The sequence below is a fragment of the Neobacillus sp. Fa239 genome (genome assembly GCF_055395235.1).
Genome location: NZ_AP041611.1, coordinates 3,127,847 through 3,185,517, shown reverse-complemented (window position 1 = coordinate 3,185,517; position 57,671 = coordinate 3,127,847). Strand labels below are relative to the sequence as shown.

At 39.3% G+C, this 57,671-nt stretch carries 57 protein-coding genes (2 of these 57 running past the window's edge); 32 read left to right on the top strand and 25 right to left on the bottom strand.

The genetic code is table 11. The features are described 5' to 3' along the window. From ACZ5XR_RS15445 to ACZ5XR_RS15395, 11 genes are all read left to right on the top strand, one after another. A protein-coding gene (locus tag ACZ5XR_RS15445) for an MFS transporter (RefSeq protein WP_464497176.1) crosses the window boundary here: on the top strand, positions 1–993 show its 3' portion. It extends 405 nt beyond the left edge of the window; 993 of the gene's 1,398 nt are visible here — the last part of the coding sequence; the start codon falls outside the window, past its left edge; the stop codon is at positions 991–993. Between the two features lie 699 nt (positions 994–1,692). Then, the gene (locus ACZ5XR_RS15440) at positions 1,693–2,097 is read left to right on the top strand and encodes a hypothetical protein (protein ID WP_464497175.1); all 405 of its coding nucleotides are present in this window, start codon (positions 1,693–1,695) and stop codon (positions 2,095–2,097) included. A 3-nt stretch (positions 2,098–2,100) separates the two neighbouring features. Continuing rightward, on the top strand, positions 2,101–2,757 hold the full coding sequence (locus tag ACZ5XR_RS15435) for a reverse transcriptase domain-containing protein (protein ID WP_464502336.1): 657 nt from the start codon (positions 2,101–2,103) through the stop codon (positions 2,755–2,757). A 130-nt stretch (positions 2,758–2,887) separates the two neighbouring features. Next, on the top strand, positions 2,888–3,121 hold the full coding sequence (locus tag ACZ5XR_RS15430; RefSeq protein WP_464497174.1) for a hypothetical protein: 234 nt from the start codon (positions 2,888–2,890) through the stop codon (positions 3,119–3,121). Positions 3,122–3,355: 234 nt separating this feature from the next. Then, positions 3,356–4,045 (top strand): response regulator transcription factor, encoded by a 690-nt coding sequence (locus ACZ5XR_RS15425; protein ID WP_464497173.1) that lies wholly within the window; start codon positions 3,356–3,358, stop codon positions 4,043–4,045. 1 nt (position 4,046) lies between these two features. Next, complete coding sequence (locus tag ACZ5XR_RS15420) at positions 4,047–5,411, top strand: sensor histidine kinase (RefSeq protein ID WP_464497172.1); 1,365 nt, start codon at positions 4,047–4,049, stop codon at positions 5,409–5,411. A gap of 164 nt (positions 5,412–5,575) precedes the next feature. After that, the gene (locus ACZ5XR_RS15415) at positions 5,576–5,746 is read left to right on the top strand and encodes a hypothetical protein (protein WP_464497171.1); all 171 of its coding nucleotides are present in this window, start codon (positions 5,576–5,578) and stop codon (positions 5,744–5,746) included. A gap of 93 nt (positions 5,747–5,839) precedes the next feature. After that, the gene (locus ACZ5XR_RS15410; protein WP_464497170.1) at positions 5,840–6,271 is read left to right on the top strand and encodes a VOC family protein; all 432 of its coding nucleotides are present in this window, start codon (positions 5,840–5,842) and stop codon (positions 6,269–6,271) included. 309 nt (positions 6,272–6,580) lie between these two features. Continuing rightward, positions 6,581–6,838, top strand: coding sequence for a hypothetical protein (locus ACZ5XR_RS15405; protein ID WP_464497169.1), 258 nt, complete (start codon positions 6,581–6,583; stop codon positions 6,836–6,838). Between the two features lie 84 nt (positions 6,839–6,922). Next, on the top strand, positions 6,923–7,576 hold the full coding sequence (locus ACZ5XR_RS15400) for a GntR family transcriptional regulator (protein ID WP_464497168.1): 654 nt from the start codon (positions 6,923–6,925) through the stop codon (positions 7,574–7,576). 216 nt (positions 7,577–7,792) lie between these two features. Further along, a complete protein-coding gene (locus ACZ5XR_RS15395) occupies positions 7,793–9,136 on the top strand; it encodes a serine hydroxymethyltransferase (protein ID WP_464497167.1) in 1,344 nt (447 codons plus the stop codon). Positions 9,137–9,179: 43 nt separating this feature from the next. Here ACZ5XR_RS15395 and ACZ5XR_RS15390 read toward each other — a convergent pair whose 3' ends face one another. The 5 genes from ACZ5XR_RS15390 to ACZ5XR_RS15370 form a co-directional block, all read right to left on the bottom strand. Further along, complete coding sequence (locus ACZ5XR_RS15390) at positions 9,180–9,584, bottom strand: hypothetical protein (protein WP_464497166.1); 405 nt, start codon at positions 9,582–9,584, stop codon at positions 9,180–9,182. Positions 9,585–9,939: 355 nt separating this feature from the next. After that, positions 9,940–11,757, bottom strand: coding sequence for an APC family permease (locus ACZ5XR_RS15385; RefSeq protein WP_464497165.1), 1,818 nt, complete (start codon positions 11,755–11,757; stop codon positions 9,940–9,942). Between the two features lie 177 nt (positions 11,758–11,934). After that, entirely contained in the window at positions 11,935–12,171 is a 237-nt protein-coding gene (locus tag ACZ5XR_RS15380; protein ID WP_464497164.1) for a hypothetical protein, read from the bottom strand. A gap of 19 nt (positions 12,172–12,190) precedes the next feature. After that, positions 12,191–12,424, bottom strand: a complete 234-nt coding sequence (locus tag ACZ5XR_RS15375; protein WP_464497162.1) for a hypothetical protein — start codon at positions 12,422–12,424, stop codon at positions 12,191–12,193. Positions 12,425–12,459: 35 nt separating this feature from the next. Further along, positions 12,460–12,699 (bottom strand): hypothetical protein, encoded by a 240-nt coding sequence (locus tag ACZ5XR_RS15370; RefSeq protein ID WP_464497161.1) that lies wholly within the window; start codon positions 12,697–12,699, stop codon positions 12,460–12,462. A 179-nt stretch (positions 12,700–12,878) separates the two neighbouring features. On the opposite strand from ACZ5XR_RS15370, the gene ACZ5XR_RS15365 reads away from it, so the two are divergent. Next, the gene (locus ACZ5XR_RS15365; RefSeq protein WP_464497160.1) at positions 12,879–13,391 is read left to right on the top strand and encodes a GNAT family N-acetyltransferase; all 513 of its coding nucleotides are present in this window, start codon (positions 12,879–12,881) and stop codon (positions 13,389–13,391) included. Positions 13,392–13,557: 166 nt separating this feature from the next. Beyond that, positions 13,558–14,181: a hypothetical protein gene (locus ACZ5XR_RS15360; RefSeq protein WP_464497159.1), complete on the top strand. Its 624-nt coding sequence runs from the start codon at positions 13,558–13,560 to the stop codon at positions 14,179–14,181. 249 nt (positions 14,182–14,430) lie between these two features. Here ACZ5XR_RS15360 and ACZ5XR_RS15355 read toward each other — a convergent pair whose 3' ends face one another. Then, complete coding sequence (locus tag ACZ5XR_RS15355) at positions 14,431–15,108, bottom strand: SOS response-associated peptidase (protein WP_464497158.1); 678 nt, start codon at positions 15,106–15,108, stop codon at positions 14,431–14,433. 337 nt (positions 15,109–15,445) lie between these two features. On the opposite strand from ACZ5XR_RS15355, the gene ACZ5XR_RS15350 reads away from it, so the two are divergent. Continuing rightward, on the top strand, positions 15,446–16,009 hold the full coding sequence (locus ACZ5XR_RS15350) for a GNAT family N-acetyltransferase (protein WP_464502335.1): 564 nt from the start codon (positions 15,446–15,448) through the stop codon (positions 16,007–16,009). A 44-nt stretch (positions 16,010–16,053) separates the two neighbouring features. Here ACZ5XR_RS15350 and ACZ5XR_RS15345 read toward each other — a convergent pair whose 3' ends face one another. Next, positions 16,054–16,446 carry a thiol-disulfide oxidoreductase DCC family protein gene (locus tag ACZ5XR_RS15345; protein ID WP_464497157.1) on the bottom strand — a complete coding sequence of 131 codons (393 nt, stop codon included), beginning with the start codon at positions 16,444–16,446 and terminating at the stop codon, positions 16,054–16,056. Between the two features lie 195 nt (positions 16,447–16,641). On the opposite strand from ACZ5XR_RS15345, the gene ACZ5XR_RS15340 reads away from it, so the two are divergent. Continuing rightward, positions 16,642–17,334: a phosphatase PAP2 family protein gene (locus ACZ5XR_RS15340; protein WP_464497156.1), complete on the top strand. Its 693-nt coding sequence runs from the start codon at positions 16,642–16,644 to the stop codon at positions 17,332–17,334. 30 nt (positions 17,335–17,364) lie between these two features. Here the strand turns inward: ACZ5XR_RS15340 and ACZ5XR_RS15335 are convergent, their stop codons facing one another. From ACZ5XR_RS15335 to ACZ5XR_RS15320, 4 genes are all read right to left on the bottom strand, one after another. Further along, positions 17,365–18,033, bottom strand: a complete 669-nt coding sequence (locus tag ACZ5XR_RS15335; protein WP_464497155.1) for a DUF2642 domain-containing protein — start codon at positions 18,031–18,033, stop codon at positions 17,365–17,367. An 84-nt stretch (positions 18,034–18,117) separates the two neighbouring features. Next, a complete protein-coding gene (locus ACZ5XR_RS15330) occupies positions 18,118–21,054 on the bottom strand; it encodes a hypothetical protein (RefSeq protein ID WP_464497154.1) in 2,937 nt (978 codons plus the stop codon). Between the two features lie 59 nt (positions 21,055–21,113). Beyond that, positions 21,114–21,590 (bottom strand): hypothetical protein, encoded by a 477-nt coding sequence (locus ACZ5XR_RS15325; RefSeq protein WP_464497153.1) that lies wholly within the window; start codon positions 21,588–21,590, stop codon positions 21,114–21,116. 137 nt (positions 21,591–21,727) lie between these two features. Next, the gene (locus ACZ5XR_RS15320; protein ID WP_464497152.1) at positions 21,728–22,798 is read right to left on the bottom strand and encodes a CotH kinase family protein; all 1,071 of its coding nucleotides are present in this window, start codon (positions 22,796–22,798) and stop codon (positions 21,728–21,730) included. A gap of 264 nt (positions 22,799–23,062) precedes the next feature. Here ACZ5XR_RS15320 and ACZ5XR_RS15315 point away from each other — a divergent pair, with 264 nt between their 5' ends. Next, a complete protein-coding gene (locus ACZ5XR_RS15315) occupies positions 23,063–25,294 on the top strand; it encodes a hypothetical protein (protein WP_464497151.1) in 2,232 nt (743 codons plus the stop codon). A 478-nt stretch (positions 25,295–25,772) separates the two neighbouring features. Next, positions 25,773–27,128: an arsenic transporter gene (locus tag ACZ5XR_RS15310; protein ID WP_464497150.1), complete on the top strand. Its 1,356-nt coding sequence runs from the start codon at positions 25,773–25,775 to the stop codon at positions 27,126–27,128. 32 nt (positions 27,129–27,160) lie between these two features. On the opposite strand, the gene ACZ5XR_RS15305 is transcribed toward ACZ5XR_RS15310, so the two are convergent. Then, positions 27,161–28,990 carry an LTA synthase family protein gene (locus ACZ5XR_RS15305; RefSeq protein ID WP_464497149.1) on the bottom strand — a complete coding sequence of 610 codons (1,830 nt, stop codon included), beginning with the start codon at positions 28,988–28,990 and terminating at the stop codon, positions 27,161–27,163. A 259-nt stretch (positions 28,991–29,249) separates the two neighbouring features. On the opposite strand from ACZ5XR_RS15305, the gene ACZ5XR_RS15300 reads away from it, so the two are divergent. Continuing rightward, on the top strand, positions 29,250–30,575 hold the full coding sequence (locus tag ACZ5XR_RS15300) for a glycosyltransferase family 2 protein (RefSeq protein WP_464497148.1): 1,326 nt from the start codon (positions 29,250–29,252) through the stop codon (positions 30,573–30,575). 233 nt (positions 30,576–30,808) lie between these two features. Here the strand turns inward: ACZ5XR_RS15300 and ACZ5XR_RS15295 are convergent, their stop codons facing one another. Both ACZ5XR_RS15295 and hemQ read right to left on the bottom strand, forming a co-directional pair. Next, positions 30,809–32,137: a D-serine ammonia-lyase gene (locus ACZ5XR_RS15295; protein ID WP_464497147.1), complete on the bottom strand. Its 1,329-nt coding sequence runs from the start codon at positions 32,135–32,137 to the stop codon at positions 30,809–30,811. Between the two features lie 138 nt (positions 32,138–32,275). After that, positions 32,276–33,019, bottom strand: coding sequence for a hydrogen peroxide-dependent heme synthase (gene hemQ, locus ACZ5XR_RS15290; RefSeq protein WP_464497146.1), 744 nt, complete (start codon positions 33,017–33,019; stop codon positions 32,276–32,278). Between the two features lie 250 nt (positions 33,020–33,269). On the opposite strand from hemQ, the gene crcB (ACZ5XR_RS15285) reads away from it, so the two are divergent. The 4 genes from crcB (ACZ5XR_RS15285) to ACZ5XR_RS15270 all read left to right on the top strand — a co-directional run bounded on the left by crcB (ACZ5XR_RS15285) (position 33,270) and on the right by ACZ5XR_RS15270 (position 35,125). Continuing rightward, a complete protein-coding gene (gene crcB / locus ACZ5XR_RS15285) occupies positions 33,270–33,671 on the top strand; it encodes a fluoride efflux transporter CrcB (RefSeq protein WP_464497145.1) in 402 nt (133 codons plus the stop codon). Then, positions 33,668–34,039 (top strand): fluoride efflux transporter CrcB, encoded by a 372-nt coding sequence (gene crcB, locus ACZ5XR_RS15280; protein WP_464497144.1) that lies wholly within the window; start codon positions 33,668–33,670, stop codon positions 34,037–34,039. Before crcB (ACZ5XR_RS15285) ends, crcB (ACZ5XR_RS15280) begins: the two co-directional genes overlap by 4 nt. A gap of 119 nt (positions 34,040–34,158) precedes the next feature. Beyond that, positions 34,159–34,746: an undecaprenyl-diphosphatase gene (locus ACZ5XR_RS15275; protein WP_464497142.1), complete on the top strand. Its 588-nt coding sequence runs from the start codon at positions 34,159–34,161 to the stop codon at positions 34,744–34,746. 52 nt (positions 34,747–34,798) lie between these two features. After that, positions 34,799–35,125 (top strand): YnfA family protein, encoded by a 327-nt coding sequence (locus ACZ5XR_RS15270; RefSeq protein WP_464497141.1) that lies wholly within the window; start codon positions 34,799–34,801, stop codon positions 35,123–35,125. A 122-nt stretch (positions 35,126–35,247) separates the two neighbouring features. Here ACZ5XR_RS15270 and ACZ5XR_RS15265 read toward each other — a convergent pair whose 3' ends face one another. Together ACZ5XR_RS15265 and ACZ5XR_RS15260 are read right to left on the bottom strand one after the other, a co-directional pair. Beyond that, positions 35,248–35,703 (bottom strand): hypothetical protein, encoded by a 456-nt coding sequence (locus tag ACZ5XR_RS15265; protein ID WP_464497139.1) that lies wholly within the window; start codon positions 35,701–35,703, stop codon positions 35,248–35,250. Between the two features lie 14 nt (positions 35,704–35,717). Then, positions 35,718–36,482, bottom strand: coding sequence for a hypothetical protein (locus ACZ5XR_RS15260; protein ID WP_464497138.1), 765 nt, complete (start codon positions 36,480–36,482; stop codon positions 35,718–35,720). 191 nt (positions 36,483–36,673) lie between these two features. Here ACZ5XR_RS15260 and ACZ5XR_RS15255 point away from each other — a divergent pair, with 191 nt between their 5' ends. The 3 genes from ACZ5XR_RS15255 to ACZ5XR_RS15245 all read left to right on the top strand — a co-directional run bounded on the left by ACZ5XR_RS15255 (position 36,674) and on the right by ACZ5XR_RS15245 (position 38,876). Then, positions 36,674–36,931 (top strand): transcriptional regulator SplA domain-containing protein, encoded by a 258-nt coding sequence (locus ACZ5XR_RS15255; RefSeq protein WP_464497137.1) that lies wholly within the window; start codon positions 36,674–36,676, stop codon positions 36,929–36,931. Then, positions 36,924–37,952, top strand: a complete 1,029-nt coding sequence (gene splB / locus ACZ5XR_RS15250; protein ID WP_464497136.1) for a spore photoproduct lyase — start codon at positions 36,924–36,926, stop codon at positions 37,950–37,952. Before ACZ5XR_RS15255 ends, splB begins: the two co-directional genes overlap by 8 nt. A gap of 126 nt (positions 37,953–38,078) precedes the next feature. Beyond that, positions 38,079–38,876 (top strand): hypothetical protein, encoded by a 798-nt coding sequence (locus tag ACZ5XR_RS15245; protein ID WP_464497135.1) that lies wholly within the window; start codon positions 38,079–38,081, stop codon positions 38,874–38,876. 30 nt (positions 38,877–38,906) lie between these two features. On the opposite strand, the gene ACZ5XR_RS15240 is transcribed toward ACZ5XR_RS15245, so the two are convergent. After that, complete coding sequence (locus tag ACZ5XR_RS15240) at positions 38,907–40,328, bottom strand: amino acid permease (protein WP_464497134.1); 1,422 nt, start codon at positions 40,326–40,328, stop codon at positions 38,907–38,909. Positions 40,329–40,577: 249 nt separating this feature from the next. On the opposite strand from ACZ5XR_RS15240, the gene ACZ5XR_RS15235 reads away from it, so the two are divergent. Continuing rightward, positions 40,578–42,134 (top strand): GNAT family N-acetyltransferase, encoded by a 1,557-nt coding sequence (locus tag ACZ5XR_RS15235; protein WP_464497133.1) that lies wholly within the window; start codon positions 40,578–40,580, stop codon positions 42,132–42,134. 16 nt (positions 42,135–42,150) lie between these two features. After that, a complete protein-coding gene (aspD, locus tag ACZ5XR_RS15230) occupies positions 42,151–43,779 on the top strand; it encodes an aspartate 4-decarboxylase (protein ID WP_464497132.1) in 1,629 nt (542 codons plus the stop codon). A gap of 66 nt (positions 43,780–43,845) precedes the next feature. Here aspD and ACZ5XR_RS15225 read toward each other — a convergent pair whose 3' ends face one another. The 4 genes from ACZ5XR_RS15225 to ACZ5XR_RS15210 form a co-directional block, all read right to left on the bottom strand. Continuing rightward, positions 43,846–44,766, bottom strand: a complete 921-nt coding sequence (locus tag ACZ5XR_RS15225) for an alpha/beta hydrolase (RefSeq protein WP_464497131.1) — start codon at positions 44,764–44,766, stop codon at positions 43,846–43,848. A 96-nt stretch (positions 44,767–44,862) separates the two neighbouring features. Then, entirely contained in the window at positions 44,863–46,017 is a 1,155-nt protein-coding gene (locus tag ACZ5XR_RS15220; protein WP_464497130.1) for a Ger(x)C family spore germination protein, read from the bottom strand. After that, positions 46,014–47,513 carry a spore germination protein gene (locus tag ACZ5XR_RS15215; RefSeq protein ID WP_464497129.1) on the bottom strand — a complete coding sequence of 500 codons (1,500 nt, stop codon included), beginning with the start codon at positions 47,511–47,513 and terminating at the stop codon, positions 46,014–46,016. Before ACZ5XR_RS15215 ends, ACZ5XR_RS15220 begins: the two co-directional genes overlap by 4 nt. Beyond that, positions 47,510–48,589, bottom strand: coding sequence for a GerAB/ArcD/ProY family transporter (locus ACZ5XR_RS15210; protein ID WP_464497128.1), 1,080 nt, complete (start codon positions 48,587–48,589; stop codon positions 47,510–47,512). The genes ACZ5XR_RS15215 and ACZ5XR_RS15210 overlap by 4 nt, the downstream gene beginning before the upstream one ends. A gap of 264 nt (positions 48,590–48,853) precedes the next feature. On the opposite strand from ACZ5XR_RS15210, the gene ACZ5XR_RS15205 reads away from it, so the two are divergent. After that, a complete protein-coding gene (locus ACZ5XR_RS15205) occupies positions 48,854–49,936 on the top strand; it encodes a PrsW family glutamic-type intramembrane protease (RefSeq protein ID WP_464497127.1) in 1,083 nt (360 codons plus the stop codon). A 67-nt stretch (positions 49,937–50,003) separates the two neighbouring features. On the opposite strand, the gene ACZ5XR_RS15200 is transcribed toward ACZ5XR_RS15205, so the two are convergent. After that, complete coding sequence (locus tag ACZ5XR_RS15200) at positions 50,004–50,210, bottom strand: hypothetical protein (RefSeq protein WP_464497126.1); 207 nt, start codon at positions 50,208–50,210, stop codon at positions 50,004–50,006. A 182-nt stretch (positions 50,211–50,392) separates the two neighbouring features. On the opposite strand from ACZ5XR_RS15200, the gene ACZ5XR_RS15195 reads away from it, so the two are divergent. From ACZ5XR_RS15195 to ACZ5XR_RS15185, 3 genes are all read left to right on the top strand, one after another. Further along, on the top strand, positions 50,393–51,853 hold the full coding sequence (locus ACZ5XR_RS15195) for a protein adenylyltransferase SelO (RefSeq protein ID WP_464497124.1): 1,461 nt from the start codon (positions 50,393–50,395) through the stop codon (positions 51,851–51,853). Positions 51,854–52,074: 221 nt separating this feature from the next. Next, on the top strand, positions 52,075–53,424 hold the full coding sequence (locus ACZ5XR_RS15190; RefSeq protein WP_464497123.1) for an arsenic transporter: 1,350 nt from the start codon (positions 52,075–52,077) through the stop codon (positions 53,422–53,424). Positions 53,425–53,447: 23 nt separating this feature from the next. Next, positions 53,448–54,128, top strand: a complete 681-nt coding sequence (locus ACZ5XR_RS15185) for a DUF2642 domain-containing protein (RefSeq protein ID WP_464497122.1) — start codon at positions 53,448–53,450, stop codon at positions 54,126–54,128. Positions 54,129–54,359: 231 nt separating this feature from the next. Here ACZ5XR_RS15185 and ACZ5XR_RS15180 read toward each other — a convergent pair whose 3' ends face one another. The 3 genes from ACZ5XR_RS15180 to ACZ5XR_RS15170 form a co-directional block, all read right to left on the bottom strand. Then, entirely contained in the window at positions 54,360–54,713 is a 354-nt protein-coding gene (locus ACZ5XR_RS15180; RefSeq protein ID WP_464497121.1) for a hypothetical protein, read from the bottom strand. Positions 54,714–54,782: 69 nt separating this feature from the next. Then, complete coding sequence (locus ACZ5XR_RS15175) at positions 54,783–55,949, bottom strand: MFS transporter (RefSeq protein ID WP_464502334.1); 1,167 nt, start codon at positions 55,947–55,949, stop codon at positions 54,783–54,785. 237 nt (positions 55,950–56,186) lie between these two features. After that, complete coding sequence (locus tag ACZ5XR_RS15170) at positions 56,187–56,738, bottom strand: pyridoxamine 5'-phosphate oxidase family protein (protein WP_464497120.1); 552 nt, start codon at positions 56,736–56,738, stop codon at positions 56,187–56,189. 110 nt (positions 56,739–56,848) lie between these two features. On the opposite strand from ACZ5XR_RS15170, the gene pdxR reads away from it, so the two are divergent. Beyond that, positions 56,849–57,671 carry the 5' portion of a MocR-like pyridoxine biosynthesis transcription factor PdxR gene (gene pdxR, locus ACZ5XR_RS15165; RefSeq protein ID WP_464497119.1) on the top strand. It continues 593 nt past the right edge of the window, so only the first 823 of its 1,416 coding nucleotides appear in the window; it begins with the start codon at positions 56,849–56,851; its stop codon lies off the right edge, out of view.

Below are 57,671 nucleotides of genomic sequence, written 5' to 3'. Positions count from 1 at the left end.
TTGAGCCTGTGGGGTATGGCTCAAGGGTTGGGCGGAATCGGAGGATCCCTTTTAGCCTCATTAACGGCGACCGCCCATAGCTGGAGATGGCCATTTGAAATTGTTGGCATGGTTGGTTTCCTTTTGATTGTCCTCTACCTCTTTGTTCAAGAGCCTACAAGGGGTGAATCCGACCCTGAGCTGAAGGAATTCATAAAAAGCGGACAATCCTATGATTACAAAATTGAGGGAAAACAAATTTTCGAAATTTTAGTTAAAAGAAGTAATGTTTTCCTATTTTTACAGGCTTTTTTTATGAATATTTCAACCGGAAGCCTAATCTGGATGCCAACTTTGTTTATTTTTAAAATTCAGCAGCAGGGTTATAGTACGGAGACGGCCATGATTACCTCAGGGTATCTTTATGCGTTTTTTCAGCTTGGCGGCATGATGACGGTCTATTTCGGTCATCTCGGTGACAAATTACATAAGAAAACCTATAAGGGAAGGGCTTATTTAACGGCTATTTTTGTCTTCCTGACGATGCCATTTTACATAATTATGTTCAGTATTCCGATGACTAATTTATCCTTGCCCAGCGATAATAATGTCATCCTGATTTTAATGGCGATTATTAAACAAGTTTTTGTTAATCCATGGATTACCTTGATGTTTATCTTGTCGTTCCTGGCTTCTGCGGCACAATCAGCCAACACACCCAATTGGCTGGCATTGATTACGGACGTTAATTTTCCCGAGCACAGGGGAACAGCCTTTAGTATTGCCAATCTGTTTAACAGCATAGGGAGAACGATCGGCAATATCGGTGTCGGGATTTTATTAGGGCTTGTTGCAAAGCATTCCCATGAGCCATACAGTTACATTATTACCTTATCACTTTTACAAATCTTCCTTATTCCTTCTGCGGTAAGCTATATATTAATGGCGAAAAGAAATGTCAGCGATATCCAGCATATGAAGAAAGTATTAAAGAAACGATCAGAACAAAACTAGGAAGGTGCCTGTCACCTGGAAAGAACCAAAGCTGTCCTTCGGGCGGCTTTTTGTGCGACGGGCAGTCGCATAGAGTGTTAACTCAGTTAACACTCTTCTTTTCATTATCTGAAAGAGACGTCATCTCGGTGAAACGACTTGGAGAGGATAATGAAAATGAATCCCAGATGGTGAAAATCCATACCCGAGGAGACTGACCTAGCTCGGGAAGCTTAATCTAGGGCAACACCGTGAGGTGTTGTCTGAAGGAGATGCGGTAAATCGAGAGAAACGTAAGCGAATAGGTAGACCCTAATGCAATAAGTGTGAAGCACGGCGGCGAGATAAGTTGGCGACTTTTCGAAAAGTAAGGAAGCCCTCTCAAAAAGGCATTTCTCCTTTAGAAGTCAGAACGAGGAAATGTGACTTATAGCGTGATGGTGCAGGGTATGCTTAGAAGGGAAATGCGATGACCCCGTGAGAACTCCACCCTACCGAACAGGCAGGGTTCTAGTCTATAAGGGTAACCCGAAGTGACGAAGAATGGGTGGAGTAGTCAGACATTCTCATAGTACGGAAGTAACTTGATGACCATAACATCAAGTGAACGGAAGGGGAATGACCTATGGCTCCAAGTCATGAACAAGATGTAATGTTAACAATCATGTTACTGCGGTAAAACCGTTTGAATGTACATCAAGGAAAGGCGTGGAATACGCAATGAATCAAGAGTGGAAATTTAAGCTACACAGTGTTTATGGACAAATATTATTCGACCGAAGACTAACCCAATGCTTTGAACAAGTGAAAGCTAATAAGGGTGCAGGCGGTATCGATGGAGAAACAATAGAAAGTTATGAAGCTAATTTAAATGAAAACATCATGGCACTTTTAGACAGATTAAAGGCAAAGACCTATCAAGCTCAGCCAGTAAGGAGAGTTTACATTCCCAAGAAGAATGGGAAGAAACGACCACTTGGAATACTAACAATTGAAGATCGCATTGTACAACAAAGTGTAGTGAACGTACTTCAGCCCAAATTTGAAGATAATCTATTTCATAGTTGGTCAGTAGGTTACAGACCGAATCGTGGAGTTCAAAGAGCTTTACAAATAATTCTGTAGAATATTGAGCAAGGCTACAATCATATCTACGATTGTGATATAAAAGGATTCTTTGACAATATCCCTCATAAGAAACTAATCGAAGTTCTTAAGAAATATGTTTCGGACCGTACGGTCCTAGGGTTGGTTGAACAATGGCTGAAGGCTGGACACATGGAAGAAGGCAAACTAATCCACTCGGATTATGGAACCCCTCAAGGTGGTGTAATTTCACCACTTTTAGCAAATGTGTATTTAAATGAACTTGACTGGGAATGGGACTTGAACAACATTCGTTTTGTCCGCTATGCGGATGATTTTCTCCTCTTTGCAAAATCGAAAGATAGCATCGAGAGTGCAGCTTCTATAACTAGGGATAAGTTGAAAGAACTTGGACTTGAGATATCTAAAGAAAAGACTAAAATCGTCAACTTTAAGAAGGATGATTTTGATTTTCTAGGTTTCACGTTCCATCACTGGAGAAAAGGTAAGAAAGATAACAAGCTAGAATTTCATGTAACTCCAAAGGAAGAATCCGTCAAAGATTTTCGGTCGAAAATAAAGGACAAGACCCGTAAAACGCTTACGCTGAGTAAGGAAGAGTGGATTGAGCGAGTGAACCCAATTATCAGAGGGAAGGTCAACTATTACCTAACTATAGTTAATGCTATAAAAGATTAGTCGAGGGATTCCAAACCACTGTATTACAAGGTGGGTTCGAAGAACCCTGAAATCTTTAGATGGATACATAAGGAAAAGACTAAGAGTAGCTTTTATTCATAGACATCCTTCCCAAAGAAAAGGGATGAAGATGCAAAGTATTTGGAATAATGCCTTCTTTCTTAACATCAATCTGATTCCAACTTATTGGCTCTATTTAAATAAAGCATATGGATACACAAAGGAACAATACCTAAGTGATATGTCCAGAAAAGTTAAAAGAGACATTCAGAATCGAATCAAACGAGCAAAAGCAAAAGGTGAGGAGTATTTCACACCTCACCGTGTCCAAAAGATGCAAAATGCCTGGAATGCATCCTCTTGATTAAATTGTAACATTTGGTAAGCCGTATGCCTTAATAGGGCACGTACGGTTTGATAAGGGGGAAGCCTTGAGAAAGGTTTCCCTACTTTATTTATTTCAATTTATGGTGATAATATTGACATAGAATCAATCTAAAGTCTCACTGAAAAAAACATTAATATTCCATGAAAAAGCAAAATGCGTCGATGAAAAGTGATACATTTTAGGATAAGTATAAGAAGGAGTAGATCTTAAATGAGTAAACGAATTCTCGTAGTTGAAGATGAAACCCAAATTGCCAGGGTTTTAAAAATCGAGCTTGAGTTTGAAGGATATGAAGTGATTGTCGAGCATGACGGAAAATCCGGATTAAGCAAGGCATTGGAAAATAAAATAGATCTTATTTTATTAGATGTGATGCTTCCTGAATTAAATGGAATTGAAGTATTAAGAAGATTAAGAAAAACAGGCATACTCACCCCTGTTATCCTTTTGACCGCACGAAATATGACCCTTGATAAAGTTACTGGTTTGGATCAAGGAGCCAATGATTATATAACCAAGCCTTTTGAAATAGAAGAGCTGTTAGCGAGGGTTCGGGCCTGCATACGGGACCACGCCGGTCGTGTTGTCAATGAAGAGTCAACCGTTCTTTCCGTTGCAGACCTTCAAATCGACACGAATACCCGTGAAGTCAATCGAAACGGAAAAGTCATTTCGGTCACCCCGAAAGAATATGATTTGCTTGTCTATTTAGTGATGAATAAAAACAAAGTGGTCACTCGGGATAATATTATCACGAACGTTTGGGGCTATGAATATGAAGGGGAAACCAATGTAATTGACGTCTTTATCCGTCACCTCCGGAAAAAAGTGGAGGAAGGGTTTGACTCTGAATTAATTCAAACGATTCGTGGAGTGGGCTTTACGATCAGGGAGAAATAACATGAAAATCACCACAAAAATTAACCTGGTCACGACGGCTTGGCTGTTATGTTTGCTAGTGATTATTAATGTGGTTGTTTTTGTTTCTTTTTTAAAAATCACCGCAAATTTGGAAGAAGAAACGCTTTATCAAAAAGCAGCCGATATTATCAACGATATAAATACGGACAAACGAGCCACCAGTCTTGATGACCAATTAAAAGAATATTTAACGACCCATTCCTATATTAGGATAATAGGTCGGAATAATCAGGTCCTCAGCGAAGTGACCAATGATAAAAATTTGACCGATAATATTAAAGCAAAATATTCCAAGAAAAAGGTAACCCAAAGAAAAGTTCTTACCACAAGTACCGGTGATAAACAGGTTCTCTCGGTACGCGTTCCGTTAAAAAAGGACCATATTATGATAGGAACACTTGAGATTGGCGAAACCATGTCAGGTCTTGAAATGAGGAAGGATATTCTCCTCTCCATTCTTGGAATTGTTACTGTTTTATCCGGAATATTGTCATTGCTTGGCGGCAGATGGTTATCCAATTTCATTATGAAGCCGATATCAAATATGATCAAAACGATGGAGGATATAGAACAAAGCGGGGTACCCAAAAAAATCAACATCCAAACGAACACCCATGATGAGCTTGAAAAAATGGCCATGACCTTTAACAGGATGATCGAACGGCTCAGCGATAATATGGAAAAACAGGAGCAATTTATTTCAGATGCCTCACATGAATTAAAAACTCCTTTGACGGTCATTAAGAGCTACGCAAATCTCTTACGGCGACGAGGTGTTCAAAACAATGAGCTCTCTTCCGAAGCCATTGAAGCCATTTATTCGGAAGCAACAAGAATTCAAAAAATGACCGAAATGTTTTTAAATATGGCTACAACTGAAAAGGAACCCGCCTTAGAATTGAGGAAGGTAGAACTGATTTCTCTAGCAAAGGATATTCAAAAACAGCTTAAGGCCGCTTATAAAAGGGAGATCCATCTCCATTACCAGCAAGAATCCTTATTCATTCATGCAGATGAGCTTAAGCTAAAGCAAGTGATTATCATTTTACTTGACAATGCCATTAAGTACAGCCAGGAGAAAATAGATGTCTATTTAGAGGAGGACCAGCACCATACACGCATCCGCATTAAGGATTATGGTATTGGCATTCCTGCTCATGAAATCGAGCGGATTTTTGAACGGTTTTATCGTGTGGATAAAGCTCGCAGTCGAGAAACAGGCGGCACAGGATTAGGGCTTTCCATCGCAAAAAATATCATGAAATTGCATAAAGGAGAAATAAAAATAAAAAGTGAGGATGAAAAAGGAACTGAAGTCGAGTTGATTTTTCCAAATTCCTTGTAATCAAGGGAGGATGGGACTTGAAGCAAAGCCTTAGGAGCTGTTGGAGCTTCCTTACCTCTAACATGCAAACATCTTAAATTGCTATATTGACATAGTATTTCTTATTGCATAAAGTAGAGAAGGAATCATAACCTTGTGCTTTAGCTGCAAAAAGGAGATATCTCATGCATTGGCTAATTATTTGGGCTCCCATCGGAGAACTACTTTTTGGTTTCTTGTTTTATGCAAAGTTTGCAGAAAAATTGAAAGACATTGGAATGATGATGATGGTCCAAATCGTTTTATATGTTGTTCTCATGAATGGATTACTACTATTTGGCTATTTTCATCATTAGTGAGGCTGTCCCTTTGATTAGGAGGCAGCCTCTTTTTTAATGTATAATTATGGTATATTTTTCATGAATATATTTATGGATGGGGGAAATTTAATGGTTTTGCAAAGAGTAAGTTTGCTTACAATCGGTGCATTCAATTTACCTGCGCTTCGGAAATTTTACAAGTCACTCGGCTGGGAGGAGACGGCCATGAGCTCAGATCAATATGCCGTATTTAAAACGGCGGGCGTGCTGCTATCATTATTTCCGGTTGAGGAACTATCAAAGGATGCCGGGGTTGCGTTCACCCAAACCCATGAGGGCTATAAACCTGTCACCTTCGCGATCAATGTTGACCTCCCGGAACAAGTGGATGCCACAATTGAGGAAATTCGGGCAGCCGGAGCGAAAATCTTGAGAGAGCCAAGTGATGCTTTCTGGGGCGGCCGAACAGCCTATTTTTCTGATCCAGAAAATAATCTGTGGGAGGTTGCCTGGAATCCTTCATCGGTTTTTGATGAGAGAGGGGCAATGGTGACTTTTTAAAGTTAGGTTTAAGAAATAGTCGTCCGATGTACACAATGAAGTGGGCTTAATGCCCGAACCAGTGAAAAAAGATGGCTCACGGGCATTATGATGGGTTCTAAATGCCCGAACCAGTGAAAAAAACTGTTTCCTCGGTAACTTAAATAGTTACTATGTATTTTATCAACTTCATGAAAAACCGTTTTACGAGTTTTGGATCATTTATCTTATTTAATAAGTCCATTTTGAGCGATTCAAAATGTCATGTTTTTGAAAAGATATCCTTTTGTTAAAACTATAATGAAAACGTATATGGAATCGAGGAATGGTATGACCAAGCAAGAGGTTTTCAAAATATTGGCGATGATTGAATCTATTTATTCCTTTTGTATGGCAAAGGATGAAACAGTTACCAAGTGGTTTGAATTTTGTTCTTCGCTGGAATATGAAGAAGTGATGAAAAGACTTAAAAATCATATTCGCAGAAGTCCGTATCCTCCTGTTATCGCTGATTTTGCCGTTTTTCCAAATCATGATAGCGACAATTATCACTACCTCCATTGGATGAAGGAATATTCGATAAAATAAAAAGTAATATATAGCATACCGTTTCATTTTTTTTGCAAAATAACTGTCATTGACAGTAAAAAAATAAATTGATATATTGGTTTTATGAAAACAATTAAAATGATAGAGCGGCCTGTTTTACGGGATCAAATTTATGAGTCATTAAAAAAAGCCATTATTACATTGGAGTTGGAGCCCGGCCAACGGATCCTGGATAAAGATTTGGCAGCAGAATTCGGCGTAAGCCGAACCCCTGTCAGGGAAGCGCTTAAAAGGCTTGAAGATGAAGGGTTAATCGAGTCACTACCGGGTTCACAAACAAGGATTACCGAAATTCACATAGAGGAGGCCAGAAATGCTTTCACGGTTGTCGCTGCATTACATGCGCTGGCAGCGCGGCTTGCCGCACCGCATATTACAGATGAAGATATAAAATTAATGGAAGCCCGAAATTCCCAGCTGCGGCTCGCGTTAGAAAACAAAGATGTACTTGGGGCAGTAGAGGCTGATGATCAATTTCATCTCGTCCTCATAAAAGCTTCCGGTAATCAGGAGATTGAATACGCATTAGAGCGCATTATTCCAAAGGTTCGAAGGTTAGAATTTTCTAAGTTTAATTCAGTTGATGGTCTTGCATCGCTTGAGCAGCACCAAAGCATCATAACGGCTTGTAAAGGGAAAAACAGCATCCTCGCTTCCTTGCTAGTGGAAGAGAACTGGCTTAGCTTGAGCAGGTTTTTGATAGGGGAGTCAGAATAAAATAGTCCAATGAAAAGAGAGTGCGACAAAAGTCGTACTCTTTTTTTCACAATAAATAAAATTGTCAAAAAATGAATTGACCATTAAATCAATATGCGATATATTGGTTTTGTGCGATGAGACAATTCAAAATCGCTGTTTTACATAATGTTAAATTTCATCCGTCTTGTAGAATTGCTCAACAAATTTACGTTCCAAATTTGAGGGGGAATCGAATTGAGTACAACGACTAAAACAGCAGAAAACTTTGAAGTGCATGATGCAAAGGTATTAAATTGGGCAAAGGAAATCATTGAAAAGAGCACTTCGCCAAGGTTGATTCAAAAGGAAATCATTGATGCGGTAGACCGTAACGCTATTTGGCGGGGGAAGGAATGCCTTAATTTATTGGCACCAGAAGCACCGACAAGTCCAACCGTTCGGCAATTACTAGCATCAGAAGTTGGTACCAGAGCAGCCGAAGGACACATCGGTCCAACCCAACGCTGGTTTTCCGGTACCAAATATATTGATGAAATTGAATCATTGTGTGTGGAGCTTTTAAAAAAGGTCTTTCGTTGTCACTATGCAGATCACCGACTTGTAGCCAGCATGATTGGGAATATGACTGTTTATGCAGCCTTGACCAAACCGGGGGACAATATTTTAACGATTGCCCAGCCGCTGGGCGGCCATTCCAGCAATCGGCAGGATGGACCGGCAGGGATTCGCGGTTTGAATATTTACGATGTCCCAATGGACCCGGTTGATTTAGTGGTCGAACTCGTAGAATTCGAAAAAATAGCCAGGCAAGTGAAGCCTAAGCTGGTCACACTTGGAGCATCGATGACGCTTTTCCCATTCCCGATTAAAGAAATGTCTGAGATTGTAAACGAATGGGGCGGAAAGATTTTCTTTGATGGCGCCCATCAGCTTGGGCTCATCGGAGGCGGACAATTTCAGGATCCTTTGAATGAAGGAGCCTGCATTATGACTGGGTCCGCAGGAAAGACCTTTAGTGGACCGCAAAGCGGCATCATTGTGTGGAATGACCCTGAATTGACACAACCAGTGTGCGATACGATATTCCCTGCCCTTGCTGCAACGCATCAAGTAAACCGTGTGGCTGCATTGGCCGCATCAGCTGCGGAATTCCTTGCCTTCGGTACCGAGTATATGGCACAGATCGTCGCAAACGCGAAAGCGCTGGCAAAAGCGTTGCATGAAAGAGGCATCACCGTCCTTGGAGCACATAAAGGATTCACAGAAACACATCAAGTGATTCTTGACGTAAAGCGGTTCGGCGGCGGCCTGGAGGTTGCCCATAAGCTAGCGAAGGCGAATATCATCACCAATAAAAACCTGATACCAAGTGACAAACCGGAAGATTGGGATTTTCCAAGCGGGTTACGAATTGGTACAATCGAAATTACCCGATTAGGTATGAGGGAAAAGGAAATGGACGTGATTGCCGATTATATCGTTAGTGTTTTAGAGGATAGAGACAGCGTGGAAAACATCCGCAAACGAGTCATTGAAATGCGGTCCGCCTATCAAAAAATTCATTATTGTTTTGATTAAGAAAAAGAGGCAGACCCTTGGGAACGCCTCTTTTTCTATCTATTTATCTTGGGGCCAACGGTTTAACTGTTATGGCAGGAGAGCAGGTCTTGATAATGCAGTCTTCTATCTGATTTACCTGCAGCAATCCCAAATCAATTGCAGCTTTAATTTTTACCTCATCCGGTTTTTTAACGATTTGAATCAAATCATTCATTTGCAGTTCTTCCAATCTTTTTATCGCGACTTCATCATTATACTTTTCTGTATTCCGAATTTGCCTTTGGAGTTTATATCCGCTGATTGTCAGCTCACCTTTTAAATTTTTTCCGATCAACTGGTCGAAGTAATGATGGAAATGATCCTTTAATTGATTGATTTCCAGCTCGATTTCTTTTTTTTGCTTATTGAGTTCGTAATATTTAACTAACATGTCTCCTGTAATCAAGGTATCTTGGTTGTTTAACAAGCTGTTTCCCCCTTATGCGAACGGATATTCTATTTTATTAAAATAAAGGGGGGAATATGACGGTTATTTTGGTTCATTCAACTTGGTTGTTGATTTCCGTTTCGGGCGCTCGATTTCCGCGGGGAGGTCCGGGAGCCTCCTCGGCGCTTTTGGCGCCTGTGGGGTCTCCCATGACCTCTTCATCCCGCAGGACATTGAATAATCTTCCTCGATTATTCACCGCACGAAGAAAATGCGATAGCATTTTCGAGGAGGAGAGCGCCCTCCACTCCAATCAACAGTTGTAAAAAATCAACATTCGCCTTTTTTATAGCCAATAAGAAAAAGCCGTCATAAACGGCTTTTAATGGACTGTTTATTTTTTTAACCGATAGGGTACGGTCGTGACAATGACATTTTTCTGATAGATGAGATGAAGTCTTAATAGTAAACTTGATTGATTATGCAAAAAGTCATGCCATCGCTTTTTTGTTATGAATTGAGGAATCAGAACAGAAATTGTTAAATTATTTTCAGCTGCTTTTTCCTCAGCCAAGTCAATAAATCGGGCAACAGGTCTTAGTAAACTTCTGTAAGTGGAATACAAGGTTACAAGCCGAACATCCGGTTTCCACGCTTTCCATTTTTCCTCCATCTTTTTTTCACTTTCACGGTCAAATGCTACATAGACAGCAATGACGGTATTTCCAATTAGCTTTGCATAGTTCAAGGAATTTTCTACCACCTTTGTTATTCCTGCAACTGGAACGATGACGACATTTCCTTCAAACTGGATTGATTCTTCAGCAGCCATAATCCTAAGCTGTTCTCCAACCGCATCATAATGTCTTTTAATACTATGACACACATAAACAATAATCGGTAAGAAAATGAGGATATACCAGACCTGTGAAAATTTCGTGAGGAATAAAATCACCACGACTAGTAAGGTAATCAGGGCGCCAATTAAATTAATCGCCAATTTAAATATCCAGCCTTTTGGTCTCTCTCGTGACCATTTGACAATCATCCCTGTCTGGGAAAGGGTGAAAGGAATAAAAACACCAACTGCGTACAACGGTATAAGTCTTTCTGTGTTTCCACTGAAAATGATAATAAGCAATATGGATAAAATACTTAGGGTAATAATCCCATTGGAATAACCAAGCCGGTCTCCGCGATTTAGGAACATTCTTGGCATGTACTTGTCTGTTGCAAAATTGACAGCCAGCATTGGAAAAGCAGAAAAGCCAGTATTTGCTGCAAGCACCAAAATAAGCGCAGTAGTCCCTTGAACAAAATAATACAAAAAATTCCGTCCAAAAACCTTTGCTGCCATTTGAGACACTACCGTTTCAGATGTTTTAGGAGATATCCCCATCCAATAGGCTAAAAACATAGTTCCAGAGAATAGGATGGCTAGAATGGTCCCCATTAGGATTAAGGTTTTGACGGCGTTTTTTGCTTCCGGTTCTTTAAAATTAGGGACGGCATTTGAAACAGCTTCCACTCCTGTCAGTGCTGAACAGCCGGATGAAAAAGCACGGAGCAATAAAAAGAGGCTAATCCCTGGTACGGCCGTTCCGATTGATGGATGCATTTTTGCTGGAAAATGTCCATTTGCAATATTCCATAGTCCCACGCCAATAAGGAGCAAGAGCGCTAAAACAAATAAATAAACGGGATAAGCAAGGATAGATGCCGATTCCGTTACACCCCTAAGATTTAATATGGTGATCAAAATAACTAAAATTACGGCAATAATCACATTAAAAGGGTGCAACCAAGGGAAAGCAGATGTAATGGCATCCGTTCCGGCTGATACACTTACAGCAACAGTTAAAATATAATCCACTAATAAGGAGCCGCCAGCGATGAGCCCGGTATTTTTCCCAAGATTGCTTTTTGAGACCACATACGCACCGCCTCCATGAGGATAGGCAAAGATAATTTGCCGGTAGGACAGTATTAATGCAGTCAAAAGTATTAGGACACCAATGCCAATAGGGATTGAATACCAAAACGCCGTAAAACCGATTGTGGCTAAAACGATGATGACTTGTTCAGGACCATAAGCTACAGAAGAAAGGGCGTCTGAAGACAAAATGGCAAGAGCTTTTAAGACACCGAGTCTTTGTTCTCCTAATTCGTGCGTTTTAAGTGGCTTCCCGATTAGAGCCCTTTTTAATCGCATACATATACCTCCGTGAGTTGAAGCGAATGAATTTGTCAACTTAGAATTTGATAATGAGATTATCCTTCCCCCTAATACCACTTCTTAAGCAAATTTTAGAGATGATTCCAAAATCATCTTCCTGTAAAAAAATAGAGTTTTGGATCTTTATCCAAACTCTATTTTTACATGATTTAATTAAAAGAAACTGATTTTTGCCGTCCAGCTATCGCTAATATCCGAATCATAAACATTACAAATAGGGATCATTATGGGAGATATGTCACCGTTTTGCTCTCCAAATCCTTGATTCCGTTTATAGGATACAAAATGATCAATGAATTGGTTTGCGCCTAAATTAAAAAGGGATCCATTGTCGATGGAATTAATTTTAAGTCCCAAAAAATTAATGGCTACTGGGGCGAACAATGACATTCACACTCCTTGTAGATAATTAGATAATACTATTCTTAGCTGCATTACTATCCGTTAAATCAGGGTCAATGACCCAGGAGATTGGAATGTTAACGGGAGAAAGATCACCGTTTTGCTCTCCGACCCCCTGATTCCGTTTATATGAAACAAATTGATCGATAAATTGGTTTGGTCCAAAGGTAATAAATGACGAGTTATCAATGGCATTTACTTTAAAACCCAAAAAATTGATGGCAAAGGGGGCAACAAACATGCAAAACACTCCTTTAATGGGTTTCTTGTGAAAACTTATTTTTTATTCCTCGTTATAGAAATGGAAGGGGAATCGATGATTTCGTCATCAAGCGTTGAAGCAATTGGAATCATCGTGATGGTACAATCAGCCATTTGCTGTCCGAAGCCTTGATTCTTTTTCCCATTAACCTTATTTCCGATTAAACAGTTCGAACCAAACGAGACCACTCCGTTATGATCACTACTATTGATTTTAATTCCGCCTATATTAACCGTTGTAGGGATAAAAAACAAAGTCCATTCTCCTTTCCTTGTGTAAAAGCGGGTCTATATCTTTAGAGTTTATTCCGATATTTTGGAAAAAATGAATTTTATTAGTTACCATGCTTTCAAATTACCATTTTAAAAAGGAGTTTATAGTGACATAGCAGAATTTTACTTTGTATAAATTTTTTAAAGGAGAGGAAAGGAAAATGGAAAATCCTGTTGCATTATCCAGGACCACTCGAATCGAGTTTTATGATAAATCGCTGCATTTCGATATAGAACAGTATCAGTTACCAAATGAACAGCTTACATTCACCTCGCATCCCAAAACAGCGCTTATAGCCTGTGAAAATGATCCGGGTCGCTTTCCATTAGTCATCCTATCCGGACATGAAATTGCCGGGTTTTTTGTTCTTCATGGATGTGATGGAGTAAAAGTTTATTATGAGAATCAGCATGCAATACATATGAGAGCCTATTCGATTAATCAATCTTCACAGGGGAAGGGCATCGCTAAACTATCAATGAAATTTCTTCCTGAATTTGTAAAAGAACATTTCCCAGACATAAACGAAATCATTTTAGCGGTGAATCTTAAAAATACAAAGGAGCAGCACGTATACAAAACGGCCGGATTTATCAATAAAGGCATTCGCGCAATGGGAAGATGCGGAGAAATGCTAATCCTTCATTTAAAAATAAATAAGACTATCGAATAATCAACGGAAATGTCCACCTGGAACGGACAAAACCCATAAAAGTCCACGGATGGTGCCTGTCACCATTAATGTTGCCAATAAATATTTGGGAATGTAGGTAATTGCCTATGCTAATTTTTATCTTTGACATAGTCTAGACTGAAACCTATAAAAGGAGTGTGTGCAAATGTTGAATCTTGGCGGAATGGGAGGCATGCCTGGCATGGGCGGTATGCCTGGCATGGGCGGTATGCCTGGCATGGGCGGAATGCCTGGCATGGGCGGAATGCCTAGCATGGGCGGAATGCCTAGCATGGGCGGAATGCCTAGCATGGGCGGAATGCCTAGCATGGGCGGAATGCCTAGCACGGGCGGAATGCCTAGCATGGGCGGTATGCCCGGCATGGGCGGCATGCCTGGCATGAGCGGAATGTCAGGAATGCCCGGTATGAGCGGAATGTCAGGAATGCCCGGTATGAGCGGTATGTCAGGGATGCCTGGCATGGGCGGAATGTCAGGAATGCCCAGTACTGGCGGAATGTCAGGAATGCCCGGCATGGGCGGAATGTCAGGAATGCCCGGCATGGGCGGAATGCCAGGAATGCCCGGCATGGGCGGAATGTCAGGAATGCCCGGTATGGGCGGAATGTCAGGAATGCCCGGCCAACCAGGTATGGGAGCTATGGGAGGATTCCCAGGATCTGGATTCGGAGGCGTGGGAGGTTTTCCTGGCTATGCTGGACAGCCAGGCGTAGGGGGCTTCCCAAGCATGGGAGGAATCCCAGGTTCAATGGGCCATATGGGGTATTAAAGATTCATAACCTTAAATAATAGGAATGTAACGAATTAAAGTGTGTCCCAAATGATTTTTTTGGGGCATGTTTTTTTCTAGAAAGCCCTATAGGACCAATCTCGCTATTTTCCTTTTGAACATAAAAAAAGAAAGTGGCTTTCACCACTTTAAAGAAGGAAAAATGTTTGGGTTACTATAAGGTATGTAAATGGTGTACAGGCATGTAGTGAACTTGTCCCGTATGAAGAAATTTTTTAAAAAATGGGCTTAACAAATTTTTTGAATGATGTCGATCCTATTATTTTTGGGCGAATTAACAAGAGGAGAGACCTCGTAAGCTTCCATTTGCTCTTCGTCAAAAGGCCGTAAAAATTGCTGTAAAAAAGCAGAATCTGCTAGGGAGGGGTCCAGCCAAAGCCTTTCATCTTCCGGCTTTAATATGACCGGCATGCGGTCATGAATCCCTTTCATCAATTCATTCGGCAGTGTAGTAATGACTGAACAGGAATAGAGCAGCCTTCCATCCGGAGCTTTCCAGCTCTCCCATATACCCGCCATAGCGAACAAATCACTTGATTTCAGCTTAATTCGCATCGGTGTCTTGGTTTGGTCCTCATGACGCTTCCATTCAAAAAATGAGTCTGCCACAATCAGGCAGCGTTTTTTCTTAAAGGCATTCCTAAAGCTTGGTTTCTCAGCAACTGTCTCGGCACGGGCATTAATCATTTTATTGCCGACCGACGCATCTTTTGCCCATGAAGGAACAAGACCCCATTTTAAAAAGCCCATACGGTTTTGGCGTCCATCATTAATGACGGCTAAAACAGACTGAGAGGGAGCAATATTATAGCTGGGCTCATAATTTTCTGCTTCTAAAAAGGCTTGAATATCAAAACGGTTCAGGATTTCTTCTATTGAAGCTGTAAGGGTGAATCGGCCGCACATACATGTCACCTCAAGGGATTAATACAATTATTTTAGCAAATTACCAGATTAAATTTCAAAATAAAAAAATCAGAATAGTCCTAAATACCCGTCCTCATTTAGTCATTTTGAATTAATTTTCACTTTTTTGTCCTTTACCCCTTTAAAGGGTTGAATGAATATTTAGAAAATGGTAATATTAACTTGTTTAAATTCTTCTGAGTTTAGACCTCCTAAATATAGGTACATAGCCTAGACCACTATGTACTCCTTGAACCTCTGAATCATTGTTCAAAGGTTCTTTTTTTTGGGATGGAATTCTTGATAAAATGAAATGTAGGCGGAATTTTTCAGGAGGATTCAGCAAATGGACTTTAGGACAATTGAAGATTGGGACGAAGAATTATGGCGAAGAACTTGTTCTGTTTATAATGAAGCTTTTGCAGAAAAGGGTGCGAAGCCGGAGAGAGTGATCCGTAATATGTTTCGTAAACAGCTATGTTTTTTGCATGTGGCAGTTGAAGAGGAAACAATTATAGCGATGGCGATTACCGGCAAATTGCCAGGGATCAAGGCATTGCTGATTGACTATCTGGCTGTAGATCGTAAATTAAGAAACCATGGAATTGGCATGCAAATGATTTTATACATAAAGGACTGGGCAATTAAACAAAAGAATTTAGAGAGTATCATTATTGAGGTTGATGCTGACCAAAATTCCGAAAACAAAAAAAGGATTCAATTTTGGGAAAAGAGCGGGTTTACTCTTACAGATTACATACACCATTACATATGGGTGCCTGAACCGTATCAAGCGATGTATCTAAAATTGCTTCCTGATTCGAAAGTACCCGAAAATGGGGAAGACCTTTTTAATTTTATCGGCCATTTTCATAAGGCTTCGTTTCAAAACCTCCATTAAAGTGCATGAAAAAACGTCTGCTTTCCTGAAGGGACAGACGTTGTTCATTGTAAAAATCTTTTTTTCCATTCGGGTGAAGGGAGCATGCAGCTTTCTTTTTTTCCAAACCATCGATAACGATTTTTCGCTATGTAATCGTAAATAAGATCTCGTAAAAAAGGAGGGATGATTTGAAAAACAACAAGCAGCTTCCAGAATCCTTGTAATTTCCCAGCAATTCTCAATGCAGCACTCGACTTTCGATAAACTTTACCATGGTCGACAAGAATAATGCTTTTTATCTCACCATTAAAACCGTCCTGCTTTAATAATTTTTCTCCAGCTTCGCTTTGCATGGAAGCAAATTGAAAAATCCCCTCCGGATCTCTTTTAAGAATGAATTGAACACTTTTATTACAAAGATTACAAATCCCGTCAAATAAAATAATCCGCAACATACTTCACCTCCAATATACCTTCTCGTTAATAAATCATCACACTATATAAATTATGTCATGATTCATTTTGCCTAACAACAAATTCCTAAATGACAGGTTTTTTTCTTTATAAAAAAGGCAAAAAATGTTAAATTTTATAAAGAGCGAAAATTAAGTTTATAAGTTTCAGAGACATTAAATAAAGGGGAGGGCATCATGATGAACACACAATGGATTAAAAAAGCTCCCTATTTGCTGATCTTACTGGTCATCCCGATTTGTGCTTGTATTTATTCGTTATTAAACGAGCGGACCCAGGGGGCAGTTGATATTTCGACCTCAATTGATCACGCCATTCCATTCCTGCCGGTGTTCATCCTTCCTTATGGGGCTTGGTATGAATATTTATTTTTTTACTTAATCTATTTTTGTTTTAAGGATACGAAGGTTTATCTTAAAACAATGGGGATGATCGTGATCGGTGAATGTGTTTGTTTTATCATTTTCTTCTTTTTTCAAACAACGGTACCAAGGCCGGCAGTTGCTTCCGATCATTTTTTAAATAAGCTGATTTTAATGGTATACGCCTATGATCGCCCGTATAATTGCTTTCCAAGCATCCATGTTCTCACGAGTTTAGCCATTATGCTTGGATCATTCCACATTAAGAATAAACATAAAGCTCACGCGCTATGTATTCATCTACTTGGGACTTTCATCATTCTGTCAACACTTTTTGTCAAACAGCACGCCATTTACGATTTGATTGCGTCATTCTTATTGGTGACATTAATATACGGTTTTTTATTTGAAATGACAGCTTTTCGTATATCTGTAAAATCAAAACCTGTTTATCTAAAGGCGGCAGATAAAAAAGTGTCTAAAAAGACACTCCGAAAAAGCCTTTAAGTGCTTGTTTACCCAATAAGAAAAAAAAAATCATGTCATATGAATTGATTTGATATGATGCAGGTTTAAAAAGACTGATTCTCCTTTTGCCCCAATCAGTTCAATGAAATTATTTGAAATTCCTTGAACTTTTCCAAACATTTTCTCATTCTCGCCAGTATTAAAAACGACAAGCTCACCAATTAATTTTTCAATTTGAACTTCAAAGGATCGCGCAAATGTAAGATTAGAAGGATTAACTGGTAAGCTTGCATTACTTAAACCATAGGGTCTTTGATAATTTGTATAGGGAATTAACCATTTAAGATGGTTAAGCGAAATAAACATCGTTTTATAAATAGGAGAGTAAAAAACAAAATAATTATTCATAATGCTGATGATATAGCCATGGATCGATTGCTTGTTGGTCACAAATATTTCTGTAAAGATACCTTTTGCAAGGGTAAGCGTTTTTCTCAAAGAAATTTCTTCTTTATGATTATAGATGGGTGTTGGTTCGTTGCTAATAATGATTTCATCAATTTCATCTTTATTTAAAAACTGCCAATTTTGGATATGGATTGTGGGAATATATAAATAATCATCCCCATTAAAGAGAACCCATATATCGCTCCCAATATCAATAAGAATTCCTTTTAAAAATTTAGTTCCTGAAATTTCTAGCTTCACATATTTTCCGATCAGCTCTTTTAGATTCATTTAATCACTTCCATTATTTTTATTCAAAATAGGCAAAGATGAAGGAGGGATAAAGGGTATAGCGCCAAAAAAAGACATTGATGTTTAGAACCTTGATGATTTATTTCTTCGATTTGAACAGTCCTTAGCTGGATAACTAACTGGATAATATACATCGCTATCTTTTGTAATCGGTTCGCCTGCAAAACGGACCTTCCTTTTTTCTTCATTCATTTGCATGGAAGTATTCTCTTCGTTTTTTTCTAATTCAAGATTTGTTATTACTTTTTTCTGTAAATCGCTGCTTTGTTCTGAATTTTTATTTTTTTCAGAGGTTTTATTGGAGATGGCTTCCTTTGATTTAGAAGCGGTTGATTGATGGCTGGTTTTTGTTTCGTCTTTTTCCTTTTTTACAGTTGAACTTTTTTCAATAACATTATTTTTGTTTTCCTTAGAAGATTGCTTAGTTGATATGTTTGTTACTTTCTCTTCCGCCTTTTTGCTGCTTTTACTGTTTTCTTTTTTCTTTTCGCTTCTCTTTTTTTGTTCAGTTACTTCTTTTGTTTTTTTAGAAGAACTAACTTGTTTGCTTTCTGAAATTTTATCATTTTGTTTTACGGAATTATTAATTGATTTTAGCCAAACCTTTGTATTTACAGGCTTCGTGATCGTTTGAATATCTTTTTCAGGTTCCTTTTCCATTTTGATTTCATCATCTGCTAAAATATTGGTTTCATTTTCTGGAGAATTCCTTAATAAATTCACCAAAATTTCTACATGATTGTTTTCATCAGAAGGGTTGATCTTTTCTTGAGTGTCGCTGCTGCTTAGCCCTTTGATATCAGAGATTTCTATGATTTCTTCCGCTTTTTGCGGTTCTTCATTTGCTGCGGATGGCTCGGCAGTTGGTAACACTTCGTTTTCCATAACTGAAATCTCTTTAAATGGAGCAGGTTCGGTATCTGCGTCGATAATTAGTTCAGGCACTAATTCTAAAGTTTGAATTTCCAAGGGTGATTCTTCTGTACTATATTCTGGACTAAGGTTTGTTACTATTATTTCATTATCTAAAAGTGTATTTTCTGTTAAATTGGTATCTTTAGTTTCAAGTAATTCAATGATCTCATTAACAGGTTCAAGATTTATATTGTTTGATGAATCACTTGGTTCCGTTGGAGCGGTTGCTGATGGAATTGACAACTCCTGTTCCAGTTCCAAATTAGACATTTCAAGTGATAAATCTTCCGTTTTATTTTCAGGTATACGAAGTGTTTCGTTTATTTCGCTCCCTATAGGAGCATCAACTGTTGAATTAACCACATTGGTTTCAGGTAGTTCAATATTCTCATTAACAGGATCAACATTTACGGAGTTTGACCAAATCGTTTTTTCAAAAGGATCGATGGATAATTGCAAATGCAACTCTGGGTTATGTTCCAAAATGGGCATTTCCTGTGTTGGATTTTCCGTGTTTTCTTCTTGGATACTATTTATATCCTCTGTAACAATGGTCATTTGTACTTCTTCGTTTGAAATGGCTTTAGGCAATTCAATATCCTCATGAACAGGTTCATGATTTACTAAAGTAATACTTGTTTCTGTGTCCATTAGTATGAGAGGCACTTCCGCAACCTCATTTGTTTCTATACTAATCGAGCTTTCATCAAGATCAGACGATTTTATCGAGTTTGACCAAACCCATGAATAATCTGATTTTGGACTTAAAAAATTATGAAGGGCAGATTCATGTTCATCATTTAGCATTTCTTCTGAATTCGTAACCAGAGTATTCTCAGAAAGTATAGGAGGAGACTGATATGAAATATCTACAACGGTTTCAGCACTAAGGGCTGTATTTTCCTCTGATTGCAATAGGGATGGTTGACCGGAAAGCTCTTCTGTTGTTTCATCAATAATGGTTGGTAGTTCCTCTGATTGGACAAAGGATGGTTGACCGGAAAGCTCTTCTGTTGTTTCCTCAATAAGGGTTGGTAGTTCCTCTGATTGGACAAAGGATGGTTGACCGGAAAGCTCTTCTGTTGTTTCATCAATAATGGTTGGTAGTTCCTCTGATGCGACAAAAGATGGTTGACCGGAAAGTTCTTCGGTTGTTTCACCAATAATGGTTGGTAGTTCCTCTGATGCGACAAAAGATGGTTGACCGGAAAGTTCTTCGGTTGTTTCACCAATAAGGGTTGGTAGTTCTTCTGATGCGACAAAGGATGGTTGACCGGAAAGCTCTTCTGTTGTTTCCTCAATAAGGGTTGGTAGTTCCTCTGATTGGACAAAGGATGGTTGACCGGAAAGCTCTTCTGTTGTTTCCTCAATAAGGGTTGGTATTTCCTCTGATGAGACAAAGGATGATTGACCGGAAAGTTCTTCGATTGTTTCACCAATAAGGGTTGGTAGTTCCTCTGATTGGATGAAGGCTGGTTGATTGGAAAGTTCTTCTGTTGTTTCCTCAATAAGGGTTGGTATTTCCTCTGATGGGACCTGGGAGGGATTGTCGGAAACTTCCACGGTTTTTTCATCATTAAGGTCTATTATTTCACTTGATTGCTCCTGTGAAGGGTTTTCATTTAATTGACTTTCCTGATTAGTCGTATCGGATGTTCCTTTGTTTGAGTAGAAACTTTTCATAATGTTAGAAACATGTGATAGTTTGATTAAAATTCTGTCTTCATCACTAATTAGGGTAACAAAATCAGAATCAACATCGGTTATAACACCATCAAAAGTTTGATTATTTAAACAGAGGATTCTCACCCAAGAATGTTTCAATGAGTTTAATAACTGAAATAAGCTGCGAGTTCTCAAGTATCTAGACCCTATTTCCTCACTTTGATACTGTTTTGTATTTTTCGTGATGGCTTGTATTTTGTCAATATTATAATAATAAATGTAGTCATCTTCGTTTTGTAAGACAAGGTGATCGGCTTCAACACCCAATAAGGTCCCTTTAAAGATTTCTACACCTACATATAGATTCACACTGAAGCCTTTTAGTAAATCCAATGCAGCTGAAAATTTATCTAACCCCATTTTCAAGCCCCCTTTTTGGGATAGATTGTCGCCTCTCAATTAGAGAAGCGACAGATTTTTTACCTTTTATCGTTTCTTCCTGAACTTTTAGAATCTTCTTCTTCTTTCTGTGGTTCAAGCTTTAAGCCATAGCTGATATTTCTGATGTGAAACATTGCCAGACGTACCACTTCATCTTTATTGATGATGGAAACATAATCTTTATTCACATCTGTGAGTACACCTTCAATTTTTTCTGGCCCACGGTTGATTTGAACCCATTGAAATTTAACGCTATCTAAAAGATTGATGAATGTATCTGCTTTTTTGTATTCGAAGTCTTCTGGAATCACTAAGCCGAATTCGATTAAATCTTTTAAACTTTCCGTAATGCTCTTGACATGATCCATGGCATAATACATGACTCCATCCTTTTCAGTAAGGATAACAAAGCCATCATCAAAAACTTCTAATAATTTTCCGCTGCGGGATTCCGGACCATTTCTGTCAACTTTGATGATTTTGCCAACAAGTTTAGTCATCATTTCTTTGTTCATACAACTTTTTTCCTCCTTTTATAAAATAAACATTTACAATGCATCTATATGTATCATGGTGTGATGTTGTACTATAAAACTGCTTGTATTTTAAAAAATAGGCGAAAAAAAAAAGTATATGGGTCAGTTCCATATACTTATATAAGTATGGATAATTCTTTATTTAGAAAGGATTTTCTCTTCTTAATAAAATTCAAAATAAACTCTTTTTCGCCTTCCAAAATTTCCTGGTCGATTTGAATATAAGGATCTTGGTCTAGATACGGAACAATCTTTTGAAATATTTCGTCAATTTTAGGTTCTTGAACAGAAATACTGAATTGATTATCCAGGATATTGTTCAATATTTCCATATATTTCTTTTTAAAATGAGGATAGTAGAGGAGCCGTCCGGTAAGGGTGTTAAACCCAGTTATTGGAATATAATTGTATTTGAGTGGTTTACCGTGAAGGTTTCTTCCCCAAGTCCCATCATAATCCCAGGGAGTGATTTCAAATAAATTGGTTTCTCCATTTTTATAGAGAGCATAATTATGGATAAAACCATCATAATTTTGAGTGCAGACTATACCGGCAAGCCAAAGAAAGTACTTCTCCAGGTCCAATACCTTTTGAACTTCACGTTCAAAATCCTCATTTGGGAGCGAATTTATCATAGCGATAAAGTTCTTTAAATCATCGATCGCCCCTTTGTCCCCATATTTTATTGTATATCCCTCATCTAAACGTTTTTTTAGTTTCTGCTTGGGGGTCAACAAAGAAAAATTGGCACGATTATTGGTTGCATAAATAATCGGCCCTTTTGGTAAATTCCTTTTTTGTAGAAGAAATTGGTCAAAGGATTCAAGTTCCAAATAAATCCCTTTACAGTATCCGTTAATATAAAGCAGCACATGCTTGGAGTGTGGTGAGATTACCCCAATACTATCAAAGAAATCCAGGGAGAGTTTGTTCCTGCTGAGGGTTATATCAGTGAATTCAGCATTCAGATGAATTTCATGGGCACCATTAACTAAAAATGGTTTTTGAAAAACAATTCGATAAGATTTTTTCTTCCTGTCTCTTATAACATTACCTCTGTAAGAAACTCTGATTTGATAAAGACTGTCTCCAACCTTTAAGGCAGCGGCCACTTGATCATCATCCCAAACATCCTGATCCAGTTTTCTTAATAGCTTAGGATTAATTATAATTTCGTATTTCAACATATAAATACCCCTAAACATCATTTTTTTCTAGATATATGCACAATGTTCAGGTGATGTGCAGTATTGGGTATGAGTCTATATTTCTAAAAAATATATATTTGTCTATATCAAATAAGGTTATTCCCCCATAAATTGTATTTGAAGCATAATTTATTTCGAGAGTGGTGGGAAAACGAATGACAATTGCTATGGAAGATTTGCTTAAACAAGCTCAAGCAAATGGAGTCGTCCAATTTTTAGTAAACAATCCACGAAGAGTTGTTGTTGCAAAAGGTGGTGGTAATTCGAAAAATAGCAGCGGTAGTAGTGGAAGTAGCGGAAGTAGTGGCAGCCATAGCAGCAAGAGCAGCGGAAAGAGCAGCGGAAAGAGCAACGGCAGCGGAAAGAGCAATGGCAGCAACAAAAGCGGAAAGAGCAACGGCAGTAGGAATAGAAGCTGCAGCAGTGGCAGTAGCGGCAGCAGTGGAAGCTGTGGATGTAGCAGTGGATCCAGAGGCAGCGGCAAGAGTAATGGCAGCAACAAGAGCAGCGGAAAGAGCAATGGCAGCAACAAAAGCGGCAAGAGCAACGGCAGTAGGAATAGAAGTTGCAGCAGCGGAAGCTGTGGATGTAGTAGTGGCTCCAACGGCAGCAGAAAGAGCAACGGCAGTAACAAGAGCAGCGGCAAGAGCAATGGCAGCAACAAGAGCAGTGGCAAGAGCAGCGGAAAGAGCAACGGCAGTAGGAATAGAAGCTGCAGCAGCGGAAGTAGCGGCAGCAGTGGAAGCTGTGGATGTAGTAGTGGCTCCAACGGCAGCAGAAAGAGCAACGGCAGCAGAAAGAGCAACGGCAGCGGAAAGAGCAGCGGCAAGAGCAATGGCGGCAACAAAAGCGGAAAGAGCAACGGCAGTAGGAATAGAAGCTGCAGCAGTGGCAGTAGCGGCAGCAGTGGAAGCTGTGGATGTAGCAGTGGATCCAGAGGCAGCGGCAAGAGTAATGGCAGCAACAAGAGCAGCGGCAAGAGCAATGGCAGCAACAAGAGCAGTGGCAAGAGCAGCGGAAAGAGCAACGGCAGTAGGAATAGAAGCTGCAGCAGCGGAAGTAGCGGCAGCAGTGGAAGCTGTGGATGTAGCAGTGGATCCAGAGGCAGCGGCAAGAGTAATGGCAGCAACAAGAGCAGTGGCAAGAGCAGCGGAAAGAGCAACGGCAGTAGGAATAGAAGCTGCAGCAGCGGAAGTAGCGGCAGCAGTGGAAGCTGTGGATGTAGTAGTGGCTCCAACGGCAGCAGAAAGAGCAACGGCAGTAACAAGAGCAGCGGAAAGAGCAATGGCAGCAACAAGAGCAGTGGCAAGAGCAGCGGAAAGAGCAACGGCAGTAGCGGCAGCAGTGGAAGCTGTGGATGTAGTAGTGGCTCTAACGGCAGCAGAAAGAGCAACGGCAGTAACAAGAGCAGCGGCAAGAGCAATGGCAGCAACAAGAGCAGTGGCAAGAGCAGCGGCAAGAGCAACGGCAGTAGGAATAGAAGCTGCAGCAGCGGAAGTAGCGGCAGCAGTGGAAGCTGTGGATGTAGTAGTGGCTCCAACGGCAGCAGAAAGAGCAACGGCAGTAACAAGAGCAGCGGAAAGAGCAATGGCAGCAACAAGAGCAGTGGAAAGAGCAGCGGAAAGAGCAACGGCAGTAGGAATAGAAGTTGTAGCAGCGGAAGTAGCGGCAGCAGTGGAAGCTGTGGATGTAGTAGTGGCTCCAACGGCAGCAGAAAGAGCAACGGCAGTAACAAGAGCAGCGGAAAGAGCAATGGCAGCAACAAGAGCAGTGGCAAGAGCAGCGGCAAGAGCAGCGGCAAGAGTAACGGTAGTAGGAATAGAAGCTGCAGCAGCGGAAGTAGCGGCAGCAGTGGAAGCTGTGGATGTAGTAGTGGCTCCAACGGCAGCGGAAAGAGCAACGGTAGTAACAAGAGCAGCGGCAAGAGTAACGGCAGCGGAAAGAGCAATGGCAGCAACAAAAGCGGAAAGAGCAATGGCAGTAGGAATAGAAGCTGCAGCAGCGGAAGTAGCGGCAGCAGTGGAAGCTGTGGATGTAGTAGTGGCTCCAACGGCAGCAGAAAGAGCAACGGCAGTAACAAGAGCAGTGGCAAGAGTAACGGCAGCAACAAGAGCAGTGGCAAGAGCAGCGGAAAGAGCAACGGCAGTAGGAATAGAAGCTGCAGCAGCGGCAGCAGCGGTAGCAGTGGAAGCTGTGGATGTAGTAGTGGCTCAAACGGCAGCGGCAGGAGCAGCGGAAAGAGCAATGGCAGTAACAAGAGCAGCGGAAAGAGCAATGGCAGTAACAAGAGCAGCGGAAAGAGCAATGGCAGCAACAAGAGCAATGGCAGCAACAAGAGCAATGGCAGCAACAAGAGCAATGGCAGTAACAAGAGCAGCGGAAAGAGCAATGGAAGCTGCAAGAGCAACGGAAGCAATGGAAGTAGCAGTTGTGGATGTAACGGAAGTGGGTATTACGGTTATTATCCAAAAGTAAGTCATACCAGCTATGGGACTTATAAAAGATATGGTGGATCATCTAAACCGAGATACCAAGGAGAATACAATGAAAATACTAAATATCGAAGAAACAGGAGAAATGGAAATAAGTAAATATTGTGTGTACCAAAAATTAAAAACAAAAAATACTCCCAAAAAACGATACTAAGCCAGTATCGTTTTTTTATTTTTTTCCTTTTCTGATGGGAAGAAAAAAGGTCATTAAAATATTCTTCAATTTAGTATAAAGGCCTTAAAATACATAGTAAATTCCATGTCTATAGCTTAAAAAATAGGCAGAAATCTAGCGAATTTTTTTAAAATCTTTATAGATTTTTGCTGATTTCTTCAAATTCGAGATATTCGTTTAGTTCAACTCTTGTCTTCCTTCCGTATGATATAGCAAAGGACAAGAGGTGAGAGAAAAATAATACACGCTTAAAGGAATTCAAACTGAAGGGAGATAACATAATTATATGTATCATCAATCGACGGTCCTCATCACCATCTTCGCATTTTTGTTCACAATGGTTATGATCTTTATCCGTCCGAAAAACATGAATGAAACTATCCCCGCTGCCATCGGTGCGATTCTCGTTTTTTTTAGTGGAAGCGTTTCAATTGGGGATTTAATTGATATAAGCTCTAAAGTGACAGGAGCAGCGGTTACGATCATCGCAACAATTGTAATGGCAATTGTATTGGAAAGCTTTGGCTTTTTTAAATGGACGGCTGCACTAATTTTAAAAGTATCTAGAGGGTCTGGTATCCGATTGTTTTGGTTTACCCTGTTACTTTGCTTTTTAATGACTCTTTTCTTCAATAATGACGGTAGTATATTAATAACGACTCCAATTCTGATATTGATTTTAAACAACTTAGGGTTAAAAAATGGACAAAAAATACCTTATCTATTAAGTGGTGCTCTGATTGCAACGGCATCAAGTGCTCCAATCGGTGTTAGTAATATTGTTAACTTGATTGCTTTAAAAATTATTGGGATGGACCTTTATCTGCAAACGGAAATGATGTTTGTTCCAGGCGTCATCGGGCTCCTTTTCTTAGCCTTTTTATTGTATTTAGTTTTCAAAAAAGACCTGCCTAAAGAAATTAGAATGCACTCCTATTCCATGCCCCTCCAAAAAAATCGCATTTACCATCCACTTCAACAAAACTCAGAAGATTTATTTGAAAAACAAAAGAAGCTTATGCTCTATATGCTCGGGTTTGTCTTTATCGTCAGGATCAGTCTTTTTGTGGCATCCTTTATCGGAATATCTGTTTCATTGGTTGCCGTTATTGGCTCCCTCACCTTATTGATGTGGAGATGGGTCTATCTAAAAATTAGTCCCAGAGATGTTATTCGTAAAATCCCGTGGCATATATTAATCTTTGCGTTCAGCATGTACGTCATTGTTTTTGGACTTCACAATATCGGATTAACCGCGTTTTTATTAACACACTTAAAACCGATGGTTCAAGATAGTTTGCTGCACGCAAGCATTACCATGGGGATTATCACAGCTCTCTTAGCCAATATTTTTAATAATCATCCAGCTTTAATGGTTGCTACCTTAACCTTAACTGACATGGGTTTACAACCTCTCTTATTAAAAACTGTCTATTTATCAAATATCATCGGCAGTGATATGGGGTCATTGATCTTGCCGATTGGGACACTGGCAACACTGATTTGGATGCATATTCTTAAAAAAAATCATATCAAAATTACATGGCCGGAATATATTCGAGTCACTATTATCGTGATACCGCTAACGTTAATCTTTACACTTGGATGTTTATACCTTTGGCTGCTGCTCGTATTCGTATAGTCAAAAAAAGGATTCATCAAATGATGGATCCTTTAATCTTTTTTTAGTGATTGAACATATTGATCAGACATTTTCATGTAATCTAATATGGTGGTTTCGTTCTTGAGCGCTGTTTTCGTGGCAAGGCTCTTTTTTCTTTTATCCAGACTCATGATTTCTCCTTCATCGTTTGTTTTTCCTGGAGAAAACCGATAGGACTGATTTATATAGGTGCCGGTCGGGGCATAAAAACGAATGCCGATCAGATTGTTTTTGGAGTTGATAAGATCGGTTCCAAAGATTACTTGTTTACTTAGGTCAACGCCTGCCAAGTTTGAAATCGTAGGATAAATATCAACTAACCCTCCATCCGTAAGCACTTTTTTACCATTTTTTTCAAAGGGCATTTTTATGATAAGCGGTATATTCAAATGATCTAAAACATTATCGTAATCTCTTTTGAAAATCCCTTTAACCAATTGGGTATCATGTTGATTTTTCATTTGGAGCCCTTGATGATCACCGTAAATAACGATGAGCGAGTCATCGTACAAACCTGCCTTTTTAAGGTTTTCGATAAATTGCCCAAATGCATAATCTGCATAGCTGACGGCTTGCAAATAAGAGCCAACCATAGAATTGTCAAACTGTCCTGGTAACTGAATCGCCAATTTCTTTTTCGAATCAGGAAGCTTAAAGGGAAAATGGCTTGATAAGGAAATAATGTGGGCGTAAAATTTTTTTCCTGATTTTTTAAAATCCGCAAGTTTTTCCGCTGTTTTTTTATACATAACTTCATCGGAAGTACCGTATGAAATAACGTCATTGACTCCAAAGTATTTTTTATCAAAAAATTCATCAAACCCAAGAGACCGATAGAGTTGATTACGGTTCCAAAATGAAACATCATTAGCATGGAATGTTGCAGTATGGTAGCCGTTTTCCTCGAGAACCCTTGGCAGGCCCGGCACCGTTTTACCGGCAACAACAGATGACATCGGCGTACTTCCTAATGCATAAATGGAGGTATTCGTAATAAATTCTGCGTCAGAGGTATTTCCTTTGCCGACCTGTGTATAAAAATGAGGAAAATAATAGGCACTTTTAAGGAGCTTATTTAGATTAGGGGTCACTTCCGATCCATTAATCTTAAGATTTAATAAAAAATTCTGCATAGATTCCAATTGAATCAAAATGATATTTTTATTCTTTGCAATCCCATGAAAATGAAGAGTATCTTTAGATATTCCAGGGCGTTTTTTTTCTAATGTCTCTGCATTTATATGAGCTTCTTCCGTTAAAGTGGCAGAAATTCCGTTCACAGCATCAGAGAGCTGATAGCCTAGCAAACCTAATTTTTCAAATTTACTTAATTCATTAATCGTGTTTAAGGAATTGAAAATGCTCCATCCCATAAATAAAAGCAAAAATTTCGAGAGCCGGCCTGTCGTTTTACTGGTTAAAGAAAGTTGCAAACCAGAAAAATATTTTTTTATTTTTGGCCAGAAGCAAAGCAAAATAAAATCCGCAAAAAGCCAAAGATATTGGATTTTTAGTAATGCAAAAATACCATCAGAAATCTCACCAACCTGATTGATCTGTCCAATGGAATGAAACGTGAAAATCGAATGATAGTACTGGAAATAGAGCAGGGTAGTAAGGCATAAGAGAGTATAGACTGCATCCATGATTACAAGCAGGTAATTAGCTAATTTGTTTTTGATGGAAGAAATGACCAAGATCAAGCAAAACAAAAAAGAGAGTTCCGTTAAAAAATCTTTTAATCCAAAAGAATCCATGATTGCGTATTTTAGATAAAGGAATTTTGATAGTAAGGAGCAAAAAACAAACATACTGAGTGGTGTAATTTTAGTCTTCATCATGCACCTGCCAAAAATGATTTTTACAACCACTATCTTAACCAAAACGATAAGGAAGAAAACAAGCAATTTTTAAATACGGCCCTACAGCATATTTTTAAATCTAGTCTGTTTTAAAAGTAGTTTTAATGGAAACCATTATGAAAAGGGTCAATGACCAAGCAATTCAATCTTATGATTGGTTGCGGCTGGTGTCGCAGCGCAGCCATGTTTTTTTAAATGGGATTTCTTCTTAAGTCTATAACTTTTCAGGAGGACAACGATGGATATTTCCAAAATTCTAGCTTTAATCCCTTTAGGTTTGTATGCACTGCTAACCTTATACATTAACCTCAATACGGTCTATTATATAATTTTAAGTCTATTTGGATTTGGAAGGGCCAAACGGGATTATCAATTAAAGGATGACGAAACCAAGTTTCTCATTTTGGTTGCCGCCCACAATGAAGAGCAAGTTATCGGTTCAACCATTCAAAATCTCAAAGAAATTCGTTACCGAAAAGATTTATATGATATTTATATTGTCAATGATAATAGTACGGATCGTACTGGAGAAATATGTGATGAGCTAGGAATGAAACATATAGACACGAACCAAAACCTATTTGCAAGAGAAGGAGTAGGGAAACCGGCGGGCTTACAATATGCACTTCGCTATTTGGGATTTCGAGACCTCCCTGAAAAGTATGATTGTTTACTCATTCTGGATGCTGATAATCATGTCGATCCCGGTATTTTAAAAGAATTAAATTCCCAGTATATCGCAAAAGGAAAACCTGAAGCCATTCAAGCCTATTTGGATTCTAAAAACTCTACTACCATCTTGTCTTTGGGGTATGCCACAAGCTATTATTTGTCAAACCGATTTTTTCAATTGGCAAAATATCGGATTGGTCTTACCAATTCCATCGGAGGAACCGGATTCATCGTCCGGCTGGATTATCTAATGAAACATGGCGGATTTCGCTTTGATTCCCTTACAGAAGATGTAGAGCTGGAAATGGAGATTGTCAAAGATGATGGGCGAGTATTATGGAATCATTTTGTGCGGATTTATGATGAAAAACCAGATAATTTAAAAATGAGTTTAAAACAGAGGACAAGATGGTCACAGGGACATTGGTTTGTCGCTTTTACCACCTATAAAACTTTGCTTATTAAATTGTTAAAGGATAAAGGAAAGTTAAGGATTCTTGATCAATTGATTTATCTGTTTGGTATGGCACGGGCCGTTCAAATGGCTGTTGCTTTCGTTGGCATCCTGGTCACTATCATTTACCAATCAGCGACAAATGATTTCCAATCGGCCACGCATTTGGGTACCCGATTTATTAATGTTATTCTTGGATCCAGCATTGTTACGCTTGTTTTGTTTACGTATCAATTTTTAATTTGTATGCCGTATGCTGTTAAAGCTGACAGCAAAAACAAATATAATCTATTTTCGATGATCGCTTCCATTATTTATTATGGCTACACCTATATTTATGCCCAGGTAGTTGGCTTAATTAAATGGCGGCATCAACATACTTGGGTAAAGACAGCCCATTCCAAAACCCTGCTACACCATAAAAAAGTGAAGGAATAGTCCTTCACTTTTTTTGCTGGGCTCTTTTAAATTAGGTTGTTGATTTCCGCTCCGGACACTCGCTTTCCGCGGGGAGGTCCGAGAGCCTCCTCGGCGCTTTAGGCGCCTGCGGGGTCTCCCGTGACCTCTTCATCCCGCAGGAGTCGAGTGCCCTCCGCTCCAATCAACAGTTGTGAAAAGTCAACATAATCCTTTAACACAGCCTTTTGCAAAATGGGTACCATCCATTTTAATTATCGTCCACTATGATAATAGTGTTCCATCATTTCTTTTGGAACCATACTTCCTCCGGTAGCCCAGACGATATGTGTGGCATGGGCCATTTTTTCAGTCGAGATATGCTTACGTAAATAATCATCACCATTTTGAGCTAACTGGATCGGTCCGATCATTCCTGCCAAGGCAGAAGGTTCTAAGTGGATACCTTCTTGGTCTACGAGTGCCCGGAGAAGCTTTAACAGTTGTTCATCGGTGACAGTATAATCGCCGCTCAAAAACCGTTCGATGATTTTACCAACAAAACTCGATGGTCTGCCGACCGCTAGTCCATCGGCTTCTGTTAAATTATCAATTCCAATATCCTGTACTGAAACTTTATCATGCAGGCCTGTCATCAACCCGAGCAGCATACATGGGGAGTGGGTTGGTTCTGCAAAAAAACAGTGAACATGATCCTGGAATGCTAATTTCAACCCAAAAGCGACCCCACCAGGACCGCCGCCAACTCCACACGGAAGGTAAACAAATAAAGGATGATTTTCATCGATGATGATGTTCATTTCCGCTAATTGTTTTTTCAAACGGAAAGCGGCAACAGAATAGCCTAAAAATAGGTCGCTTGAATTTTCATCATCAACAAAATAGCAGGAAGGATCGGCCTGTGCCTGGTACCGACCCGCTTCAACGGCTTTACTGTAATCCGCTTCATATTCAATCACCGTTACATTTTTGCTTCTAAGTAAATCCTTTTTCCATTGCTTAGCATCAAGTGACATATGAACCGTCACCTTAAACCCCAGCATCGCACTTATGATACCAATACTTAGTCCTAAATTGCCGGTAGAACCAACCGCAATTGAATACTGAGAGAAGAAAGATTTGAAGCGGTTACTCGCTAATATGGAATAATCATCTTGTGAGGTTAACAATTGGTGTTCAAATGCTAGTTTTTCTGCGTGCTTTAGAATTTCATAGATTCCGCCGCGAGCTTTAATAGAACCTGAAATAGGAAGATGACTATCACATTTTAAGAGTAATTGACCAAAAATCTGTTGATGAAACTCTTCTTCTAAATATTGCTTCATTTTGGGTATTTTCACCAATGGCGATTCGATAATCCCATTTAACTCTTTTGTTTCGGGAAACACTTTGGCTATGTAAGGAGCAAAACGCTGCAATCTTTCCTCTGCTTCTTTAACATCTTCGATGCTAAGAGGAGATTTTTGAATACCAGTATGGAAGGGCTCGATTTTTGGATTGATCCAAAATACTTCTTCAAGAGAAATGAGTTTATCCAGTAGGGGATACTGTTTTTTCCAGGAATGCAAATCTATTTCTGCCATTTTTCTGCCTCCTATTGCAATCATCATTCAATACTAGTAGTTTACCATATCGTGCGGACACCAGGCTTAATTTCGATGAAAAATAGGTTCGCAGAAATAACATAAAAAGGGTGTCTAATCTAGACACCCTGATTTCTCTTATATTTCAAAAAAATGATTGATTCTATCCAATTTTAACAGATTTCCGATAAAGAAAGAGCCGAAAATGCCATAGACTGCACTGACTTCGTCAAATCTGGTTTCATAGATTAATTTTTTAAATTGAAGGGCATCATCAGAAAATAAGGAAACGCCCCATTCATAGTCATCAAAACCCACAGAGCCTGTGACAATTCTCTTTACTTGTTCGGAGTAGGGTCTGCCTGTTTCAATATGCTCAAACATTAATCTTTTGCGCTCTTCGACTGGTAACATAAACCAGTTTGTTTTTTCTCCACGAAGTTTACTCATTGGATAAAAACAAATGTAATCATTTTTAGGAATGACAGGGTAAAGCTTGGAACGCATGATTGGGTCCTCATAAGGATTGGACGTCATTTGCGAGTAACTGCTTTTTTCGATAACGGATACGTACGAATACGCAGGTTTAGTATAATCAGCAAGAGCTGTTTTGTTAAATTCTGTTTTGATTTCTATAAGGTCCTTCATGGTCGGGCGGAGGACCATAAACAACAGGTCTGCTTTTTGTCCAGCCACTGTATAGACTGAATGGCTTCCGTTTTTTTCTTGCTCGATCATTCCCCATTTTTCTAATAGGACTTTAAATTCATTAAGTACAAGCTCTCGCTCCGCTTCAGTAGCCAATTTCCATTTTGTCCAGTCCATAATGCGAAAATCATGCAAGCAATACCAGCCTTCGATCGTTTTCATCGCTTGGTTCATTCAAATCACTCCAAAGTTATCTATTACTTTCTACCTTTTAAATGATAATGATTTTCACCAGACAATGTTGTGATAAATATCACTATATAAAAATTCTCCAAAGATGTTAGATCATTTTGATTCATCGCTAGTTTTTGTATATAATAAACATAAATCTATAGGCGATGGGATTCGCCATCTCTATCCGGATGACCTACGACTTCTACCTGATTTTTCCTGGTAGGGGTCTGTTTTTTTGGAGGAATGTTTAATGAATGTAATCGCAGTTGGGATAGGCGGCTTTTTGGGTGCCATTATTCGGTATTTGGAAGGAAGACTGATTCTGCCTGTATCTGGATTTCCCGTCGGAACTTTAGTAATCAACCTTGTAGGATGTTTATTTCTTGCCTGGTTTTTAACGGTGACAACGAGCAAATGGAAAATAAATCAAAATATTAAATTGGCCATTGGTACCGGCTTTACCGGAGCGTATACCACATTTTCTACCTTTTCGGTCGAAACATTGCATTTATTAAAAAATCATCAGTACTTATTTGCTTCTCTTTATGTTTTGTCGAGCATCCTTGGGGGAATTGCATTGGCCTTCCTAGGGGTAAAATTGGCTTTAAAATCTGTACACTCGGCAGGGGAGACGAAGGGAGACCTTGAATGATGTTATTGGTTGGGTTAGGCGGCATATTTGGTGCGATTGCCCGCTTTTTACTGGGAAAGTGGATTACAGCCAAGAAAACGGGTCCATTTCCAATGGGAACATGGGTCATAAATTTAAGCGGTTCGTTCGTCCTTGGATTCCTTGCCGTATTACATGACGGGAAGGCCATTTCGGATTGGGTTTGGTTTTTATGCGGTACTGGTTTTCTTGGTGCGTATACGACCTTTTCCACCTTCGGCTACGAAACCATCCAGCTGATTCAGAAACAAAAAGCAAAAATCGCGATACTCTATGTTTTTACTTCTGTGTTACTAGGAGTTATTTTCGCTTGGATTGGCGCTTCTTTTGGCAGCGTTATAATATATTAAAATTTAATTAAATCCTTTTTATTTCCTGCAGATTCTACTATAATGATAATTGTTGTTTAATCCATTCCTATAAAATATTATTTTAAAAAATAGATAAGGTAGAAATGAGGCGGTTTAATTTGAATTATGAATTATTTAAAGCTATAAATGGGCTTGCAGGTCATCATCATCTATTAGATAGTGTTATGACCTTTGTGAGTCAACGAGCGTTAATCATTTATGCATTGGTTTTACTTGTTATGTGGTTTGTGGGGAAAGAAAAAAATAAATACACGGTTGTTTATGCGGTCATTACTGGTGCTTTAGGCTTAATCATCAACGTTGTCATTGGACATATACATTACGAAGCACGACCATTTGTCACCCACAAGGTCACTTTGCTGCTTCCACATGCAGCCGATGCTTCATTTCCAAGTGATCATACAACCGGAGCCTTTTCGTTAGCATTGGCAGTGCTTTACCGTCATCGAAAAATCGGTGTAGGAATGTTATTGTTCGCAGTATTGACAGGTTTTTCACGGATTTATGTAGGGCACCATTATCCATTTGATGTCCTTGGAAGTATTGTCGTATCACTTGTCGTAAGTGTGGTTGTCGTTTTGGCAAGGCCGATAACTGCGCCAATTGCACGGATGATTATTAAAATCTATAATCAAATTCCGCTTGTACCGAAAAATTCACCAAGCGAAAATAAATTAAATCATTAATCAAAAGCTTGGAGCTGGGTCTCCAAGCTTTTTTTAATTAGGAGTGATACAAATGATAAATGCCATTATCTTATTTATCCTTGCCGGCTTGGCCGAGATAGGTGGCGGCTATTTAGTCTGGCTTTGGCTTAGAGAAGGGTATTCATACTGGTTTGGAATCATTGGCAGCATCATTTTAGTCATTTATGGAATCATCCCGACATTCCAGCATTTCCCTTCTTTTGGAAGAGTTTATGCTGCCTATGGAGGCGTTTTTATTATTCTTGCCGTATTATGGGGCTGGGCAGTCGACAAAAAAACGCCTGATCTCTATGACTGGATCGGCTCGATTATTTGTTTAATCGGCGTTTCGGTCATGCTTTGGGCACCGCGTCACTAGAATCAGTTTTATCCTTCCTACACAATGGATGGATACTTCCCAGGCTTTAAGAGCGGGTGATAATTTGTAAGTATCTTCCAAGGAAAAAGGACCTAATCTGGTCCTTTTTCTTTGGAAACACTCTATTTGTTTTTTATACTGGTGATCCCCAGTGCAGCATTGTCCCATAAAATTTTTTCGACCATTTTCCGTTGATGTTCTTCACATCGAATCATTAGAACAATTTCTGCTGTGATTTTAGATAACCCCTTTTTATACTTTCTTAATATTAAATATTTAAATAATAAACCGATGATCAATCCACTAACCGCACCAATAAGTCCCCAAATAATCGGACCCCATTTTAAAACATATCCGTAAATGCTCCCCAACAGCATTAAACACGTCCCTAATATGGCACCGCCATCAAATAAACTAAAACCATCCGCTTTATGAATGGAATCAAATAGTTGCATGGGCTCTGTCCTTTTATCCAGAGGGGCCGCCAATATTTTTTCTTTAGGAATCTCACTTTGTTCAAGGGCAGAAATGGCGAGTTCAATAAATAGAGAATTCTCAAAAGTTGCAATCACAAACATATGCTTCACACTCACTAAATGGGATATTCAAATTGATTATCTTGATATTTTTGCCGTAAATATTTTGATATTTCTTTTTCAAATAGTTTGTTATTTTCAATTGCTGAAACATAAGCATCATAAATAATAAAAAGGTATATGGATGGAAAATAAAGGGCCCACTGCATATCCAGCACTGCTTTTGCCTGTTCAAAATGTCCTAACATGGTTAGGTGGATCGCATACAGAATATGACCGTAATAACAAATTCCAACCGTGTAAACAAAGATAAAAAAGCCTGAAATGACATTATGAAGATAAAGATGACCAAGACCAGGGAATAAAGCAGACCATGCAAAAGCGACCCATGGTTTTCGCTTATCCATGTAGTTCATGTCCCAAGACCCCATTTTTATAGGCAAAGTTGGCGCATCCTCGCGATCGGCCAATAAATATTGTTTGTTCAAATCTACCGTTGTTCGATAGCCATCCCAGATCCCAAACATATAAATGGAAACATAAAGTATTAACCATCGTTCATTTAAAACTTCTTTTGCTTTGTCAAAATCACCTAATAGAGAATATAAAATTCCCAGATTTACATTTGCGACGCCATTAATAAAAGTTTCCCAGATAATCAAAATAAACGCTGCCACATATCGATGCTGCATAAGATGGCCAAATCCCGGATAGGAAAAGGAAAAAAAGGCGACCACCCATGGATTCTTTAAATGTAATTGGCTAGTAGTAAATTGTGATAAAAAAGCCCTTTGTCTGCGAAAGGGAGGAATTAGATTCATGTTTGTTCCTCTTTGGTAATTAGATTTACAATACTAACATTTCCTATTTGATGCAAGATTATTAATATTTTCCACATCCTTTTTAAAAGCAATATTGTCTTTTCAAAAAAGCGAGAAAAAATTCTGAATGGGATAAACTAAGAAAATCCTTCTATAATATCATCAAAAGAAAGGAATGAAAGGGTGATAATATGACCATTTCCAATTCATATCAACCTGGACAAATCGTTTATGTGATTATTCGGAACCCGCATGCACAGGATGTAGCTAATGTCCAAGAAGCTGCTGTTGTTCAAAACCCTGAAGCACCCGACCAATTGGCTCTTTTTCTGTATGAAACCTATTATCCTTTAAATGATGAAGTAGCCGTTTATCAGACTGCCGGTGAAGCTGAAAATGCCTATCAGGAAGCATTTGGTTTTACGGAATTAGAGGATTACTATGGTTAAGCCCTTTGTTCCTCAGCTCGTTTATGTTGAGCCAGGCGCATTGGATTATCCGCTTGGAAAAGAGTTAACTGCAAAATTTAAGAGTATGGGAATTGAGGTGAGAGAAACCACATCACATAACCAAATTCGAAACTTGCCAGGGGATACGGATTTTCAACGGTACCGGATTGCAAAATCAACATTGGTGATTGGAGTAAGGAAAACCTTAAAGTTCGATACTTCCAAACCATCAGCTGAATATGCGATCCCTTTTGTAACAGGGTGCATGGGGCATTGTCATTATTGTTACTTACAAACCACAATGGGGAGCAAGCCCTACATCCGTACATATGTCAATATTGATGACATTTTTGAAGCAGCGGAAAATTACATGAAGGAACGTGCCCCGGAACCGACGAGATTTGAAGCATCCTGTACTTCAGATGTTGTGGGGGTGGACCATTTAACCCACACCCTAAAAAAAGCAATTGAATTTTTCGGCCAATCAGAGTATGGTCAACTGCGGTTTGTGACCAAATTCGCTCATGTTGATCATTTACTGGATGCCAAGCATAATGGACGAACCCGATTTCGATTCAGTATGAACGATGAATATATTATCAAGACGTTTGAACCCGGTACTTCAAGGCAACAGGAAAGAATGGAAGCAGCCAGAAAGGTTGCGGATGCGGGATTCCCTCTAGGCTTCATTATTGCGCCCATTTATTTGCATGAAGGGTGGAAAGAGGGATACAAAGAAATGTTTGAGAAGCTGGAAGCCGAGCTTCCCAATCATGCCAAAAAAGATTTAACTTTTGAAATGATTCAACACCGTTTTACCAAACCAGCAAAGCGCGTAATTGAAAAAAATTATCCGATGACAAAATTGGAGCTTGACGAGTCCAAAAGGAAATGGAAATGGGGCCGTTATGGAATAGGGAAGTATGTGTATACAGACCAGGAGCAGGAGGATATCAAGGATACGCTCGGAAGCTATATCCACACCTATTTTCCTGAAGCAAAAATTGAATATTTCACATAAAAAAGATAAAAGGGCTTCAGCCCTTTTATCTTTTTTATGTTAATTAAACCACATTTATTTTAGGGGTTTGTCCTATACCATTCTCTTTTTTTTGAATATTTTAAATATAAAAGGCAGGTGAGTTACATGTATTTGGTTGGATTCTATTCACCAAAAGCAAAATCAGGTGTGACGGAATTGTCTTTGTCGGTTTATTATTGGCTTAAAACAAACACCACTTTATCTGCTGCATTTATTTCCTATGGGACGCTTGAAAAAGAAAGAATATCAAATGAGTTAATTCATGAATTTTCGAAACTGTCATTAACTGAAAAAAAACAAAAAGTGAAAAAGATGAAAAAAGAATACGACATTATTATTTACGATGCTTCCAGTCAGCTTTCAGAAGGGGTATTGAAACTTTTGCCCATTGTGGACAGGCTATTTGTTGTCGGGGAAGAAAATAAGGATTTTGCCTTAAAACTTGCTCAAATCATCGAATTTGATAAAATTTTTGATCATCGAGTTAAAAATTTTATTACCCACCTAAAAGGAAATAAAACATATATTATCCGTGAAAATAAAGAACACCAGATCATAGGGTTTAATCATTCCAAACAAGAAACAAATGATATCGGGCAAATGATCTATACAGACTATGTTACACATTATATTAATAAGAAACTAATTGAAAAAAACGAAAATATTTATAAGAAAATTAAACGAATTCCGAAAAAAGACCTGTTTACCGGCTTATATGAGTTAGGTATAGATTTTGAAAAAGCATTATTATTTCATAACTATGTCATTTTACGTGAAGCATTAGGCCAAAATTACGATGAAGCATTGGAAACCCTTTTTCCATACTTAATCAAATCCTCATTTGAAGAACTATTAGACAAGTTTCGAAATGAATTATTTTTAATAACAAAATTAAAAATTTGAAAAAGCGTGGCCCATTTTGGCCACGCTTTATTAAGCAGCTTTTTTCTTTTGAATCGATAGAGTTTTTTTCGAACGCATAATAAGTGGATAAAGAGCAATTCCTACCACATACAATGCGATCCCTAATAGGAATGTTTTCATGTTGGATGTTCCGGCAATAATGACGTAAATCGCGTAAACTGTAGCAAGAATGGAAATGATTCCATCTGTGAAACGTCCTTTTGTGTTTTTATAAGCGTCACCCAAGACGACCAATTTTACCTGATACATCGCTGTTGCGGCATATGGCAGTAGGTAGGCGAGCGTCGCCACTTGAACCACAAAATTAAAGGCATTGCTTAGCGTATCTGAAATCGTTAAGAAAAGGAAAATCTGAGAAAATGCATTGGTCAGAACCAGAGACGTTACCGGAACGCCATTTTTGTTTTCTTTCTTAAATATTGGTGGAAACAGCCCTTGCTTTGCAGCTTGATAAGGAGCTTCCGCACTTAAGAAGATCCAGCCGATGGTTGTCCCCGTTAACGAAATAAGATCGAAAATAGCCATTACATAACTAACATTATGACCTACTACTTTTTGCAGCGCATCGACAAGCGGTTTGTCCGCATGCATCAATTCATTCTGTGTCAAACTTCCCATAACAAGCATGGTAATCCCTACATAAATGACTAACGAAATCACAAGTCCAAGAACGGTCGCCTTCTTAATATCTGCTTGCTTTTTGGCACGTTTTGAAAACATAATGGCCGATTCGATTCCCACAAATGCCCAAAGGGTCGTCACCGCAGCATTATTGACCTGGCCGAGCAGGCTTAGTGAAGCTCCATTATCGCCAGTACGAGGCTGGACAAGTGGTAAAATATTTGTTTTTTGAAACGCAAAAAGGGTAAAACAAATGAAAATTAAAAATCCAATTACTTTTGTCGCAGTGGCAACAAAGTTAATTTGTCCTGTTCTCTCTATTCCTCGAAGAATGATCGCATTCATGACCCAAAGCACGATGGTACAAATGATGAAGGTGATGAAGCCTCCGACTTTGACCGTAAAGGAGCCGATTGTAAACAGCTTTGCGGTGCTGGTCATAATAGGAAAAAACGTTGAAAGATAGCCAATAAATGTCGTTAATACAGCGACATTACCGGATACGTTCGCGATCCAATATCCCCAAGAGACAACATATCCGGACATCACGCCTGCGCGTGATCCTTCCGGAAATAGCGCTTTGGCATACATTTGAACGCCGCCATTTAGATCAGGCTTTCGTAGAGATAAATTCCCAAATACCAGTGAAAGCATCAATACCCCTAACCCTGTCAAAAGCCATGCAAGCAATACACCAGCTGGGCTCGCTGCTTTAGCAAGGGATTGTGGCAGCATAAAGATCCCTGAACCAACCATATTTCCGACCACGAGAGCAGTTAGGAGCCAAAGTCCCAATTTATTTTTATTCATATATAATCCCCCAATATAATTATCCATCAACATGTATGTTCATACAACATCGTTCATTTTACTCTGTTACGCTAAAGGATTCAATCCTTTTTTTATAAAGGTGGAAGTTACATGCTTTGGAATAAAAATGAAACTTTCTGCAAAACTCTTACTCTGAAATCAAGGGAGATTTATATTCGGATAGCCAATGTGGAATACTCTATGTATTCAAGATGAAATCCTCTGAATAATGGGTAAGGAAGTGAAAGCGTGTCAGAGACAGATATGACAAAATACGAAAAAAAAATTATCGTTCGCAACACCAAGATCGAAGACATTGATGAAATTATCGCCTTAGGGAGAAGATGCTTCCCAAATATGGAGCCCTGGAAGAGAGAGCAATTAGTAAGCCACATCCGAATCTTTCCTGAAGGACAGTTCTGTGTAGAATATGAGGATAAAATCGTTGGTTCCTGTTCCAGTCTAATTGTTAATTTCGATGAATACGAGGATCAGCACACGTGGGAAACCATTACGGATAATGGATATATCACCAACCACGATCCACATGGATTTAATCTCTATGGGATTGAAGTAATGGTGGACCCAGAGTACCGCAGGATGAAGTTGGGTCATCGCCTTTATGAAGCACGTAAGGAACTTGCACGCCAATTGAACCTTCAAAGTATCATAATCGGAGGGAGAATCCCGAATTATCACAAATACAAGTCCGAAATGACAGCACGTGAGTATGTTGCCGCAGTGGAAAAGCACAGTATTTATGACCCGGTGCTGTCTTTTCAGCTTCTTCAAGGGTTTACCATTAAACGGATTAATACCAGGTATCTCCCAGATGATGAGGCATCTGCTTCTTTCGCAACCTTGATGGAATGGAATAACATTGATTATTTGCCAAAGTCACGCCGTGTTTATCGTGCATCGTTCCCAGTGAGAATTTGTGCCATCCAATATATGATGAAAAAAATAGATTGCTTTTCAGAATTTACTCGCCAAGTGGAGTACTATGTCAATGTTGCTTCTGATTTCGGTTCAGATTTTGCCGTTTTTCCAGAGTTGTTTACAACCCAGTTGATGTCGTTTTTAGAAGAAAAACGGCCAGACAAGGCCGTTCGCCTTCTAGCCACTTATACAGATCCATATATCGAGCTGTTTACTGAATTGGCTGTCCGATATAACGTCAATATTGTCGGCGGATCTCATTTTGAGGAAGTCGAGGGGGATATATATAACGTTGCTTATCTATTTCGCCGAGACGGTACCATCGAAAAGCAGTCGAAAATTCATGCGACTCCTAATGAAAAAAAATGGTGGGGCATTTCCGAGGGGAATAAAATTAATGTGTTTGACACGGACTGCGGTAAAATTGCTATTCAAATTTGTTATGACATCGAGTTTCCAGAACTTGCTCGTATCGCTGCCGATAATGGAGCAAATATCATTTTTGTGCCATTCTGTACAGATGATCGCCAAGGTTATTTACGAGTTCGATATTGTGCCCAGGCACGAGCGGTTGAGAACCAACTCTACACTTGTATTGCCGGCACAGTGGGAAACTTGACACACGTAGAGAACATGGATATTCAGTACGCACAGTCAGGAATTTTCTGTCCTTCTGATTTTGAATTTGCCAGAGATGGAATTGTGGGGGAATGTGATGCAAATGTCGATACGGTTGTCGTTGGTGACGTTGACCTCGAGAAGTTAAGAAGGTCACGAAATTCCGGTTCAGTAAGGCAATTGCATGATCGCCGGCATGATTTGTACCGGATTGAATTAAAGGATGTCACAGTTGATCAGGATAATTAACAGAGTGGGGGTTATCATGAATCCATCAAATAAAGAGCGTCGTGATATGGAAATTGCATTAGAGCAGCTTAGCCCATTTGAATTAAAGAACAAACTTATTGACCTCGCAAAAGGGCGAAAGAAAATCACCCGAGCGATGCTTGATGCAGGACGTGGAAATCCCAACTGGATTGCAGCTACACCACGTGAAGCCTTTTTTGCCCTCGGACAATTTGCGGTATTAGAATCCCGCCGAATCTGGAATGAAAATGATCTCGCCGGCATGCCAAACCATAAAGGTACAGCAGAACGATTTGAGGAGTATTTCAAGGCAAATCAGCATGTACCAGGTATTCATTTTCTAAAAGATATCATTGATTATGGCATCCAAGAGAAACATTTTAAACCGGACGAGTGGGTATATGAATTGGTGGACGGTATAATCGGAGATAACTATCCAGTGCCTGACCGAATGCTGGTTCGGGTTGAACAGATTGTTCATGATTTTTTATTGAAGGAGTTAATCGGTAATGACCTGTCGATTGGTAAATTTGATCTTTTTGCCGTTGAAGGTGCTACAGCGGCAATGTGCTATATTTTTGATACATTAATCGTAAATTACTTACTTCCTCATGGGTCCAAGATTGCTGTCATGGTGCCGATTTTTCCACCTTACATAGAAATTCCGCAACTTGCAAGATATCATTTTGATGTCGTCGAGATTCGGGCATTGGCAGTGGATAAGGATGGCCGCCATACTTGGCAATACCCAGACAGTGAATTAGACAAGTTGGCAGATCAGGAAATCAAAGCTTTGTTTTTAGTTAATCCAAGCAATCCTCCTTCTGTTGCCATCGCACCGGAATCGATTCAGCGTATCATCGAAATTGTCGAAAATAGTAATCCAAATCTTATGATCATTTCAGATGATGTTTACGGCACTTTTGTAGACAATTTTCAATCGCTGATGGCTTATTTACCATTCAATACAATAGGAGTCTATTCCTTTTCCAAGTATTTTGGGGTCACTGGTTGGCGATTAGGAACGATTGCCGTTCATCAAACAAATCTATTTGATCAATTATTGGAGCAGTTACCGAAAGAACAAAAAGAAAGCTTGCACAAAAGGTATTTTTCTCTTACGCAGCATCCAGAGGAAATAAAGTTTATTGATCGATTGGTAGCAGACAGCAGAACCGTGGCCCTTAACCACACCGCTGGACTTTCTACGCCCCAACAAGTTCAAATGGCAATGTTCGCCCTATTTGCACTGCTTGATAAAACCAATCGATACAAGCAGCAAACGAAAGATATTTGTCATCGAAGAATGCGCCTGCTTTATGAAGGACTGGGTTTACCTCTGCCTAACCTGCCAAATGATGCTGACTATTACACAGAGATCGATCTGGAGGAATGGGCCAATCAAAATTATGGGAAGGATTTTACTGAATTTCTCCAAAAAAATTATGAGCCAGTGGATATCTTATTTCGATTGGCAGAAAATTCTGCCATTGTATTGTTGAGCGGGGGAGGATTCCGAGCACCTACATGGTCGATTCGCGTCTCACTCGCCAATTTGGATGATCAAGCCTATTCTGAAATTGGACATGAGCTGCGAAACGCTCTTCAAGAGTATGTAAATGAATGGAAACAATCGATGGATTGAGGTTTCCCATACTTCTGGCATTAGAGGTTTATTGGCGCTTTTTCAATGGGGGTAGACCGGAGTCTTTTATACTAAATATTCATTTAAAAACCGAAGGACTCGCCTTTCATATTCTTCTTTAAAAACCAAATAGGAATTAATATGTTCAACTCCTTCTGTCAGCCATAATTCTTTATGGTGACCTGATGATATACATTGAATGATTTTTTCGCTTTCAGCATATGGAATCGCTTCATCACTCTTACTGTGGATTAAGAAAAACGATTTTCCTTTTCCGTTTTTCACATTTTTTATAGGTGAAACTTCAAGGGGGTTTATTTTAAGGAGTTTTTGCATTGAATTCATGATCATTGGTGTAAACGGACGTCTCGGCAATTTGGACCAAAAAGAAAGATTGTCTTTTAAATAAGCTTCTAAATCACTAAAAGGGCTGTCGGCAATGACTGCAGAAACACTCGGATGCTCGCACCCGGTAACAAGCGCAGTGGAAGCACCCATACTCCAACCAAGAAGAGCGATTTTTTCTTGTTCTTTTTTCTTCATTGCATAGTCAATGGCAGAAAAAAGATCATGTTTTTCAAAGTAGCCGATCCCGGTTGTTCTTCCGTGCGATTTACCGGCATTACGGAAATCAAACATAAGAACATTATATCCTTGTTCAGTAAGGGCTTTGGCTAGCAGCAGTCCTTGAATTCCTTCCATGGCTCGTTCATTTGTATAGCCATGGGCAGTAATGACCACTTTATTACTTTTAGTGGAAGAACAAGCTGGGATCCACCAGCCCGAAAGCTTTACCAAGTCTTTTCGGCTAAAAAATTCAATTTCTTCGTATTCTAATCCGTAATCCTTGGGATTTTTCGTGGTCCTTGCCGGGAATGGATGAGTGAGGTAAAAGCCAACGGTAAGAGGAGCGAGGAAAAATACAATCGGTGCGACCAATAGCGATCGCCAAAGCGATTTTCTTTTTTTCTCTTTTGTCATCATCATCTCCTCCTTCCCATTTTTTAAGGTATCGATGATATATCATATGTCGATGGAAAGGAGGAGGCGATAAATGGAGAGTAAATCTTATTTTACTACTTTTTACTTTTTTCTTTTAAATTTTGTTTTTCCAGAATTGATGATTTCCACTTCAATATTAATCTTCCTCAGCATATTGGAATCAAGCTTTAATTCAGCTTTTTTACTTAAGTGATGCCATAATTTTGGATCCTTCCTATATAATGCATCAGACAAACGATACACGTCGGCATTCCGTTTTAGTCCTTCCTTATACGTATTTTTTATCTGATTTTGGATAGCAGTAACGGCTTTCTTTTTAAGTTCTTCTTCTGTAGTGGCCTGATCCATCTGAATGAGCGTTCCCTTACTTTTTACATGCAAGGTATAAAAAAGATCATTATCTGAAATATTGGGTATGATCTTTGGTTTAGGCTTTTGGAAAACAATCGTGCCTAAAACCTTATTGCCGTTATATAGATATAGAGGTGCCCGTACTGAATTTTTTTGAACCCACCTTAAACCTTCTATTTCAGAACTTGTTAAATGACCTTTAAAATGATAGTTCTGGATAATCCCTACACCATCATTTTTAGTGACATCGAAAGGAGCCTTATCCTTGTTCCATTTAGTATTCGTTGTAGACAAAAAGGGCAGAATGGCCGTTTTACTTCCATCATTTAATTGAGCAATAAACTCATACAATTGAATAGGTTTAGCAGTGGAGTATTGACGATAATTACTCATTGGACTTGTTAATTTTGAATAAGCAGGTGAGTAGCTCATAATAGGCTTGGCTGTAAACAAATCCATTAAGGGGCGCGATGTGCCATAGACCCAAATCGTATTGCGAATATCATTAAATCGATCAGTAGTATCTAATGCAGCCTTAATCAGTTCAGGGTGTTTTAAAGCCTGTTCACTAAAAACCATAGCTGCCAGATGTGACCAGGAAACATGCTGTTGAGCTGTGTGATAAATCATATCAGTGGCGAGATCAAATGATTTTCCTTCGCCTTTGCCAATCCATATTGGCTGGGCAGTAGTCTGTCCACCAACTCCTTCTTGTTTTGCCACGTTAGAAAAACTAATAACCTGAAAATATACCTTGACTTTATGATCTTGATAATCGATTCCAATTGCGTGAATATAGCGAGTATGCTCAATTTCCTGCGAATCCCAGCAACCAGCTAAGCATAAAGGTAAAGTGATAAAAAAACTGAACCACTTCCATTTCATGATGGATTACCACCTTGACGAGATTGATCTTTTGAGGTTAGAGCTGAAGAGCGCTCTTTTTCTTTACTTTTAGGAACTCGTAATAAGCCGGGAATCAATTCCTTAGGATTTAAGGAACTAATAGTGGATAAGTAAGAGACTCCAAATGATTCCAAATTAGCTAAGTAAATTAAGATACAAAAAGCAGAAATAAAAAAACCTACGATACCTAAAATGGACGAAGCAATAACGACAAAAAACCTTAAAAGTGAAACGGTACCAATTAATGCTTGACTCACCAAAGTAAAAGTGGAAAGGATTGAAATCGCTGTGGCGACAAGGATACCGGGGGAGGTAAAACCAGCACTTATGGCAGCTTGTCCGATAATTAATCCACCCACAACGGAAAGGGTTTGGCCAATAGCAGCCGGTAACCTGAGGCCGGCTTCACGAAAAAGTTCAAATAGAAACAACATAATAATGCATTCTAATTGAGCTGGAAACGGAACACCTTGCCTTGAGACTGATAAGGTAGCTAATAATGTAAAAGGTAATTGGTCAGAATGAAAAGAAATTAACGATATCCAGAATCCAGGAAAAAGAAGGGAGATAAACAATCCGCATATTCTTAATAAACGTTCAGCTGAAACGAACAGGTAGGGGAAATGGGCGTCTTCTGGTGTTTTAATAAGTAAGGACAAGGTTGCAGGTGCAATCAAAGCCGTTGGGATACCGTCAATTATCAACACAAACCTTCCTCGGAGCAAAGAGTCTGCGATAAAATCAGGCCTTCCACTATAGGAACAAACTGGGAAAATAGTGAAAGGTGAACGTTGTAACAGTAATTCCTCCAATTGATTTGATCCAATAATCCCATCCACCTTCAAATCCAATAACCGTTCTCTGATATTTTGGATAATCGTTGGTTTGGCAATATCATGAATATATAATAAAGCTATTCTTGTCTGCGTTCTTTCACCTACTGTAAATTGTTCGTATTGTAAACTAGCGGTTCTCAGACGTTTGCGAATAATCGCTACATTTGTTGAGAGATTTTCAATTAAGCCATCTTTAGGACCTTGTATGGAAAGTTCAAGATTGGGTTCTTCGGGTGACCGACTTGGCGGATTAGAAATATCGATTGCATGCAGAAGAGCCAATTTAGGCAGTAAAATAAAAAGCTGTCCGCTAAAAACCCGAATAATCACTTCCTGTTTCATTTGATCATGATCCATGCTATCCAAATGAAAAACTTTTTCTTTTGCCAGCGTTTCATCATGAAACCAAGGATCATTCATACCCATTTTCACAAGCAAAGGTAAAATTACTTCATTTATCTTTTCTGAATTACATAATCCTTCACAGTAAAAGAGGAGAGATTCATGTTCAGCAATCTGGACCGTTTGAAAAGAAACATCTGCACAATGACAAAACCATTCTTTTACAGTTGTTTCTGTGATTTCTCTCGGGTTACCATGTTTTTTCTTATTCCCATGAAATGGTTCCTTCATTCTCATATCTTCACCTTCTTTATTCTTGAAGTGATAAAAAGATTAAGAGCAATCAAGATTGAGATTGCTGTAACCACAACAAAACTCCAAGGAAAATAAACCGTTAAGAAATCAAAATATTTCATATCGCTAACCGGAAAAATGGCGAAAAAAATATAAACAAGATACAAACTGACGAGTACCCAAATACGTGGTCGTTTCTTATTTATTTTGAATAGGTCAACCAATAAAAATGTGGTTAGAGATATCCGAATAAAAGCCCCGGATAACCATTGATAAACCGATAAAAAATCCAAATGCTCAATGTAACGCCCGATCGATACTAATCGCCATTCTTCAAATGCAGGATAACGAAAGTTTTCTGCTTCATCCGGTCCAAATTCTGTTATCGCTCCGATAGACGGCCCTAAAATTAAAATCATTAAAGAGAAATAAAGAATAAACATCGTGCGCCATTTAACAGGGGAATTAAGATGCTGAACCATGAATGTGATGACAATCATTTCAATGAAACCAGATCCAACATAAAATGAGCCCATAAAAACAGGTTGAAATCCATTCTCTAAAATGGGTTTTAACATGGTGAAATTCTTATGTGGAATATTGGCTGTCATAACAAAAAAACCAAAGAAAACGACAAAGGGTAGCAGTACTCCTGATGTAATGCCAATTGAGCGTATTCCTGAGTAGCTATTATAAAAACAAATCAAACTTAAAGCTAAAGCAATGACAATACCTGGTGTGTTTGGCAAATAAAACGAATTAAACGCGATGGTTTCTCTTAAAGTGATCGCACTCATAAAAAGTAAATATAAACCGAAAATGATTAAAAAAAGAAAGGAAATTAAGGTGCCAAATCGTTCTTTAAGCAAGATGGCGAAATGTTTGGATTCTGTTTTTTTTATAATATAGTACAGTAATGGGACCCAAAGTAAAAAAACACCTGTGGATAAAAAAATAGATAACCAGGCGTCACGTTTTGAAGTTTGGAGCAACAAAGGCATCAGCATAACATGATTCAATAACCCTGTTGACAAAATAATCATGCTGGACATTTCTACTGTATTGATTTTTTGCTTCATGTTCTTCTCTTTTCCCATTGAAATGAAATTTTTATTATTAAATAAGTTTTTGCCGCATCATTTCCTCGTTCTATTATTCACCATGGTGGATTTCTTATCCAAGATTGGAAAAAGTAGAATCCACATATTAAAAACCAGTAAGGAAAAATAAAATCAACGATTTGGTCATTTATTTCCCATCGTTTTTACACATATTATGAGAGAAGGTTTAGAAATTTTATTATTTGAAGGGCAAAATTTTAGGCCCAAAGAGGTGGAGTTTTGATGAAATGCCTTAATTGTGACTATGATAATCCGGAAGAAGTGAAGTTTTGCTTAAATTGTGGCAATGACTTTTTAAGCGACAACACCGTTACCGATCAAAAAAGTTTATTTTATGAGTTTGCCCATTATGTGGACATGGTTCCACGGTTTGAACGTTCAGTAGAACCTAAATTTCGGAATATATTCTCAAGGGTGTTTCGGAAACATAGTGATCTTGAAGCGGAGCGGCTGTTTATCGTTGGTACAGCGCTTACCACGCCCAAACTTGAGGAAGTAAAGGAGACCTGGCCAAAACCATGGCTATTTGCAAGGGTTTTTCTCATTGGCTTAATCGCATACTTGGGATTGTACGTGGGTGTCAGTTTGTTCGGTAATATAAACTTTATTCCGGGTCTTATCCTTGTCGGAGCTTTTGCTGTACCATTTACAACACTGATTTTCTTCTGGGAAATGAATGCCCCTCAAAATATTGCGATTTATAAAATTGTTTATGTCGTGTTTATCGGCGGGATTCTTTCGATGTTAGTAGCGTTGGTGTTTTATGATATCCTTCGAAATAATATTAATCCCATTACCATTGGAATTGTTGAGGAACTATCAAAAGTGATAACCGTCATTTATTTTGTACGAAATCTTAAATACAGATATATACTTAATGGTCTTCTTATAGGAGCCGCCGTAGGCGTCGGCTTCGCGGCCTTTGAAACCGCAGGTTATGCTTTAAGGGCCCTCATTTCCGGCAACTTCCACACGCTTTTTTTCACGATCCTGCAGCGGAGTATTTTTGCACCAGGAGGGCATGTAGCTTGGTCAGGTTTGACTGGTGCCGCCACGTGCCTGGTACAAGGTAACAGGAAATTTGAGTTTAATATGATGCTGCAACCTAAATTTATCCGTATTTTTGTTCTTGTTGTTTCCATGCATGCACTTTGGGACTCGCCGATTCCAGGCTTTTTCCCAATTGGCCAAGTTATATTAATGGTAGCATCTTGGATTTTGGTCTTCCGAATTATCCGCCTCGGTTTAAAGGAAATTGCAGTAAAAAAAGGGGAGACAACCAAATTCGTTTTCAAGAATATTTAGTCATATGAAAAGGACTCCTGTTTGGGAGCCCTTTTCATACAGTACCGCTAAAACTTCAGTTCATTACCTAATCCCTATCCTCAGCAGCATCGGCTGCAGCATCGGCACCTTCTCCAGCCTTATTACCCATCATTCCACCAGCAATTGCACCTGCAACCGTGCCTACTGGACCTAAAACTGAACCAATGGCTGCACCAGCAACAGCACCGACTCCTGTTCCTACTGTTTCACCAGCATCGTTATCGGTACGATTGCGTTCGTTTCGATCAGACATTTTTGTCACTCCCTTGTTTATATAGGGTAGTGCTATTACTTCATGCACTGTCCCGTCCATTATCTTGCCCCAAAAAACTAAATACATGTTATTTGTCTATTTGCGTATCATTTTTAGTGGATTAAAAGGTAAAATACAAAGAAGATAGAAGAAAAGACAAAAGAAGATAAGGAGATCCTCCTATGACAGTAGAAAAAGGATGGAATTTTGATAACAGTTATTCTCGTCTGCCCAATTCATTTTTTACGAAACAAAACCCGACTCCCGTCGACTCACCGAGTTTAATTATTTTCAATGACTCGTTAGCAGGAACCCTTGGATTGGATGCTGAGGGTATAAAGGGGGAAGAAGGAGTCTTGGAGCTTGCCGGCAACCTAATTCCCATTGGCGCAACGCCTATTGCTCAAGCCTATGCCGGACATCAATTCGGACATTTTACGATGCTGGGGGATGGCCGGGCTGTTCTGCTTGGAGAGCAAATGACTCCATCAGGAGAAAGGTTTGATATTCAACTTAAGGGTTCCGGCAGAACGCCCTACTCACGCGGGGGCGATGGCCGTGCAGCCCTCGGACCAATGCTGCGCGAATATATCATCAGTGAAGCCATGCATGGACTTGGAATACCTTCGACCCGCAGCTTGGCAGTAGTGGCAACAGGTGAGGCGGTTATCCGAGAAACAGACCTGCCAGGTGCCATTCTGACCCGTGTAGCCTCCAGTCATATCCGGGTCGGTACTTTTCAATACGTTGCCAAATGGGGAACGGATCAAGATCTTCGGACCCTGGCTGATTATTCCCTAAAACGCCATTATCCGGACATTGAATGGGATGAAAATCGTTATCTCTCGCTGCTTAAGGAAGTCATTAACCGTCAAGCAGCACTGATTGCCAAATGGCAGATGGTTGGCTTTATCCATGGTGTGATGAATACCGATAATATGACCATAAGCGGAGAAACCATCGATTATGGTCCTTGCGCCTTTATGGATCACTTTGATCCAGCAACGGTATTCAGCTCCATTGATAGGCAGGGACGCTATGCATATGGCAACCAGCCTTATATTGGCGTGTGGAATCTGGCACGATTTGCGGAAACCCTTTTGCCATTGCTGCATGAAAACCAGGAGGAGGCTGTCAAATTGGCAGAAGATGCATTATCCAATTTTTCTGAGGTATTTCAATCTAATTGGCTCAATGGAATGAGAGCAAAACTTGGGATATCCAATGAGGAGGAAGAGGATGCAACCCTTATTAAAGATCTGCTCAGCATGATGCAACAGTATCAAGCCGACTATACGAATACTTTCCTGGCTTTAACTTTTGATACTAAAGTGGATCAGTCACTTTTCGGTACACCTGAGTTTATAAAGTGGCATGAGCAGTGGCAGGCGAGACTGGGAAGGCAGAAGGAATCGAAGGAATCCACACAGCAGTTGATGCAAAGCAAGAATCCTGCGGTAATCCCGCGAAACCACCGGGTGGAAGAGGCACTGGATGCAGCAGTTCAGTGCGGGGATCTTCGCGTGATGGAGCAACTGCTGAATGTACTTTCCAAACCTTATGCACACACCCAAGAACAGGCTGATTACAGTAAACTTCCAGCGCCAACCAATATTCCTTACCGCACCTTTTGCGGAACGTGAGCGTTTTTTATAAAAAATACCATGCGGAGCTGAAAAGCTCTGCTTTTTTTGTGTGGAATTATTGGAAAATGTGTACTAGTCTAAAGCCTGTCTTATACGTGATACATAAAATACAGTACAACCTTATACCAGGGATAGATGGAAGGGGGGGACAATAGTGGATTGGAATAAAGGGAGAAATGCTTGGAGCTTGAAAAACAATCTGTAGGAAAGGTGAAAATATGTTTTGGATTACCATTTTAGCATTTATCGGAACACTCGTATTCATTTTATGGAGACCTAGAGGCATTAATGAAGCCATACCCGCTGCGATTGGTGCATTAATTGTCTTACTCAGCGGAAGTGTTTCATTGTCAGATTTAGCTGTCATTACAGATACAATCAGCGGTGCAGCGATAACGATTATGGCTACGATCGTCATGGCGATTGTGTTAGAAAGTTTTGGATTCTTTAACTGGGTAGCCGAGAAGCTTGCGGCAAAAGCAAAGGGGTCAGGGATTCGATTATTCTGGTATGTCAATCTTTTATGTTTCCTCATGACACTCTTTTTCAATAATGATGGGAGTATTTTAATCACAACCCCCATTTTAGTCTTGTTGTTAAATAATATGGGATTAAAAAACCATCAAAAAATTCCCTATTTGCTGTCTGGTGGTTTAATTGCCACTGCTTCCAGTGCGCCAATTGGAGTTAGTAATATTGTCAATCTCATCGCACTAAAAATCGTCCATATGACTTTATATTTGCACACTGCGATGATGTTTGTTCCTGCTACACTTGGTTTACTGCTTTTAGTCGGGCTCCTATTCCTTCGCTTCCGTAAAATCCTGCCGAAAACTGTTCCTACTAGTGTAACCGGTATAACTTTATCAACTTACCATCCACTCAAACCCGGCCCTAAATATGATTCAGAGAAGGATCGGTCACGGTTTATGAGGAATGTCCTTCTATTTGTATTTGCTGTCCGTGTCAGCCTTTTTGTCGCATCGTTTTTAAATATTCCCGTATCCCTTATGGCTGTGATCGGATCACTGATTCTATTAGGATGGCGCTGGGTTTATTTAAAAATATCACCCAGCGATATGCTGAAAAAAACGCCGTGGTATATTATTATTTTCGCATTTTGTATGTACACCATCATCTATGGCTTGAATAACATTGGCTTAACAAACTGGTTAATCGGAATCATGGAGCCAATGGTCTCTGGTGGCCTGTTGCATGCCAGTGTGTTGATGGGAGTTCTGCTTACTGTACTGTCTAATATTTTTAATAACCACCCGGCCCTTATGGTCGGAACGCTCACGCTCACCCATATGCATCTTGATTTGCTTTCCTTGAAAATCGCCTATTTGGCGAACGTTATTGGCAGTGACATGGGATCGTTACTCCTTCCAATGGGGACGCTGGCAACCCTAATGTGGATGCATATTCTTAGACGAGGAAAAGTAAAAATCACCTGGTGGGAGTATATAAAAATTACCGGAGTGGTCATACCGCCTACAGTCCTGTTCACATTAGTAGTTTTATATTACTGGGTTTCTACACTTTTTGGCGGTGTCCTCCAAAGGTAGGATGATTGAAAAATGAAAGGAGAATGAATATGTTAGATGATTTGATTGATTTAAAAGGAAAAACAATTGAGGTTGAAATTTCAGGAGGAAACTTTCACCAGGGAATCCTCATTGATTCCGGTTCGGATATAATCGTTTTATTTGACGGAAAGAAAAACAACTTTCTCTATATGCCCTTTACCCATATTCAGAGATTGAAAGAAATCCAACCAATAGAAGATGGTACCTTCTACGATGCTCCAACAGATAAACCAATTGGAGCAGATGCAATATCCTTCCGTAAAACATTAATAATGGCTAAGGGTTTATTTGTTCAGATATACGTGACAGGAAATAAATCGATACATGGCTATTTAACCAGTATCATGAACGACTTTTTTGTCTTTCACTCACCTGCATACAAAACAATGTTTATTTCGATGAAACATGTAAAATGGCTCATTCCATATCCACCTAATACAACGCCGTACTCTTTAGACAATCAAAATCTCCCGGTTCAATCTGTCACCATTCCATTAACACGATCCTTTGATGAAATGCTCAAAAAATTAGGCAATCAATTAATTATTTTAGATGGGGGAGACAATCCAGAAAAAATTGGTTTGTTGAAAAAAATCCAAAATAACAAAATGACACTTATTACTGCTGAAGGGGAACTTGTTTATTGGAATGTAGAGCATATAAAAACCATTCAATTACCATAGAACCCTCCATAAAAATCCGGGTGATGAATATGAACAGTCAAAGTGATCAAAAAAAATAATCCACCCATAAGTTTGCCCACTACGGTTGGATTACTTAATATCATTGAAATGTGTTGTTTGAGATCGTGTCGACCAGGCCACGATCTTTTTTTAGTGTTTCACCTAATATTAAAATATGTTTTTTAGATAGTTATTGTTCACGATTGAAGAAAATTTGCAGAAAATCATGCACTATTGGCCAGAGTCCTGGCTGCCAGAGTTCTGGCTATAATCCCAGTATTTTAGAGTATCCGTGTGGGATGTAGGTACTTCTTTCGTTACTTTGCCATTTTTATCTTTATAGACGTCATATTCCTGATAGGTTTCTACGAAGTAGCCATCCACCTTTTGCACGTTTTCAAGTTTCTCCTCAACTTCAGGATTATCATTTGTGTCCGCAACATCCATCGGCTGCGCGATCACCGGCTCACTTGCTGAATAGGTAAACGGTTTATTTAAGAATGAATAGGGTGAATCCAAATAGGCCGCAAATGCTAACAAGGAAAATAGGATTATTAACGACGTAAATTGAGTGATTTTTTTCATTGTAAAAACCGGCTCCTTTTATCCATCCATCTTTTAACCCCATTTTATGCATGTCCGAAAAAGATATGATTAATTTTGCACATTCGGTGTTTTTTCAAAATTAACGGAAGGTCGATAAATTTGAAATAAAATCAACGTTAAAATGGAGATGAACACACCGAAAACATAAGGTAATCCTGCCGCCATTGAAAATAACCAGCCGCCAAGCGGGGGCCCGATAATCCTTCCTAATGAATCAAAGGAAGAAAGCAGGCCGGTCGACCTTCCGTGTCCTGACGTAGAGGTTTTCGTAAGAAGGGAGGAGACACTTGGGCGGATGACCCCGTTTCCCATTCCAAACAGAGTTAAAAACATCGCGGCAGTGGTAAAACTATGAACCGATAAGATTAAGGCAAAGCCAATCGCGGAAACGAGGATTCCCCCTTGGATGACCAATCTTTCTCCATATTTTCTGGTTAGCCGGCCGACCAAACCTCCTTGAACGAAAGCACTGGCAAATCCCATAATCATGAAAACATAACCTAGTTGAATCGTATCCATTCCGGCTTTTTTGGATGCAAAATAGGCAAAGGTGGCTTCCAAACCGGATAGGGATAGTGAAATAAATAATTGCATTAAAAATAGGACGGAAGCAGGCCCCTCAAATGCTTTTCGGATGGTTGCTCTTTTTTCAACCTGTTTTTTCCCCGATGGTTCTTTCAGTAGAAGAAACACTAGAATCAGGGTAATGAAGGAAAAGGCAGCCGCAAGATAAAAGGGCAGATTGAGGTTTATTTTTGAAAAAATGCCGCCTACCGCAGGTCCGAAGACAAAACCGAGCCCTGTTGCCGCGCCGATGATCCCCATTCCTTTTCCGCGATTTTCCTCTTTTGTAATATCTGCTGCATAGGCCATGGCTGTCGGCATATTGGCAGATGAGAGTATTCCTCCCAGAATCCGGGCGGCAAATAACATCCAAAGCTGGGTGGCCATGGCTTGGAGAAGGAACGAGAGACAAAGGCCGGTAATTCCAATCATCATCACCGGTTTCCGCCCAATCCGATCCGAAACACGTCCCCAAATGGGGGCGGTGAGGAACTGCATAAATGAATAAACAGCCATTAACAACCCTAATTCAGTTGGACCCGCACCCATTTGTTCCGCATAAAACGGCAGCACAGGAATTATGATACCAAAACCAATCATGACTAAGAACATCACTAAAAATAAGATCGACAAGGCGCGTTTCGCTTGCATCATTTCACTCCCTTTTAATGAATTCATTGTTCCCTAAAAAAGACATTATATATATGAATTACCAAAAATAAAGGCAATAAGATGATAGCGATTGCTAGCATTTCGATAGATATCTGTTAGCAAATGATATCTTAGAGCTAAAAAAACACAAAAAAGGTCGCCAATCGACGACCTTTATAACAAATTATTACATAATACAAAGATTTCGAGGATTCAACTGGAACTTTATACTGTTAATTAATTGGAAATGTCATTAAATGATTTTTTTCCTTTATAAAATAGCCTTTCCAGTTGGACTGGATTTTCTTTCGCTGAAAGCTCAGCCGCCTTGATCTTATAAACAGCTGTTCGACTGCCAAGGGAAGAACGATATTTGTCAACGTGTGAATGGGAAAGCGCTTTGTCAAAATAGCCGGGAACATATTTATCCAACATGTACTGCATAGCCGTCACGGCTTCATCGAGATCCGCTACTAATTCTGCTTCCCCAAAAATCATCACACTCATATAAGCGGTGTCTGTTTTAGCAGGTACAGGGTCTGTTATAGTTCCTTGATTCGCACTGACGGTGAAGCAGGCCTTTGAATTTTCTGCGATAATGTCTACTTTACGGCCTTCAGAAGCTCCGTGAAAATAGATTGCACCATTCAGCCAAACAAAATTGAGAGGGATGACATATGGCATGGGGCCATCGACTAACCCTAAAAAACCTGTTTTTTCATTTTCTAAAAAGGATTGAATTTTTTCTTGGTCGCTGCATTCTAACTTTTTTTGTCTCATCGGGATCATGATCTCCACTCCTTGTTTTGTTTAAATGTTATACTCATTTTAAAAACGAATTGTCCTTGAAGAAAGTGACAGAATTGCATTTTTTAAAAGGGACAGAAGGAGGGGAATCTATGGAAGTAACACCATTTATAAAAAAAGAACAAGATCGTCCACTATACTTGCAGCTTTACTATTATTTCCGCGACGAGATAGAATGCGGACGATTAGCTGCAGGAACGAAACTCCCGTCGATCAGACAGCTATCACAAACGATTAATATTAGTAAAAACACCGTAGATATGGCTTATCAGCAGCTTGTAGCAGAAGGATATATAGAGGGGAGAGAAAAGAAAGGGCTCTTTGTTTTGAAATTGGAGGATTTTTCATTTGGCAAAAGGAATGGAAACCAACTAGTATCTGATAACGCCCAGCATGACTCACAGCAAGATCAGGCATTCATTGATTTTCAATATGGTGATATTGAACTGGAGCGTTTTCCTCATAGGGTTTGGAAAAAATGTTTGGTAGAGTCTTTAGATTGTCCAAGCCAAAAAATATTTTCATATGGTGATAAAAATGGCCATTCCGGTCTTCGGAGGGAAATCGCCCAGTACCTTCATCAAGCACGTGGGGTCCAGTGTGTTTCTGATCAAGTTATTCTTACGGCAGGAACACAAACAGCGATTCAATTGATATGCCAATTGCTTGCATTAAGAGATCAAAATGTTGCCATGGAGAATCCTGGATATGACGGCGTTCGCCATGTTTTTGAGAATCTGCAATGTCAATTAAGGCCCATTCCTCTTGATGAGGATGGAATCAATATCGAGGAACTGGAGAACAGTTCAGCCGTATGTGCTTATGTAACTCCTTCCCATCAGTTTCCAATTGGAATGGTTTTACCGATCCAAAAACGGATTAAACTTTTGCAATGGGCACAGCAAAACTCGAGCT

Coding starts and splice junctions, on each gene's coding strand:
- ACZ5XR_RS15440 (WP_464497175.1), top strand. CDS start 1,693: ATGAATCAAGAGTGGAAATTTAAGCTACACAGTGTTTATGGACAAATA.
- ACZ5XR_RS15415 (WP_464497171.1), top strand. CDS start 5,576: ATGCATTGGCTAATTATTTGGGCTCCCATCGGAGAACTACTTTTTGGT.
- ACZ5XR_RS15205 (WP_464497127.1), top strand. CDS start 48,854: ATGAAATGCCTTAATTGTGACTATGATAATCCGGAAGAAGTGAAGTTT.
- ACZ5XR_RS15215 (WP_464497129.1), bottom strand. CDS start 47,513: ATGAGAATGAAGGAACCATTTCATGGGAATAAGAAAAAACATGGTAAC.
- ACZ5XR_RS15310 (WP_464497150.1), top strand. CDS start 25,773: ATGTATCATCAATCGACGGTCCTCATCACCATCTTCGCATTTTTGTTC.
- ACZ5XR_RS15305 (WP_464497149.1), bottom strand. CDS start 28,990: ATGATGAAGACTAAAATTACACCACTCAGTATGTTTGTTTTTTGCTCC.
- splB (WP_464497136.1), top strand. CDS start 36,924: ATGGTTAAGCCCTTTGTTCCTCAGCTCGTTTATGTTGAGCCAGGCGCA.
- ACZ5XR_RS15340 (WP_464497156.1), top strand. CDS start 16,642: ATGATGAACACACAATGGATTAAAAAAGCTCCCTATTTGCTGATCTTA.
- ACZ5XR_RS15365 (WP_464497160.1), top strand. CDS start 12,879: ATGGAAAATCCTGTTGCATTATCCAGGACCACTCGAATCGAGTTTTAT.
- ACZ5XR_RS15405 (WP_464497169.1), top strand. CDS start 6,581: ATGACCAAGCAAGAGGTTTTCAAAATATTGGCGATGATTGAATCTATT.
- ACZ5XR_RS15330 (WP_464497154.1), bottom strand. CDS start 21,054: ATGGGGTTAGATAAATTTTCAGCTGCATTGGATTTACTAAAAGGCTTC.
- crcB (WP_464497144.1), top strand. CDS start 33,668: ATGATGTTATTGGTTGGGTTAGGCGGCATATTTGGTGCGATTGCCCGC.
- ACZ5XR_RS15335 (WP_464497155.1), bottom strand. CDS start 18,033: ATGAATCTAAAAGAGCTGATCGGAAAATATGTGAAGCTAGAAATTTCA.
- ACZ5XR_RS15170 (WP_464497120.1), bottom strand. CDS start 56,738: ATGATCCCGATGAGACAAAAAAAGTTAGAATGCAGCGACCAAGAAAAA.
- ACZ5XR_RS15180 (WP_464497121.1), bottom strand. CDS start 54,713: ATGAAAAAAATCACTCAATTTACGTCGTTAATAATCCTATTTTCCTTG.
- ACZ5XR_RS15410 (WP_464497170.1), top strand. CDS start 5,840: ATGGTTTTGCAAAGAGTAAGTTTGCTTACAATCGGTGCATTCAATTTA.
- ACZ5XR_RS15240 (WP_464497134.1), bottom strand. CDS start 40,328: ATGAATAAAAATAAATTGGGACTTTGGCTCCTAACTGCTCTCGTGGTC.
- ACZ5XR_RS15260 (WP_464497138.1), bottom strand. CDS start 36,482: ATGAATCTAATTCCTCCCTTTCGCAGACAAAGGGCTTTTTTATCACAA.
- aspD (WP_464497132.1), top strand. CDS start 42,151: ATGAATCCATCAAATAAAGAGCGTCGTGATATGGAAATTGCATTAGAG.
- ACZ5XR_RS15430 (WP_464497174.1), top strand. CDS start 2,888: ATGCAAAGTATTTGGAATAATGCCTTCTTTCTTAACATCAATCTGATT.
- ACZ5XR_RS15345 (WP_464497157.1), bottom strand. CDS start 16,446: ATGTTGCGGATTATTTTATTTGACGGGATTTGTAATCTTTGTAATAAA.
- ACZ5XR_RS15380 (WP_464497164.1), bottom strand. CDS start 12,171: ATGTCATTGTTCGCCCCAGTAGCCATTAATTTTTTGGGACTTAAAATT.
- ACZ5XR_RS15375 (WP_464497162.1), bottom strand. CDS start 12,424: ATGTTTGTTGCCCCCTTTGCCATCAATTTTTTGGGTTTTAAAGTAAAT.
- ACZ5XR_RS15255 (WP_464497137.1), top strand. CDS start 36,674: ATGACCATTTCCAATTCATATCAACCTGGACAAATCGTTTATGTGATT.
- ACZ5XR_RS15300 (WP_464497148.1), top strand. CDS start 29,250: ATGGATATTTCCAAAATTCTAGCTTTAATCCCTTTAGGTTTGTATGCA.
- ACZ5XR_RS15175 (WP_464502334.1), bottom strand. CDS start 55,949: ATGCAAGCGAAACGCGCCTTGTCGATCTTATTTTTAGTGATGTTCTTA.
- ACZ5XR_RS15185 (WP_464497122.1), top strand. CDS start 53,448: ATGAATATGTTAGATGATTTGATTGATTTAAAAGGAAAAACAATTGAG.
- ACZ5XR_RS15385 (WP_464497165.1), bottom strand. CDS start 11,757: ATGCGATTAAAAAGGGCTCTAATCGGGAAGCCACTTAAAACGCACGAA.
- ACZ5XR_RS15325 (WP_464497153.1), bottom strand. CDS start 21,590: ATGAACAAAGAAATGATGACTAAACTTGTTGGCAAAATCATCAAAGTT.
- ACZ5XR_RS15400 (WP_464497168.1), top strand. CDS start 6,923: ATGAAAACAATTAAAATGATAGAGCGGCCTGTTTTACGGGATCAAATT.
- ACZ5XR_RS15225 (WP_464497131.1), bottom strand. CDS start 44,766: ATGATGATGACAAAAGAGAAAAAAAGAAAATCGCTTTGGCGATCGCTA.
- ACZ5XR_RS15265 (WP_464497139.1), bottom strand. CDS start 35,703: ATGTTTGTGATTGCAACTTTTGAGAATTCTCTATTTATTGAACTCGCC.
- ACZ5XR_RS15195 (WP_464497124.1), top strand. CDS start 50,393: ATGACAGTAGAAAAAGGATGGAATTTTGATAACAGTTATTCTCGTCTG.
- ACZ5XR_RS15355 (WP_464497158.1), bottom strand. CDS start 15,108: ATGTGCGGCCGATTCACCCTTACAGCTTCAATAGAAGAAATCCTGAAC.
- ACZ5XR_RS15210 (WP_464497128.1), bottom strand. CDS start 48,589: ATGAAGCAAAAAATCAATACAGTAGAAATGTCCAGCATGATTATTTTG.
- ACZ5XR_RS15320 (WP_464497152.1), bottom strand. CDS start 22,798: ATGTTGAAATACGAAATTATAATTAATCCTAAGCTATTAAGAAAACTG.
- crcB (WP_464497145.1), top strand. CDS start 33,270: ATGAATGTAATCGCAGTTGGGATAGGCGGCTTTTTGGGTGCCATTATT.
- ACZ5XR_RS15190 (WP_464497123.1), top strand. CDS start 52,075: ATGTTTTGGATTACCATTTTAGCATTTATCGGAACACTCGTATTCATT.
- ACZ5XR_RS15360 (WP_464497159.1), top strand. CDS start 13,558: ATGTTGAATCTTGGCGGAATGGGAGGCATGCCTGGCATGGGCGGTATG.
- ACZ5XR_RS15425 (WP_464497173.1), top strand. CDS start 3,356: ATGAGTAAACGAATTCTCGTAGTTGAAGATGAAACCCAAATTGCCAGG.
- ACZ5XR_RS15200 (WP_464497126.1), bottom strand. CDS start 50,210: ATGTCTGATCGAAACGAACGCAATCGTACCGATAACGATGCTGGTGAA.
- ACZ5XR_RS15420 (WP_464497172.1), top strand. CDS start 4,047: ATGAAAATCACCACAAAAATTAACCTGGTCACGACGGCTTGGCTGTTA.
- ACZ5XR_RS15245 (WP_464497135.1), top strand. CDS start 38,079: ATGTATTTGGTTGGATTCTATTCACCAAAAGCAAAATCAGGTGTGACG.
- ACZ5XR_RS15270 (WP_464497141.1), top strand. CDS start 34,799: ATGATAAATGCCATTATCTTATTTATCCTTGCCGGCTTGGCCGAGATA.
- ACZ5XR_RS15220 (WP_464497130.1), bottom strand. CDS start 46,017: ATGAAATGGAAGTGGTTCAGTTTTTTTATCACTTTACCTTTATGCTTA.
- ACZ5XR_RS15295 (WP_464497147.1), bottom strand. CDS start 32,137: ATGGCAGAAATAGATTTGCATTCCTGGAAAAAACAGTATCCCCTACTG.
- hemQ (WP_464497146.1), bottom strand. CDS start 33,019: ATGAACCAAGCGATGAAAACGATCGAAGGCTGGTATTGCTTGCATGAT.